39 protein-coding genes and 2 pseudogenes are annotated in these 41639 nt (G+C 59.9%); 32 read left to right on the forward strand and 9 right to left on the reverse strand.

The window, feature by feature from the left end; genetic code table 11:
* The 15 genes from AWT75_RS14945 to gap all read left to right on the forward strand — a co-directional run.
* Positions 1-127: helix-turn-helix domain-containing protein (locus tag AWT75_RS14945; protein WP_338021307.1), on the forward strand; the 127-nt coding region annotated here is incomplete at its 5' end.
* 144 nt (positions 128-271) lie between these two features.
* The gene (purH, locus tag AWT75_RS14950) at positions 272-1849 is read left to right on the forward strand and encodes a bifunctional phosphoribosylaminoimidazolecarboxamide formyltransferase/IMP cyclohydrolase (RefSeq protein ID WP_062790014.1); all 1578 of its coding nucleotides are present in this window, start codon (positions 272-274) and stop codon (positions 1847-1849) included.
* A 75-nt stretch (positions 1850-1924) separates the two neighbouring features.
* Positions 1925-2770: a hypothetical protein gene (locus AWT75_RS14955; protein ID WP_153013345.1), complete on the forward strand. Its 846-nt coding sequence runs from the start codon at positions 1925-1927 to the stop codon at positions 2768-2770.
* 73 nt (positions 2771-2843) lie between these two features.
* Positions 2844-4121, forward strand: a complete 1278-nt coding sequence (gene purD, locus AWT75_RS14960; protein ID WP_062790020.1) for a phosphoribosylamine--glycine ligase — start codon at positions 2844-2846, stop codon at positions 4119-4121.
* 149 nt (positions 4122-4270) lie between these two features.
* Positions 4271-4483: a hypothetical protein gene (locus AWT75_RS14965; protein WP_062790023.1), complete on the forward strand. Its 213-nt coding sequence runs from the start codon at positions 4271-4273 to the stop codon at positions 4481-4483.
* 39 nt (positions 4484-4522) lie between these two features.
* Positions 4523-5251 carry a substrate-binding periplasmic protein gene (locus AWT75_RS14970; RefSeq protein ID WP_062790026.1) on the forward strand — a complete coding sequence of 243 codons (729 nt, stop codon included), beginning with the start codon at positions 4523-4525 and terminating at the stop codon, positions 5249-5251.
* A complete protein-coding gene (locus tag AWT75_RS23060; RefSeq protein ID WP_239689620.1) occupies positions 5248-5421 on the forward strand; it encodes a hypothetical protein in 174 nt (57 codons plus the stop codon). The genes AWT75_RS14970 and AWT75_RS23060 overlap by 4 nt, the downstream gene beginning before the upstream one ends.
* The gene (locus AWT75_RS14975; protein WP_239689621.1) at positions 5418-5915 is read left to right on the forward strand and encodes an L-threonylcarbamoyladenylate synthase; all 498 of its coding nucleotides are present in this window, start codon (positions 5418-5420) and stop codon (positions 5913-5915) included. Before AWT75_RS23060 ends, AWT75_RS14975 begins: the two co-directional genes overlap by 4 nt.
* A gap of 28 nt (positions 5916-5943) precedes the next feature.
* Positions 5944-6612, forward strand: a complete 669-nt coding sequence (gene tolQ, locus AWT75_RS14980) for a protein TolQ (protein ID WP_082696133.1) — start codon at positions 5944-5946, stop codon at positions 6610-6612.
* Between the two features lie 113 nt (positions 6613-6725).
* Entirely contained in the window at positions 6726-7598 is an 873-nt protein-coding gene (gene yedA / locus AWT75_RS14985) for a drug/metabolite exporter YedA (RefSeq protein ID WP_045845799.1), read from the forward strand.
* Between the two features lie 464 nt (positions 7599-8062).
* Positions 8063-8797: a GntR family transcriptional regulator gene (locus tag AWT75_RS14990; RefSeq protein WP_062790029.1), complete on the forward strand. Its 735-nt coding sequence runs from the start codon at positions 8063-8065 to the stop codon at positions 8795-8797.
* Positions 8794-9915 carry an N-acetylglucosamine-6-phosphate deacetylase gene (gene nagA, locus AWT75_RS14995; protein WP_062790032.1) on the forward strand — a complete coding sequence of 374 codons (1122 nt, stop codon included), beginning with the start codon at positions 8794-8796 and terminating at the stop codon, positions 9913-9915. Before AWT75_RS14990 ends, nagA begins: the two co-directional genes overlap by 4 nt.
* Positions 9896-10918 carry an SIS domain-containing protein gene (locus AWT75_RS15000; RefSeq protein ID WP_239689622.1) on the forward strand — a complete coding sequence of 341 codons (1023 nt, stop codon included), beginning with the start codon at positions 9896-9898 and terminating at the stop codon, positions 10916-10918. Before nagA ends, AWT75_RS15000 begins: the two co-directional genes overlap by 20 nt.
* Positions 10919-11333: 415 nt before the next feature.
* Entirely contained in the window at positions 11334-13082 is a 1749-nt protein-coding gene (nagE, locus tag AWT75_RS15005; protein ID WP_062790040.1) for an N-acetylglucosamine-specific PTS transporter subunit IIBC, read from the forward strand.
* A 173-nt stretch (positions 13083-13255) separates the two neighbouring features.
* On the forward strand, positions 13256-14266 hold the full coding sequence (gene gap / locus AWT75_RS15010; protein ID WP_062790043.1) for a type I glyceraldehyde-3-phosphate dehydrogenase: 1011 nt from the start codon (positions 13256-13258) through the stop codon (positions 14264-14266).
* A 289-nt stretch (positions 14267-14555) separates the two neighbouring features.
* Here the strand turns inward: gap and AWT75_RS15015 are convergent, their stop codons facing one another.
* Complete coding sequence (locus AWT75_RS15015; protein WP_062790046.1) at positions 14556-14999, reverse strand: Lrp/AsnC family transcriptional regulator; 444 nt, start codon at positions 14997-14999, stop codon at positions 14556-14558.
* A 451-nt stretch (positions 15000-15450) separates the two neighbouring features.
* Here AWT75_RS15015 and phoB point away from each other — a divergent pair.
* The 4 genes and pseudogenes from phoB to tal all read left to right on the forward strand — a co-directional run bounded on the left by phoB (position 15451) and on the right by tal (position 19008).
* A pseudogene (gene phoB / locus AWT75_RS15020) lies at positions 15451-16139 on the forward strand (phosphate regulon transcriptional regulator PhoB).
* Between the two features lie 7 nt (positions 16140-16146).
* Complete coding sequence (gene phoR / locus AWT75_RS15025; RefSeq protein WP_045845791.1) at positions 16147-17469, forward strand: phosphate regulon sensor histidine kinase PhoR; 1323 nt, start codon at positions 16147-16149, stop codon at positions 17467-17469.
* A gap of 83 nt (positions 17470-17552) precedes the next feature.
* Positions 17553-17852: a Dabb family protein gene (locus AWT75_RS15030; protein ID WP_062790093.1), complete on the forward strand. Its 300-nt coding sequence runs from the start codon at positions 17553-17555 to the stop codon at positions 17850-17852.
* 94 nt (positions 17853-17946) lie between these two features.
* Positions 17947-19008 carry a transaldolase gene (gene tal / locus AWT75_RS15035; protein ID WP_045845790.1) on the forward strand — a complete coding sequence of 354 codons (1062 nt, stop codon included), beginning with the start codon at positions 17947-17949 and terminating at the stop codon, positions 19006-19008.
* 70 nt (positions 19009-19078) lie between these two features.
* Here the strand turns inward: tal and AWT75_RS15040 are convergent, their stop codons facing one another.
* Positions 19079-19609: a hemerythrin domain-containing protein gene (locus tag AWT75_RS15040; protein WP_062790049.1), complete on the reverse strand. Its 531-nt coding sequence runs from the start codon at positions 19607-19609 to the stop codon at positions 19079-19081.
* A 197-nt stretch (positions 19610-19806) separates the two neighbouring features.
* On the opposite strand from AWT75_RS15040, the pseudogene AWT75_RS23550 reads away from it, so the two are divergent.
* Together AWT75_RS23550 and ampD are read left to right on the forward strand one after the other, a co-directional pair.
* Positions 19807-20241 (forward strand): annotated as a pseudogene (locus tag AWT75_RS23550) (GNAT family N-acetyltransferase); the annotation flags it as partial.
* Between the two features lie 9 nt (positions 20242-20250).
* Positions 20251-20826, forward strand: coding sequence for a 1,6-anhydro-N-acetylmuramyl-L-alanine amidase AmpD (ampD, locus tag AWT75_RS23070; RefSeq protein ID WP_239689623.1), 576 nt, complete (start codon positions 20251-20253; stop codon positions 20824-20826).
* A 246-nt stretch (positions 20827-21072) separates the two neighbouring features.
* On the opposite strand, the gene kup is transcribed toward ampD, so the two are convergent.
* Positions 21073-22938, reverse strand: a complete 1866-nt coding sequence (gene kup, locus AWT75_RS15050) for a low affinity potassium transporter Kup (RefSeq protein ID WP_062790055.1) — start codon at positions 22936-22938, stop codon at positions 21073-21075.
* A 297-nt stretch (positions 22939-23235) separates the two neighbouring features.
* Here kup and AWT75_RS15055 point away from each other — a divergent pair, with 297 nt between their 5' ends.
* The 3 genes from AWT75_RS15055 to AWT75_RS15065 are packed head-to-tail and all read left to right on the forward strand — an operon-like array spanning position 23236 to position 26942.
* Positions 23236-24942: a proline--tRNA ligase gene (locus AWT75_RS15055; RefSeq protein WP_062790059.1), complete on the forward strand. Its 1707-nt coding sequence runs from the start codon at positions 23236-23238 to the stop codon at positions 24940-24942.
* The gene (locus tag AWT75_RS15060; protein WP_062790062.1) at positions 24942-25580 is read left to right on the forward strand and encodes a lytic transglycosylase domain-containing protein; all 639 of its coding nucleotides are present in this window, start codon (positions 24942-24944) and stop codon (positions 25578-25580) included. The genes AWT75_RS15055 and AWT75_RS15060 overlap by 1 nt, the downstream gene beginning before the upstream one ends.
* 54 nt (positions 25581-25634) lie before the next feature.
* Positions 25635-26942 (forward strand): Nramp family divalent metal transporter, encoded by a 1308-nt coding sequence (locus tag AWT75_RS15065; RefSeq protein ID WP_062790065.1) that lies wholly within the window; start codon positions 25635-25637, stop codon positions 26940-26942.
* Between the two features lie 50 nt (positions 26943-26992).
* Here AWT75_RS15065 and AWT75_RS15070 read toward each other — a convergent pair whose 3' ends face one another.
* The 5 genes from AWT75_RS15070 to AWT75_RS15090 form a co-directional block, all read right to left on the reverse strand.
* Complete coding sequence (locus tag AWT75_RS15070; RefSeq protein WP_045845784.1) at positions 26993-27490, reverse strand: MarR family winged helix-turn-helix transcriptional regulator; 498 nt, start codon at positions 27488-27490, stop codon at positions 26993-26995.
* A gap of 226 nt (positions 27491-27716) precedes the next feature.
* Positions 27717-28256: an RDD family protein gene (locus AWT75_RS15075; protein WP_062790068.1), complete on the reverse strand. Its 540-nt coding sequence runs from the start codon at positions 28254-28256 to the stop codon at positions 27717-27719.
* Between the two features lie 21 nt (positions 28257-28277).
* On the reverse strand, positions 28278-28667 hold the full coding sequence (locus AWT75_RS15080) for a DUF3106 domain-containing protein (protein ID WP_161937760.1): 390 nt from the start codon (positions 28665-28667) through the stop codon (positions 28278-28280).
* Positions 28660-29046: a DUF3619 family protein gene (locus AWT75_RS15085; protein ID WP_062790074.1), complete on the reverse strand. Its 387-nt coding sequence runs from the start codon at positions 29044-29046 to the stop codon at positions 28660-28662. Before AWT75_RS15085 ends, AWT75_RS15080 begins: the two co-directional genes overlap by 8 nt.
* Positions 29043-29609: an RNA polymerase sigma factor gene (locus tag AWT75_RS15090; protein ID WP_062790077.1), complete on the reverse strand. Its 567-nt coding sequence runs from the start codon at positions 29607-29609 to the stop codon at positions 29043-29045. Before AWT75_RS15090 ends, AWT75_RS15085 begins: the two co-directional genes overlap by 4 nt.
* Before the next feature lie 225 nt (positions 29610-29834).
* Between AWT75_RS15090 and ilvB the strand changes: the two genes are divergently transcribed.
* From ilvB to bioD, 6 genes are all read left to right on the forward strand, one after another.
* The gene (ilvB, locus tag AWT75_RS15095) at positions 29835-31601 is read left to right on the forward strand and encodes a biosynthetic-type acetolactate synthase large subunit (RefSeq protein ID WP_045845779.1); all 1767 of its coding nucleotides are present in this window, start codon (positions 29835-29837) and stop codon (positions 31599-31601) included.
* Between the two features lie 10 nt (positions 31602-31611).
* On the forward strand, positions 31612-32103 hold the full coding sequence (ilvN, locus tag AWT75_RS15100) for an acetolactate synthase small subunit (protein WP_045845778.1): 492 nt from the start codon (positions 31612-31614) through the stop codon (positions 32101-32103).
* 63 nt (positions 32104-32166) lie between these two features.
* Complete coding sequence (ilvC, locus tag AWT75_RS15105; protein ID WP_045845777.1) at positions 32167-33183, forward strand: ketol-acid reductoisomerase; 1017 nt, start codon at positions 32167-32169, stop codon at positions 33181-33183.
* 231 nt (positions 33184-33414) lie between these two features.
* Positions 33415-34164, forward strand: coding sequence for a CDP-diacylglycerol--serine O-phosphatidyltransferase (pssA, locus tag AWT75_RS15110; protein WP_420835430.1), 750 nt, complete (start codon positions 33415-33417; stop codon positions 34162-34164).
* Between the two features lie 306 nt (positions 34165-34470).
* Positions 34471-36267 carry a 2-isopropylmalate synthase gene (locus AWT75_RS15115; RefSeq protein WP_045845775.1) on the forward strand — a complete coding sequence of 599 codons (1797 nt, stop codon included), beginning with the start codon at positions 34471-34473 and terminating at the stop codon, positions 36265-36267.
* 314 nt (positions 36268-36581) lie between these two features.
* Positions 36582-37223 carry a dethiobiotin synthase gene (gene bioD / locus AWT75_RS15120; protein ID WP_062790096.1) on the forward strand — a complete coding sequence of 214 codons (642 nt, stop codon included), beginning with the start codon at positions 36582-36584 and terminating at the stop codon, positions 37221-37223.
* Here the strand turns inward: bioD and AWT75_RS15125 are convergent.
* Entirely contained in the window at positions 37213-38475 is a 1263-nt protein-coding gene (locus AWT75_RS15125) for an HD-GYP domain-containing protein (protein ID WP_062790085.1), read from the reverse strand. The two genes, bioD and AWT75_RS15125, sit on opposite strands and share 11 nt — an antisense overlap.
* 243 nt (positions 38476-38718) lie before the next feature.
* Here AWT75_RS15125 and coxB point away from each other — a divergent pair, with 243 nt between their 5' ends.
* Together coxB and ctaD are read left to right on the forward strand one after the other, a co-directional pair.
* A complete protein-coding gene (coxB, locus tag AWT75_RS15130; protein ID WP_082696136.1) occupies positions 38719-39852 on the forward strand; it encodes a cytochrome c oxidase subunit II in 1134 nt (377 codons plus the stop codon).
* A gap of 9 nt (positions 39853-39861) precedes the next feature.
* Complete coding sequence (ctaD, locus tag AWT75_RS15135; RefSeq protein ID WP_193394090.1) at positions 39862-41490, forward strand: cytochrome c oxidase subunit I; 1629 nt, start codon at positions 39862-39864, stop codon at positions 41488-41490.
* Positions 41491-41639: the final 149 nt, after the last annotated feature.

Raw genomic sequence — 41639 nt, forward strand, 5'->3', positions numbered from 1 at the left:
TGTGGAAAAACCCCTGATCGAGGTGGTGCTCACCCACACGCAGGGCAACCAGACCCGGGCGGCAGAGCTGCTTGGGCTCAATCGCAACACCCTGCGTAAAAAAATGAAGTCGTATGATTTGATATGAAGATAAACCGGCCATGCCCCACACAGGATGGCCGGTTTTTTTGTGCCTGCCAGCAAGGCAGGGCAAGCCGCATACGGCCTGGTGCGGGCATCAGGCCACAGTAAAAACAGCTTTTTCATTCATTAGCCAAGGTGGTAGAGAAACATGACCAAAATCGAACGCGCGCTGATCAGCGTATCCGACAAGACCGGTGTTCTGGAATTCGCACAGGAACTGGCCGCACTGGGCGTGCATATCCTGTCGACCGGCGGTACCGCCAAATTGCTGGCTGACAACGGCGTGCCGGTGACCGAAGTGTCCGATTACACCGGCTTCCCGGAAATGCTGGATGGCCGCGTGAAGACCCTGCATCCCAAGGTGCACGGTGGCATTCTGGGCCGTCGCGACCTGCCGGAACACGTAGCCAAGATGGCCGAATACGATATCGGCAACATCGATCTGGTGTGTGTGAACCTCTACCCGTTTGAAGCCACCATCGCCAACCCGGACTGTGTGCTGGAAGACGCCATCGAAAACATCGACATCGGCGGCCCCACCATGGTGCGCTCCGCCGCCAAGAACTGGGCCCACGTTGCCATCGTCACCGACGCTGCCGACTACGCTGCACTGACTGCCGAACTGAAGGCCAATGACGGCAAGCTGGCCAAGACCACCCGCTTCGAACTGGCCAAGAAGGCCTTCACCCACACCGCCGCTTACGACGGTGCCATCTCCAACTACCTGACCAGCCTGGCCGATGGCGTGGTGAGCGGCAAGCCGGAACGCGTGGCTTTCCCGAACCGTCTGAACGCCCAGTTCGTCAAGGTGCAGGACATGCGCTACGGCGAAAACCCGCATCAGTCCGCCGCCTTCTACCGCGACCTGGACCCGGCAGCCGGCACCATCGCCGCCTATCGTCAGCTGCAGGGCAAGGAACTGTCCTACAACAACATCGCTGATGCCGACGCCGCCTGGGAAGCGGTCAAGACCTTCGACCAGACCGCCTGCGTCATCGTCAAGCATGCCAACCCCTGCGGCGTGGCCGTGGCCGGTGACACCCTGAGCGCCTACAAGCTGGCCTTTGCCACCGACACTACCAGCGCCTTTGGCGGCATCATCGCCTTCAACCGCCCGGTGGATGCCGAAACCGTGGAAGCCGTGACCGGCCAGTTCCTGGAAGTGCTGATTGCCCCGTCCTTCACCGAAGAAGCCAAGGCCATCATCGCCGCCAAGAAGAATGTGCGCGTACTGGAAATCCCGCTGGAAACCGGTGCCAACCGCTTCGAACTGAAGCGCGTGGGCGGCGGCGTGCTGGTACAGACCCCGGACATCCGCAATGTGGCACTGGACGAACTGCGCGTGGTGACCAAGCGTCAACCCACCCCGCAGGAAATGTCCGATCTGCTGTTCGCCTGGCGCGTGGCCAAGTTCGTCAAATCCAATGCCATCGTGTTCTGCAGCAACGGTCAGACCGCCGGTATCGGTGCCGGCCAGATGAGCCGTGTGGACTCCACCCGCATCGCCGCCCGCAAGGCGCAGGATGCCGGCCTGAGCCTGCAAGGTGCCGTGGCTTCCAGTGACGCCTTCTTCCCCTTCCGCGACGGTATCGACGTGATTGCCGAGCAGGGCATCAAGGCCATCATCCAGCCGGGTGGCTCCATGCGCGACGAAGAAGTGTTTGCCGCCGCCGACGAGCACGGCATTGCCATGGTACTGACCGGCGTGCGTCACTTCCGTCACTAAGCGCGGACTGCCTCCCCGTGCAGGCTGCATCGGGGAGGTGCGCAGTACCTTGCCTTGCTGCCCGCCGGAGAAACCGTGAACAAGACCACCAGGATCATGCTGCTGATTGTGCTGCTATTCGGCGTGGCTGCCACGGTGTACTGGCTGGAACAGCCGGCCCCGACGCCGGCTCCGGCCCCGCTTGCCCAGACTCCCGACCTCAAGCGGCTGGCCGAGCAGGCCGTGGCGGTGTATCGCAGCACGCAGAACATGCAGACCGCTGCCAAACCCGGCCAGTGGAAGCTGGACGCCAAGGCCAGCAACAGCGCAGGCCCGTTTGTCGGTACCTTCGGGCCCCTGCAACTGGCCCGGGACGGCCAGGGCCGTCAGTTGTTGCTGACCACCTTTGTGGCGGATACCGCAGATTCGGCCGGCGAGGGCATGGACAGCTTTGCCGCCTCCGGCATCAGCCGCCTGCTGCTGTTTGTATTGCAGAACGGCCAGTACGTGCTGCAAACGGAAAAACAGCTGGAAATGGGCACCAACGGCATGGCAGCCAGCGCACGCGTGGTTCAGCTGGGCCCGCATGAATGGGGCTGGACCTTGCACAGTAGCTACCTGCAGCAAGGCTATACCGCCAGTACGGTGGAGTTTTTCCACGCCACCGCCACGGATATCCGCAGCATGGGGCATCTGACCGAACAGGCCGACAACAAGGGCGTGTGCGGTGATGCCGGCGGTGATGGCTGCCCGGCGGTGACCGATGTGCAAGCCCGCTGGGAGTGGCGGCCCGTGACAGGCCCTGATGCGCGCTTTTATCCGCTGGATGTGCAATGGCAAGGGCTGATCGACGGCAAGAAAATCAGCCAGCACGCGCAGTTGCTTCCCGATGCAGGCAGCGGGATTTATCCGTTCCCTGCCAATCTGAATGTACAATTCTGAGCGCAGCCCGACAGGGCCTGCTGCTCTATGACGGCAGCCGCATGCTGCCGCTAACGATGAAGGATCTCGCAAGATGAAAGTGTTGGTAATCGGTTCCGGTGGCCGCGAACACGCACTGGCGTGGCGTATTGCCAAGTCCAATCGCGTCTCCAAGGTATTTGTGGCACCGGGCAATGCCGGTACCGCGCTGGACCCCAATCTCACCAATGTCGAGCTGAGCGGCAACGAGGCGCTGGTCGACTTTGCCCGTCGTGAAGACATCCAGCTGACCGTGGTCGGCCCGGAAGCCCCGCTGGCTGCCGGTGTGGTGGATGCCTTCCGTGCTGCCGGGCTGAAGATCTTCGGTCCCACCCAGTACTGTGCCCAGCTGGAAAGCTCCAAGGATTTTGCCAAGGCCTTCATGCAACGCCATGGCATTCCCACCGCCGGTTACCAGACCTTTACCGATGCGGCTGAAGCCCATGCCTATGTGGCTGGCAAGGGTGCGCCCATCGTGATCAAGGCCGATGGCCTGGCTGCGGGCAAGGGCGTGGTGGTGGCACTGACGCTGGACGAAGCCCATGCCGCCATCGACGACATGCTGGTGGGCAACAAGATGGGCAGCGCCGGTGCGCGCGTGGTGATCGAAGATTTCCTGCAAGGCGAAGAGGCCAGCTTCATCGTGATGGTGGATGGCGACCACGTATTGCCGATGGCCACCAGCCAGGACCACAAGCGCCTGCTGGACAACGACCTGGGCCCCAATACCGGCGGCATGGGCGCCTACAGCCCGGCACCGGTGGTTACCCCGCAGGTGCATAACCGCGTGATGCGCGAAATCATCCTGCCCACCGTGCAAGGCATGAAAAAGGACGGCCACAGCTACACCGGCTTCCTGTATGCCGGTTTGATGATCGACCATGACGGCAACCCGTTCACCATCGAATTCAACTGCCGCTTTGGCGACCCGGAAACCCAGCCCATCATGGCCCGTCTGAAGTCGGACTTCACCGTGCTGCTGGAAGCCGGTGTCAACGGCAAGCTGGATCAGGTGGAAGCCGAATGGGACCGCCGCGTGGCGCTGGGCGTGGTGCTGGCTGCCGCCGGCTACCCGGATTCCCCGCGCAAGGGCGACGTCATTACCGGCCTGCCGGCGGAAACCGAAGACAGCATGGTGTTCCATGCCGGTACGGCGTTCAACGACAGCAAGCAGGTAGTCAGCAATGGCGGCCGCGTGCTGTGCGCGGTAGGACTGGGCGACAGCGTGAAGATGGCGCAGCAAAAAGCCTATGCGGTGGCGGATGCCATCCATTTTGATGGCAGCCAGCTGCGCCGCGATATCGGCAGCAAGGCGATCAATCGCCCCAAGTAAGCCGGATTGGCAGCATGGCAGACAACGGCACCCTGGCGGTGCCGTTTTTCTTTATCTGTTTTTGATGCCCTGCATGGCCATTTCTATGCGATTTTGACTGACGGAGCACTACATTCTGCTTGTCAGCCATCGTATAGCAGGTGTCCTCCATGTCTGCATCGCTTCCCAAGCCCTCATCGCTGCTGTCCAGTGCTCAGGCGCTGTTGCGCCATGCCCGCCGTTGCGGCTACCGGGTGAGCTACTGGCTGCGCCAGTTCCGCAGCCCGGTCCAGGTCTCGCGTTGTTGTGCCTGGCGGGCCTTGCCGCCGGCAGCGGCAACACAGCAAAAAACCGACCTTTATGGCAGGCCCCCGCAGGCTTGACTAGACTGCAAATGTCGCTGACATCCGGGAGTCGCTGCCATGTCCATCCGTCTGCTCCTTGCCAGCCTATTCTTGACCGGCAGCCTTGCTGCCACAGCAGCCCCGCCGCTGCGCATCCTCACCGAGGATTATCCGCCCTTCAACATGATGGGCAGTGGGGGCCGCATCAGCGGTATGTCCACCGATGTCTTGCAAGAAGCGTTTCGCCGTGCCGGTATCAACTATGGCATCGAAATGCTGCCATGGGTTCGTGCACTCAACCTGACCATACTGGAAAGCAATACCTGCCTTTATTCCACCGCGCGTACCGCAGCACGCGAGCAGCAGTTCAAATGGGTTGGACCATTGGTTGATAATCCCTGGGTACTCTATGGCAGAAATGATAGCCGTCATGCCATCAAGTCACTGGAAGAAGCCAGACGTTTCAAGATAGGCGGGTATAGCGGTGACGCCACTGCCCAGTTCCTGATTGATCGCGGATTCGATGTTGATCTGGCCAGCACCGACCAGCTCAATATCAAGAAGCTGCTGGCGGGGCGCATCGACTTCTGGGCCACCGGGAAATATCCTGGTGCAGCCTTGCTGGCCAGAGAGAAAGTCACCCAGCTTCATCCCATCCTCACATTCAACACCCCCATGCTTTATCTGGCGTGCAATCCCGGCATGCCGGACGCCCTGATACAGCAATTGAATGATCAGCTACGCAGCATGCAGCGCGACGGCACGCTGGCACACCTCTACGCCAAATATATTAACCAGAAAGAGTGAACGGACTGCAGATCGCGGTTTCATCCGGTGCCGCGCTGCCGCTACAATGGCAGCTTCGCTTCAACTCCTTGCTGATCTGCATGCTGTCTTCCTGCTTGTCCTCGCTATACCGTCTGCCCAAGGCAGGCCTGCTGACGCAGCGCGCGCGCGTTTACGGGCGGGCGGGGTGATTGCCTATTCCACCGAATCCTGTTTCGGGCTGGGATGCCTGCCGCAGGATGTCAGGGCAATCCGGCGGGTACTGGCCATCAAGGCAAGGCCGAATCACAAGGGCCTGATCGTGATAGCCGCCGACGTCGCCCAGATCCGTCATCTGGTAAAGCCGCTTTCCGCCGCACAGTGGGCGGAACTTGGCCGTTACTGGCCCGGTCCCTATACCTTTTTGCTGCCAGCCTCGCGCAAGGTGGCACCGGCCCTGCGTGGCCGACATGACAAGATCGCCGTGCGCATTACCGCCCATGGCGAGGCAGCCGCCCTGTGCCGGGCTGTGGGCAGTGCGCTGGTGTCGACTTCTGCCAACCGCGCCGGGCAACGTGCGTTAAAGACTGCACGGGCTTGTCGCATGGCATTTGGCAGCGCGGTACTGACCCTGCCGGGGCGGATAGGCAAACGCAGGAAGCCATCCACCATCATTGATTTCACCAGCGGCCGTGTATTGCGCTAGGCCGTTTTAATTCAGACAAGGAAACATCGTGCAGCAGATTTCCATATTCAGCCTGGTGATGAATGCCAGCCTGGTGGTGCAGCTGGTCATGGCAGGCCTGGCCTTGGTGTCGGTGCTGTCGTGGGCGCTGATTTTCAACAAGATTTCCGTATTGCGTGCCGCGCGTCGCCACAGCGACGAGTTCGAACGCAATTTCTGGAGCGGGGCCGACCTGAACCGCTTGTATGAAGACGCCAACCGCCGCAACGACAGCGTGGGCATGGAGCGCATCTTCCAGTCCGGTTTTGCCGAATTCCTCAAGCTGCGTGGCCGTACGGGTGCCGAGCTGTCGGACATCATGGATGGTTCGCGCCGTGCCATGCGCGCTGCCGCCCAGCGCGAACTGGATGAGCTGGACAGCCATACTTCTTTCCTGGCAACAGTAGGTTCGGTCAGTCCCTATATCGGCCTGTTCGGCACGGTGTGGGGCATCATGCATGCCTTCATCGGGCTGGGTAATGTGGGGCAGGCCACCTTGTCCACCGTGGCACCGGGTATTGCCGAAGCACTGGTGGCCACCGCCATTGGCCTGTTTGCCGCCATTCCTGCGGTGGTGGCCTATAACCGCTTTGCCACCGATGTGGACCGTCTGGCTACCCGCTTCGATACCTATATGGAAGAGTTTTCCAACATCCTGCAACGGCTGGCCACCCGCTGATTCCCGCAGGAGGCAGGGGATTGTTCTGGCTCAAGAACAGAGCTTTCCCTGCCGGTGCTTGAGTTTTTTGCAGGCCGAAGGCATGGTGGACGACCACCCACCCCGAGTCCGCCATGTCTGCCCGTCCCGCCGCGCTGTCCTTGCTGACCTTGTCAGCCTTCTTTGCCCTGTACGTGATCTGGGGCTCGACCTATTTCTTCATACGCATCGGTATCGAATCCTGGCCGCCTTTCATGATGGCCGGTCTGCGGTTTCTGTTTGCCGGCAGCGTGATGCTGGCCTTCCTGCTGCTGCGCGGCCATCGTTTGCCCAGCCGGCAGGAATTGCGTGGCGCAGCCATTCTGGGTGTGTTGATGCCAGCCATCGGCAATGGTTTTGTCACGCTGGCGGAAAAACAGGTGTCATCCGGGGTGGCAGCGCTGGTGGTGGCCACCGTACCCCTGTTCACCGTGCTGTTTGGCCGTTTCTGTTTTGGCTTGCGTGCACGTGGTCGCGAGTGGGCAGGTATCGCGCTGGGCATGCTGGGCATGCTGGTGCTGAACCTGGGTTCCAATCTGCGCGCCAGCCCGATGGGGGCGTTCTGGCTGCTGTTTGCCTCAGCCGGTTGGGCACTGGGTTCGGCCTGGAGCCGGGTGATTGTTCAGCCCAAGGGGCCGATGGGCAGTGCCTGGATGATGATTTTCGGTGGCCTGGCCTTGTTGCTGGGCAGTGCCGCCACCGGCGAACAGCTGACAGCGATGCCGTCATGGCAAGGTTGGGCCGCCATTGCCTACCTGTCGGTATTCGGTTCCATGGTGGCCTACAGTGCCTATCTGCATCTGCTGAAAACCGTATCACCGGCCGCTGCCACCAGCTATGCCTATGTCAATCCCATCATCGCCGTCCTGCTGGGCATGCTGTTGCTGGGTGAACATGTCGGTCAGCAGGAAGTGCTGGCCATGGTGATCATCCTCTCCGGCGTGGTCCTGATCAGCTGGCGCAAATAAAGTCGTCGCCGCGACTTTGTCCTCATCCAGACAGGGGCCCTTCGCGGCCCCTGTTGCATTGCGCCAGTTCCACTGTGGTTTTCTGGCGACGTTACGGCAATTGGCCTGCAGCCCTTGCTACGCCACAGTACTGCATATGGCTGCCTGAGACTGTCTGTCTGGTCAGTCATGACACATTCACGATGCTATCCACGTTTTAGTTGCAAAAAACATCCACTTCAATACCACTTTGTCGGTCTCTTTATTTCCTCATCAGTCTTATCCTGGCCCTCAGCGCTGCCTGGCTTTCTGTATTTCCTGTATTCCGGCCGCGTCACTTCCTGTCATTTGGCAGGGTTATCGTGAAATTGGTATTGACGTGGTATTTAAGTGGTATTAATTTTGCAGCCATGACGGGTGTGGTCTTGCAGGGCAAGGAATGCGATATTCGCCGTGTTACCAACCAGACCAGTTGCAGACCGCTTATGGAAAACCGATGGAGTGCACTCAAGCCGGAAGGCGAGTCCACCACGCCGCTGTATTTGCAGCTTGCCCGCAAACTGGCCGAAGCCATCAATGCCGGCTGGTGGCAGGCAGACGAAGCCCTGCCATCCGAACGCACCTTTTCCGAGGAGCTGGGTATATCGCGGGTGACGGCACGCAAGGCGATGGATGTGTTGCTGGAGCAGGGGCTGATCCGGCGCCGGCATGGTTCCGGCACTTTCATCACACCAAGACTGGAACAGCCCTTGTCACGGCTGGTGGGTTTTACCGAGCAATTGCGCCAGCGCGGCTTCGAACCTTCCTCGGTATGGCTGGAGCGCGGCATTCATCCGCCCAGCAATGACGAGGTGATCAAGCTGGGCTTGTCCCCTACCTCGCAGGTGGCGCGGCTCAAGCGCCAGCGCCTGGCAGACGGGGTAGTGATGGCGATAGAGATGACCACATTGCCAGTAGCCGTTTTGCCCGAGCCAAATAAAGTGGGCAACTCGCTGTATGCCTACCTGGACAGTGCCGGTCATGCCGTGGTGCGCGCCTTGCAGCATATCCGCGCAGTGAATGCCTCGGCCGAGATTGCAGCGCTGGCCGGCATCCGGCAGGGCGAGGCGATGTTGCTGATCACCCGCATCGGCTTCAATGCCGATAACCAGGCGATAGAACTGACCGATACCTATTGCCGTAATGATTATTACGACTTTGTAGCTGAACTGAGACGATGACGACACGACATGTACTGCAGGGCCGCATCCTGACTGCCGATGGCTGGCGGGATGGCAGGCTGGAAACCGGGCCGGATGGCCGCATTGCCGCTGTGGACGGCAGCCTGCCGGGTAGTGGCACGGCGGCACGTTACATCCTGCCCGGCTTCATCGACCTGCATGTACATGGCGGAGGCGGGGTGGACATCATGGAGGGTGGCCAGGCGGCCGAATCGGTGGCACGGCTGCATGCCCGCCACGGCACCACCGCCATGCTGGCCACCACCATGACCGCCCCCATGGACGAGATAGAAAACGTACTGGCAGCACTGGGGCCGTCTTGCCGCCAGCGCGCCAGCGGCAGTGCCCGCCTGCTGGGCGTGCATCTGGAAGGCCCGTATATCAATCCCGGCAAGCTGGGCGCACAGCCGGACGATGCCTGTCAGGCCGTGCTGTCGCAAATCGAAAAACTGGCTCAATTGGCCCCGATTGCGCTGCTGACACTGGCACCGGAAATTCCCGGCCACATGGACATCATCCGTGCTTTGAGCGACGCCGGCATCCGGGTGCAAATCGGCCACACCCTGGGCAGTTATGAGGATGGCGTACAGGCCTTGCAGCAAGGTGCCACCGGCTTTACCCATTTGTTCAATGCCATGACCGGCCTGCATCACCGCGAGCCGGGCATGGTGGGTGCGGCGCTGGCCCATGCGGAATACGCCGAGCTGATTCCTGACTTGCTGCATGTGCATCCCGGTGCCATCCGCACTGCCTTGCGCGCCATTCCGCGGCTGTACTGCGTGACCGACTCCACTGCCGCAGCCGGCATGCCGGATGGTGAATACAAGCTGGGCTCACATACCGTGCACAAATGCCTGGGCGGGGTGCGGCTGGCCGACGGCACGCTGGCCGGCAGCACGCTGACCATGGATCAGGCCTTGCGCAATCTGGTGTCCATCGGCCTGCCGCTGGCCGAGGCCTCGCACCGGCTGTCGCTGTACCCGGCCGATTATCTGGGCCATGCCGACCGTGGCCGTTTGCAAACCGGGGCATGGGCCGATGTGCTGGTGCTGGATGCCGAGCTGAATTTGCTGGATGTCTATCTGGAAGGGGAACACCTTGTCGTCTCTGATGTATGAAGAAGCACTGTCCGCTGCGGATGCCGTGGCCGCCCAACACATGTATGCGGACGAAGGCCTGGCGGTGCTGGGCCGCGAGCTGGCCACCACCCCGCCCACGCTGGCACTGACGGTGGCGCGTGGCAGCTCGGACCATGCTGCCAGTTATTTTGCTTACCTGGCCATGCAGCGCCTGGGCGTGCCGGTGGTGTCCTTGCCCATGTCGCTGGTCACCCTGCACCACGCCCCGCTGGCGGTAAAGGGTCAGCTGGCAGTTGCCCTGTCCCAGTCCGGCCAGAGTCCGGACCTGATCGACACCATGAGCCGCCTGGCCGCTGCCGGTGCGCGCACCGTCGCCCTGGTCAACAAGCATGAATCGCCGCTGGCGGCAGCTTGCGAATGGTCGTTGCCGCTGTGTGCCGGTGAAGAAAAGAGCGTGGCCGCCACCAAGAGCTATATCGCTTCGCTTTCCGCCGTAGCCCGTCTGGTAGCGCACTGGCAGGGCGATGCCACGCTGCTGCAGGCACTGGACCAGCTACCCGCACAGTTACAACAAGCATGCCGTCAGGACTGGAGTGCAGCCCTTCCTGTTCTGGTCGGTGCCGAACGCATCATGGTGGTGGGACGCGGACTGGGTTTTGCCGTGGCGCTGGAAGCGGCGCTCAAGTTCAAGGAAACCTGTGCCATCCAGGCTGAGGCTTTCTCCGGTGCAGAAATCAAGCATGGTCCGATGGCCCTGATCGACGAAGGTTATCCGCTGCTGGTGTTTGCGCCACGTGGCCCGGAACAGCAAGGCCTGATCGATCTGGCCGCGGAAATGCGCGGTCGTGGCGCACGAGTATTGCTTGCCGCACCAGACACGGTAGCCACTCGCGACCTGACGCTGAGCGTGGCCGATGATGAGGCGCTGGACCCCTTGCTGGCTATCCAGAGCTTCTACCTGATGGCGGCGCAACTGTCCGAAGCACGTGGGCTCAATCCTGACACCCCGCGTCATTTGTCCAAGGTCACCCGTACGCATTGAGCACTGCCCTGAACCCGGCCACCACCAGGTGGCCCATTGCCAAACCGTTACGGCTTGTCGCCGTGCAAGGTGCCATCCGGGCCGTCAGGCGGCCCGGCGGCACCGGCATGGACTGAGCTGCAGGAGTCCCGCCACCCCATCGGCCACTCCTGACATGACAGGAGGTGTCCGATGTTGTCCCGTCATCCCCGTGCAGGCCCGGCATTCATGGTGCCGCCCCCCATGTCTGCACATCGTCATTGGCCGATAACGGCCACCAGCCTGGTTTTTCCGCTTGTCCGATGGGCCCCATGCGCCCCAAAAGCCAGGCATGGTCACGACCACACCCTATCCTGCGCGGCCAGCCGTGTTGGCGACTGCAGCGCAGACAAGACGAATGGCAACTGACCATTCCACATCCAAAGGAGGCATTGAGGTGAGTACACAAAACAGATTTGCAGGCATTCAGCAGCTGGGCCGGGCCCTGATGCTGCCGATTGCGGTATTGCCGGTCGCCGGTTTGCTGTTGCGGCTGGGGCAGCCGGACCTGCTCAACATCAAGGTGATGGCGCAGGCCGGAGATGCCATCTTCGGCAATCTGGCGCTGATTTTCGCCATTGGCGTGGCGGTGGGCTTTGCCCGCGACAACAATGGCGCGGCGGGCCTCGCCGGTGCCATCGGCTATATGGTGCTGACGGCGGTATTGAAGGTGATGCCGGATACCCTGCTGGCCTATGCGGTGTTCAAGCCGCTGGTGCATCTGGATGCAGAGGGCAAACCGTTTGCCATCAATATGGGTGTGCTGGCCGGGATATTGTCCGGCCTGATTGCCGGGGTGCTGTACAACCGTTACAAGGACATCAAGCTCCCCACCTATCTGGCCTTCTTTGGCGGACGTCGCTTTGTGCCGATTGCCACCGGTTTTGCCATGCTGCTGCTGGGTGTGGTGCTGGGCCTCGCTTGGCCGCCGGTGCAAAACGGCATTGATGCCGTCGGCAAATGGCTGATTGGCGTCGGCGAAATCGGGCTGTTCATTTATGGCGTGCTCAACCGCCTGCTCATCGTCACCGGGCTGCATCACATTCTCAATACCATGGTGTGGTTCCAGGTGGGCGATTACACCGATGCAGCAGGCAAGCTGGTGCATGGCGACCTGACCCGTTTCTTTGCCGGGGACAAAACCGCCGGCATGTTCATGAGCGGCTTTTTCCCGGTGATGATGTTCGGCCTGCCGGCGGCTTGCCTGGCGATGTACCGGGCGGCCAGGCCGGAGAACAAGGCCGCCGTGGGTGGGGTGCTGTTTTCCATGGCACTGACTGCCTTCCTGACCGGCGTGACCGAGCCGGTCGAGTTTGCCTTCATGTTCCTGGCGCCCATGCTGTATGCCATCCATGCAGTACTCACCGGTATTGCCATGGCCCTGATGTATGCACTGGGCGTGCACCTGGGCTTTGGCTTCTCCGCCGGCCTGTTCGATTACCTGCTTAACTTCGGTATTGCCCAAAAGCCACTGCTGTTGCTGCCGGTGGGCCTGCTGTACTTCGTCATCTATTACGGCCTGTTCAGTTTCTTCATCCGCAAGTTCAACTTGCAAACCATGGGCCGCGAAGCGGTTGCACAGCTTGCCGTGGTGGCTGTGGAGGGCTCCTCCCGCGCCCATGGTTTCATCCTGGCCCTGGGCGGGGCGGCCAATCTGAAGTCGGTGGATGCCTGCACCACGCGCTTGCGCTTGCAAGTGGCCGAAAATGACAAGGTGGACGAAGCCGCACTCAAGGCATTGGGATCACGCGGCCTGATCAAACCGGCGGCCGGCAGTGTGCAAGTGGTACTGGGGCCGGAAGCAGATCTGATTTCTGATGAAATCCGCACCGCCCTGCAACAGGCTGACAGCAGCCCGGCAGCTCCGGCGGTAGTGGCTGGTCGTGTTTCAGGCGCACATCAGGCAGCCAGCACCAGCATGCAGCGTGAAGACTGGCTGCAAGCACTGGGCGGGCAGGCTAATGTGAAGCGTGTACAAGCGGTGGCTGGTGGCCGCCTGCGTATCGAGGTGACTGACAGCGCGCTGGTGGATATCGCCGCGTTGCAAGCCCTGGGTGCGCGGGGTGTTACCACCTTCTCCTCCAGCTTGCTGCATGTGCTGCTGGCGGAAGACCCTGCTCACTTTGCCAGTTTCCTTCAGGTGTAAAACCTGCATTGCACTACATGGCGGTGAGCCTTGACTGGCAAGGATTTCACCGCTTTGTTGGTAACCCGCACACTACTTTTGTAGTCACTTGCTTACAGCGCAAAAGGAGCAGAAATTGAATGGCGCAGGGCACGAGATGACCCTGCACCATTATCAAATTAGGAGGATGCATCATGACGTTGAAAGTTGCCATTAATGGTTACGGTCGTATCGGCCGCATGGTGGTCCGCGCCTGGCAGGAGCGTTTTGCTGACCGCGATATCGAAATCGTGGCCATCAATGACCTGGGCAAGCCGGAACTGCACGAACACCTCACCCGCTTTGACAGCGTGCATGGCCCCTTTGGTGGCACCATTGCGCTGGAAGGCGATGCCCTGGTGGTGAACGGCAAGCCGATCAAGCTGCTCTCCATCCGCAACCCGGCAGAACTGCCGTGGAAAGAACTGGGCGTGGATGTGGTACTGGAATGTACCGGCATCTTCACCAAACGTGAAAAGGCTGCGCTGCACCTGGAAGCCGGTGCCAAGCGTGTGCTGATTTCCGCTCCGGCCAACGATGCCGACGCCACCGTGGTATTCGGCGTGAATGATGACGTGCTGACCAGCGCCATGACCGTGGTGTCCAATGCCTCTTGCACCACCAACTGCCTGGCCCCGCTGGTTGAGCCGCTGATCGATACCATCGGTATCGAACGTGGCCTGATGACCACCATCCATGCCTACACCAACGACCAGGTGCTGCTGGATACCGACCACTCCGACCTGCGTCGCGCCCGCTCCGCAGCTGTCTCCATGATTCCCACCAAGACCGGTGCCGCTGCAGCGGTGGGCCTGGTTCTGCCCAAGCTGCAAGGCAAGCTGGACGGCTTTGCCGTTCGTGTACCGGTCAGCAATGTATCGCTGGTTGACCTCACCTTCACCGCCAGCCGTGACACTACGGTGGCCGAAGTGAATGAACTGATCTCCACTGCTGCCAAGGGCAAGCTGGCCGGTGTACTGGCCGTCAACACTCTGCCGCTGGTATCGCGAGACTTCCTGCACCACCCGGCTTCCAGCGTGTTTGACTCCACGCTGACCCGCGTGATTGCCGGTCGTGAAGTCAAGGTACTGTCCTGGTACGACAACGAGTGGGGCTTTGCCAACCGCATGCTGGATACCTCGCTGGCCTGGGCTGCTGCCAAGTAATCTGGCAAAAGCGATTTAGCCAATCCGTTCTCCCGGGCAGCGTCAGAACTGCCGGGGAGAAGCCGGTGCAGTAAACCCGGTTGTCATTGGTCAGAAGGTGGCAGCCTGGGTGTTTCGTTCGTAGATGTGCTTCTATATGGTCTCTCCCAAGAGCTTGGCCGAAGAATCATTGATTCTTCGGCCATTTTTTGCCCATGGCCGGGCATCTGCGCTCGCGAGAGTCATCTCCGCCATCCTGATGACAGGCTTGCCCCCACCGCGTCATGGCTGCGTCCGCTACCTGCCTTGTTCAGTCGTCCGCCAGTAGCTGTGGCATGCGTGGCGGAACCGGCATGTCGATGATGATGGAGGTTTTGGTGTCGCCAAACTGCATCAACTGGGCAATCAGGGTTTGCAGGCTGGGCATGGTATCGACCGCCACTTTCATCATCAGGCCGCTGGTGCCGGTGATGGATGCACACTCCAGTACCTGGGGCATGCTGCGGATGCGATCAATCACCACGTAATACTCCAGATGCTTCACTGTCAGTTCAATCATGCACAGGATGGGTAAGCCGACCTTGGCCGGGTCGATCTGCGCCCGGTAGCCGGTAATCACGCCCTGCCGCTCCAGTTTATCCACCCGGTCGGCAATGGCGGGGGAGGACAGATTCACCCGGCGGGCCAGTTCGGCAAAGCTGATGCGGGCATTTTCGTGCAGGCTGCTCAGGATTTTTTTGTCGAATTTATCCAAGTTTGGATTCCAAGGTTTTTTGCTGCAAAAAAGCCATTTTACAAGGTTAAATCAGGAAATTTCCAATATTTCCACATTAAGAAATGGCTTCTTGCTCCGTACAATGCCTGCCTTATCGGAGCTGTTGCGGCACTGTCCCGCCGTGATGGTTCTTGTCTGGATTCGTTGCTGATGGGTACATGTCCCTGTACCTGTTTGAAACTGTCCTGGTGATCTCTTTGTCCCTGGTCTCAAGTCAGACAAACAAATTTTTGACGAAGGCCATTCCGGGTCTGCCATGCGGCAGGCCCGTTTTTTTTGTCGGTACGGCATGCGCTACGTGGCAAGATAGGGTGGTTGTGCACTGGATGACAGGATTTGCAGAAGTTTTGGCAACTATTTAAGAAATGTCATATTTCTGTAATCGCTGCTTTTTATCCTTGCCATCATCAAACCGGGACTGGACCGATACATGGCTGCCAATATTCTGCTTGTCGAAGACGAGCCTGCAATTCAGGAACTGATTGCGTTTAACCTCAACCAGGCTGGACATCACGTCTTGCGTGCCAGCACGGCCGAGGCTGCGTTGACCCTGGTGCGCAATGCACTGCCGGATCTGGTGCTGCTGGACTGGATGCTGCCGGGTGCGTCCGGGGTGGATATTGCCAAACGCCTGCGTTCGGATGAGCGCACCAAGCATATCCCCATCATCATGCTCACCGCCCGTTCCGATGAGCAGGACAAGATTACCGGGCTGGAATCCGGCGCTGACGACTACATCACCAAGCCGTTCTCGCCCCGCGAATTGCTGGCCGCATCAAGGCCGTGCTGCGCCGCCGCGCTCCGCAGATGACCGACGATGCGGTCGAGGTGCAAGGCCTGCGCCTGGACCCGATCACCCATCGCGTCAGCGGTAATGGTGACACCATCGACCTGGGTCCGACCGAATTCCGCCTGCTGCACTTTTTCATGACCCACCCGGAACGCGTGCATTCCCGTTCGCAACTGCTGGACCAGGTGTGGGGCGATCATGTATTTGTTGAAGAACGCACGGTAGACGTGCACATTCGCCGCTTGCGCAGTTCGCTGGAAAGCACGGGCCATGATGCCCTGATCCAGACCGTGCGCGGCACCGGCTACCGTTTCTCCACCCAGCAGTGAGGCTGACTTGCGCGAATTCTTGCAGCGTACCCTGGTCTGGCTGATTGTCATCCTCTTCATCGGCCTTGCCTTCTGGGCATTCTCCGGCCCGATCGAAGGCCTGATCGCTGCCGGTGTCGCCCTGCTGGCCTGGCTGGGTTTTCATCTGTACCACATCGCCTTGTTGCTGCGCTGGCTGGAGCAACCCACCGCCGAGCGGGTACCCGATGGCTTTGGTGCCTGGCATACCGTGTTCATGACGCTGTATCGCACCATGCGCAGCCAGATGCAAAGCAAGCGCAAGCTCACCAATGTGCTGGAACGCTTCATCAATGCCGGTGAAGCCATGCCGGATGGCGTAGTGGTGCTGGACGAGAATGATCGCATCGAGTGGATCAATCCGATGGCGATGGAGCACCTGAACCTGGATCGCAAGCACGATGTGGGCAACCAGATTCTCAACCTCATCCGCCAGCCCAGTTTTCATGCCTACATGAAAAATGCCAGTTTCAGCCAGCCTCTGGTCTTGCAGCTGACCCAGCCGCGTGAACTGGTGATTTCGGTGCAACTGGTGCCGTTTGACTCTACCCGCAAACTGCTGCTCAGCCGCGACATCACCTCGCTGGAGCGGGTACAGACCGTGCATCGCGATTTTGTCGCCAATGTGTCGCACGAATTGCGCACTCCGCTGACTGTGGTCGGTGGCTTTCTGGAAACCCTGTCCGATATGGAAGAGGTCGACCAGGCCACCCTCAGCCACTTCCTGCCCATGATGATGGAGCAGTCACGGCGCATGCAGAGCCTGGTGGAAGACCTGCTGACCCTGTCCCGGCTGGAAAACAGCCCCAAGGCGGTGATGGCGGAAAAAGTGAACATGCAGGACATGCTGGATACCCTGATGGTGGAGGCCGAAGGCCTGTCGCAGGGCCGCCATCATGTCAGGCTGGAAAAGGGCTGCAATCAATGGCTGTGGGGTAGCGCGCAGGAGCTGCATTCCGCCTTTGGCAATCTGGTATCCAATGCCGTGCGTTACACGCCTGAAGGCGGCGATATCGTGCTGTCGTGGAAGGCAGAAGGTGAGCGGCTGTGTTTCTCGGTCAAGGACAGCGGTATCGGCATCCCGCGTGAGCACATTCCGCGGCTGACCGAACGCTTTTACCGGGTCGACCGTGGCCGCTCGCGCGGCAATGGCGGCACCGGGCTGGGGCTGGCCATCGTCAAGCATGTGGTGGCACGGCATAACGCCCGGCTGGATATCCGCAGCGAGCCGGACAAGGGCAGTACCTTCAGTGTGATTTTCCAGCGCGAGCGCTCGGCCGAGCCGGAGGCACAGCCGGAAAACCAGGCCTGACCGGCAGGCTGCGTACTTGCACGCATGGTCAGTGCCTGGTGAAGGCAGCATAATCAGCGGCTGAATGGAATCCGGGAGTGACCATGCTGCACCATGTCGTGTTGATCCGCTTTCTGCCTGCCGCCACGGCGGAGGACATTGCCCGCATCAGCCAGCAGTTTGCCGGTCTGGCCCGGCAGATTCCCGGCATCCTGACACTGGGAGGTGGCCCGGATGTCAGCCCGGAAGGTTTGCAACACGGCTTCACCCATGGCTGGCTGGTGCAGTTTGTCGATGCCGCCGCCCGTGATGCCTATCTGGTCCATCCGGCCCACCAGGCTTTCGTCTCCATGCTTAAACCGTTTGTTGATGACGTTTTAGTTTCTGATTTCCCGGCAAATTGACAGCATATCGCTGCAATATGGGCTTGGCCTGCCTGCACAGTCGCGCTAGGATGTTCTTCTTTATGCGCCAACTTTCCCGACCCCGGACCACAACATGAATCGTCTGCAATCCATCCGCCCGTTCGGCCAGCGCATCTGGCTGGACAATCTGTCCCGCGAGCTGCTGGCTTCGGGAGAACTGGCCCGTCTGCTGCAAGAAGACGGCATTGCCGGTGTGACTTCCAATCCGGCCATTTTCTACAAGGCCATCAGTACCGATGCCAGCTACCAGGCTGACCTGACCCGCTTGAAGGCCGAGCCGGGACTGGATGCCGAACAACGCTATGAAGCACTGGTGGTGCCTGACATCCAGGCCGCTTGCGATCTGCTGCAGGACCAATACCGCAGCAGTGCCGGCAACGACGGCTATGTCAGCCTGGAAGTGTCTCCGGCCCTGTCGCATGACGAAGCGGGCACGCTGGACGCGGCACGCCGCCTGTGGGCCGCCATCGACCGGCCCAATGCCATGATCAAGATTCCGGCCACCGCAGCGGGCATTCGCGCTTTCCAGACGCTGACCGCCGAGGGCATCAACGTCAACATCACCCTGCTGTTCAGCCTGCCGCAAGTGGAAGCCGTGTGGGATGCCTATATCGACGGCCTGAGTGCACGCCTGGCTGCGGGCAAGCCGGTGAGCGGCATCAAGGCGGTGGCCAGCTTCTTCCTGTCGCGGGTGGACAGCCTGCTGGACCCGCAACTGCCCGCCGCCTTGCAAGGCAAGGCGGCCATTGCGCTGTCCAAGGTGGCTTATGCCCGCTATCAGCAGCGTTTCCACGGCAGCGAGTTTGCCGCGCTGAAGGCTGCGGGTGCCTGGCCGCAATTCCTGCTGTGGGCTTCCACCGGTACCAAGAATGCGGCTTATTCCGACGTGTTGTACGTGGAAAGCCTGATTGGCGACGAAACGGTCAACACCGTGCCGGATGCCACCCTGGCCGCCTTCCGCGACCACGGCGTTGCTGCGCTGACGCTGCCGCAGGATGCACAACAGGCCCAGATCACCCTGCTGGACGTGGCTGAGGCCGATATCGACCTGGTGGCCGTGGGTGACAAGCTGCAACAGGACGGGCTCAAGCTGTTTGAAGATGCCTTTGCTGCCTTGCTGAAGCTGACTGCCTGAAGCTGATGTGTTGAAAGCAAAAAAGGATGCCCGGTGGCATCCTTTTCTGTTTTACGACACCGGCGGTTGTTCAGCAGGCTTGCTGGCGGCGCTGGGCCATGCGCAAGCCTGCATTGCGCAGCTCGTCTGCGTTCAGCGTGGCGGCGGCAGTGGGAATCAGCCAGGCCTCTTCGGAAGCTGCATGTTCCCGATATTGCCGTACGAATTCGGCTACCGCGTTTTCGCTGATGCTGTCCAGTTCGCCATTGCGCAGGGCGCGCAAATCGTCGCGGATGGCATTCCAGCACGAGTGTAGATAGCCGTGTTCGGCTTCCAGTTGCTCGATGCGCGGGGCGGCCGTGGGGACGCGTTCCAGCAGGATGGGGAACAGCTCCTCTTCCTCGTCGATGTGGTGGGCAGGGCCGGCGACGTCAAAGTAACGGATCACACCGTCGATGGTGTTCTTCACCGCCTCATTGACGCCATGTTCGGTGATATAGCCGGGCAGTTGGTCCAGTTGATCGCAAAAGCGGCGGATCTTGTCATGACAGGCCAGTAGCATGTCCAGCGGTTGTTCGAAACTGGCGCTGCTGGTGTTGCCAATATCATTCAGGGTAAGCATGGTGGGTGGCCTCAAGCTGGGAGAATGGTTCGAGTGTGCCGTGCTGCAATGCAAAAAACCATGATTCTGCTCAAATGCATCACACAGAATGGGCTACCGGCGTTCAGGCTGGCACAATGCCATATTGTGCGCCTGGCCTGCCGCTGACGGAAACATTCATGCAGGCCACGCCGCCATTGGCAATTCGAAAGGTGGAAATGGATATTCCCTTTGTCGTCAAGGATGTAACGCTGAGTGACCCGGCCTTGGCCGCGGAGGTATTGCGCATCCAGCTGCAGGCGCATCAGGTGGAGGCGCAGTGGCTGGATTATCCGGCCTTGCCCGTGCTGTGGCGGGATATCGACCAGGTCATGGCCTGCACCGACCGGGTGATCGGTGCATTCGAGGGCGAAACCTTGCGCGGCGTGCTGGTGGCAAGCAAGCGTCAGCAAGGCGGCTGGCATATCGAGCGAACCGTGGTGGACCCGGCCTGCTTTGCCTGCGGCTGGGGTTATCGCCTGCTCAATCATCTGCTGGCCGGTGCTGACGAAGTCAGTGTGGATACGGCTGAAGTCAATCAGGCTGCCATTGCCCTGTACCACAAGGCCGGTTTCGTCCTGCAACAACGCTGGACAGTGCCGGATGGCCTGGTGCTGTGGCGCATGTTGTACTGTGCCAACCGCTTGCAACCGGTGCTACATCTTGAACCCAGCGGCTGGGTGCGTGAAGCCAGGCAGATTCCCTCGCCCAATTGTGATGCCCGCGAGCATGGCCAGCCGGAGCTGTTGGTCATTCATAACATCAGCCTGCCGCCATACCGTTATGGCAGTCAGGCCGTGGAGCAGTTGTTCACCAACAGCCTGAATCCGGACGAAGACCCGTTTTTCGCCAGTATTCACCAGCTGCGGGTATCGGCCCATTTCTTTATCCGGCGCAGTGGCCAGCTGGTGCAGTTTGTCCCGGTGCAGTCCCGGGCCTGGCACGCCGGGGTCTCCAGCTGGCAGGGCCGCGAGCGCTGTAATGATTTTTCCATCGGTGTCGAGATGGAAGGCTGCGATTTCGAACCCTTTGCCGATGCGCAGTACCAGATGTTGCTGGCGCTGATCGAGGAACTGCGACTACACCTGCCGTTACGGGCAATGACCGGGCATGAGGACATTGCTCCGGGGCGCAAGACGGATCCTGGCCCCTTCTTTGACTGGGCCCGTGTCCGTGCCCGGATTGACCTGCCGGCGTAGTGTTGCCACTACATAGTAAAATTTCATCCGTTTTGCATCATTTGGCCGCCTGCTTCGCAGCGGCCATTTTTGTTGCAAGTGGCTGTATCAAAACCTGATTGCAACCTGATTTTTGATATAACTACATGATAAATAAAGAAAATATTGAATGATGGATTGGATTTGTAAACGATTACATTGGGTGATTTTGCTTGGGCAAATAAAAAAGGCAGGCTAAAAAGCCTGCCTTTTGATGTAGTGACTTGACTACAGCTCAACCTGGGCACCCAGTTCCACCACACGGTTGGTGGGAATCTGGAAGAAGTCGGTTGCACGCAGTGCGTTCTTGCTCATCCACACGAACAGGCGTTCGCGCCAGCGTGCCATACCCGGCCGCTCGGTGGAAATGATGGTTTCGCGCGACAGGAAGAAGGACGTATCCATCAGTTCGAAGGCCAGGCCATCGCGCTCGCACAGCGACAGCACGTTCAGCACGCTCGGGTCTTCCTTGAAGCCGTAACGTGCCACCACACGCCAGAACGAGGGCGACAGCTGCACCACTTCCAGACGCGAATCCTCATTGATGTAAGGCACGTCCTCGGTGCGGATCGTCATCAGCACGATGCGCTCGTGCAGCACCTTGTTGTGCTTGAGGTTATGCAGCAGGGCATGCGGCACGCCATGCAGGGTGCTGGTGAGGAACACCGCCGTGCCCTGTACGCGGGTGGGCGGGAAGGCTTCCAGGTTTTCGATGAAGCTGTCCAGCGGCAGTGCCTGTTCGCGCAGACGGTCGAACAGCAGCTTGCGACCCTGCTTCCAGGTGGTCATCAGCATGAAGATGATCATGCCCAATACCAGTGGCAGCCAGCCGCCGGAGAACAGCTTGAGCAGGTTGGCACTGAAGAAGGCGGTATCGATGATGCCGAAGAAGATGGTAATGCCCAGTGCCAGCGGTAGCGGCCAGCGCCAGTTGACACGGGCCACCACGAAGAACAGCAAGGTGGTGATCAGCATGGTGCCGGTGACGGCAATGCCGTAAGCCGAGGCCAGATTATCCGAGCTCTGGAAAATCACCACCACCACCAGCACCGCTACCAGCAAGGCCCAGTTGACGAAGGGCAGGTAGATCTGGCCGATTTCCTTTTCCGAGGTATGGGAAATCTCCATGCGCGGGCTGTAGCCCAGCTGGATGGCCTGACGGGTAAGCGAATAGGCACCGGAAATCACGGCCTGCGAGGCAATCACCGTGGCCAGGGTGGCCAGGATGATCAAAGGCAGCAGAGCCCATTGCGGTGCCAGCAGGAAGAAGGGGTTCTTGATGGTTTCGGGCTTGAGCATCAGCAATGCGCCCTGGCCAAAGTAATTGAGTACCAGCGCGGGCAATACCAGGCCGTACCAGGCACGACGGATCGGCGTTTTGCCGAAGTGCCCCATGTCTGCATACAGTGCCTCGGCACCGGTCAGCGCCAGCACGACCGAACCCAGTGTCAGGTAGGCCCCAACGCCATGGTGGGCGACAAAATTGTAGGCATACCAGGGATTGACGGCGGCCAGGATGCCGGGTGCCTGAACGATCTGCAGCACGCCCAGCAAACCGAGGATGGAGAACCAGGCCAGCATCACCGGACCAAACAGCATGCCCACGCTGGCCGTGCCAAAGCGTTGCAAGGCAAACAGGCCAACCAGCACGGTAATGGCGATGGGCATGACGTAAGGTTGCATGCTGGGGCTGAGTACTTCCAGCCCTTCTGCCGCCGACAGTACCGACATGGCCGGGGTAATGATGGCATCGCCATAAAACAGTGAGGCACCGAATAGCCCCAGCAATACCACCTTCCAGCGTGCCGCATGGGTGACATAGTGTCGGGCCAGCGCCATCAGCGCCATGATGCCGCCTTCGCCGTGGTTGTCGGCGCGCAGCACGAACACCACGTACTTGATGGAAACCACGAAGATCAGGGACCAGAAGATCAGCGACAGGATGCCGAAAATATTGTCAGGCGTAGTGGCAATGCCATGCCCGGTAAAACATTCGCGCAAGGTATACAGCGGGCTGGTACCAATATCCCCGTACACCACGCCCAGCGCAGCCAGCGTCAGGCCGGTCATGGCCTGTTTATTGTGAGCCTGCATGATTTGTGTGTGACTTCTATTGTGGGTTGAGCATGCAACTGCCATTCCTTTCCGTCTTGTTGCGCTGCGGAATTCGGTATGGCCTGTGAGCGCGAAGGTTACTACTGAGTCAGGACAGCGCCAAGCTAATGCTGCAATGCCCGCTGCTTTCCCTGCGGGCTTGTCGGCGGAAAGCCACAATGTCGTCACGATTGATCCGGACAGCTACGCTGTGGGCTTGCACTGTCAGGATGCTTTCCCGTCAGCCGTGCAAAACGCTACAATCAACCCTATTTAGCCGAATACCAAGGACGCATCATGCGCGCATCGCAGTTTTTCATTTCCACCCTGAAAGAAGCCCCCGCCGACGCCGACATCACCAGCCAGAAGCTGATGATTCGTGCCGGCTTCATCCGCAAGGTTGCTGCCGGTATCTATTCCTGGATGCCGATGGGCCTGCGCGTGGTGCGCAAGGTGGAAAACATCGTGCGCGAAGAAATGAACCGTGCCGGTGCCATCGAAGTCTCGCTGCCGGTGGTTCAGCCGGCCGGCCTGTGGCAGGAGTCGGGCCGCTGGGACACCATGGGCGAGGAAATGCTGCGCTTCAAGGACCGTCACGAACGTGACTTTGCCCTGCAGCCGACTGCCGAAGAAGTGATTACCGACATTGCCCGCAGCGAACTGCGCAGCTATCGCGCCTTGCCGAAAAACTTCTACCAGATCCAGACCAAGTTCCGCGACGAGCGCCGCCCGCGCTTTGGCGTGATGCGTGGCCGCGAGTTCACCATGAAGGATGCCTACTCCTTCGACCGCAGCGCCGAAGCCGCCGGTGTGAGCTACGACAATATGTATGCCGCCTACTGCCGCATTTTTGACCGTCTGGGCCTGACTTACCGTGCAGTGGCTGCCGATACCGGCGCCATTGGCGGTGACCGCTCGCACGAATTCCAGGTGATTGCCGATACCGGTGAAGATGCCATCATCTACTGCCCGGATTCCGACTACGCCGCCAATATCGAACTGGCCGAGGCCGTGGCACCGGCCGGTGAGCGCCCGGCCGCCAGCGCTGCGCTGACCAAGGTACATACCCCCAAGGTAAAAACCATTGCCGAGCTGGTGGATTTCCTGTCCATCGACATCAAGAGCACCGTCAAGGCGCTGGTGGTGGAAGGCAGCGAAGGCGAAGCCGTGCTGATGCTGGTACGTGGTGATCACGAACTGAACGAAGTGAAGGCCGAAAAAGTGGCGGGCATCAAGAAGCCGCTGACCATGGCCTCGCCGGCCATCATCCGTGAGGCTTTCGGTGCCAATCCGGGTTCGCTGGGCCCGGTCGGCTTCAAGGGTCGCATCATTGCCGACCGCACCGTGGCCAAGATGGCCGACTTTGTCATCGGTGCCAACGAAGACGACCAGCACTACACCGGTGCCAACTTCGGTCGTGACTGTGCCGAGCCGGAAGTGGCCGACATCCGCAATGTGGTGGCAGGCGACCCCAGCCCGGATGGCAAGGGCGTGCTGGCCATCCAGCGCGGCATCGAAGTAGGCCATGTGTTCTACCTGGGCACCAAATACTCCGCCGCCATGAACGCCACCTTCCTGGATGAAGACGGCAAACCGAAACCGTTCGAGATGGGCTGCTACGGCATCGGTGTTACCCGTATCCTGGGTGCCGCCATCGAACAGAACCACGACGACAAGGGCATGATCTGGCCGGACAATATCGCCCCGTTTGCCGTGGTCATCTGCCCGGTTGGCTACGATCGTTCCGCCGAAGTGAAGGCCGCTGCCGACAGCCTGTACGCCGGTCTGCTGGCCAAGGGTGTGGACGTGATTCTGGATGACCGTGGCGAACGCCCGGGCGCCATGTTTGCCGACTGGGAGCTGATTGGCGCGCCGCATCGCGTCACCATCGGCGATCGTGGCCTGAAGGAAGGCAAGGTCGAGTACCAGCAGCGTCGTGATGCTGCGGCAACGCCCGTCGCTGCAGATGCTATTCTGGAACATCTGCTCGCCAAACTGTCCTGATGAAAATCCTCCTGACGCTGCTTGCCCTGTCCACCATGCTGGCCTGTTCGCCAGCATGGGCGGGTGCGCAGCGCGAGGAGGCACTGGCTGCCAATGTGGCATCGGCAATGAGCCGTACCATTGCCGATGTCAATGCGCCGCGGCTGGTGTTTGACACCCCGCAGGAAGGCCAGGCCTGGCTGACCGAGATGTCGCGCCGCCTGCAAAAGCGTATTCCGGACAGCTGGATGCGCGAACACCTGCTCACTGCCATTCAATACGAGGCCACCCGCGCCGGGCTGGACCCGCAAATGGTGCTGGGCCTGATCCAGGTGGAAAGCGGTTTCAACAAATACGCCATTTCCCCTGCCGGTGCCCGTGGCCTGATGCAGGTGATGCCCTTCTGGGTAAGGCAAATCGGCAACCCGCAGCACAATCTGTTCGAACTCACGCTCAACCTGCGCTATGGCTGCACCATCCTGCGCCATTATCTGGACATGGAGCGCGGCAATCTCTATCGCGCACTGGGCCGTTACAACGGCAGCCTGGGTCGGCCGGAATATCCCAATCTGGTGATTGGCGCCTGGAAAAAACAATGGTCCTGGACTGCGCCAGTACCAGTCAAAGTGGCTGGTAGTAACCTGCCTTTAGGTCAGTAGACTTTGCACGCAAATAGCGTGCATTTTTCTTTCCTCTTCGCTTGAGGATGTTGCATGTTTTCCCTTCCCCGCACGGCAACCGCTCCGTTTTGTCCCGCTGAAGTACAAGGCAGCATCCGTATTGATGCCCGCGCGCCCTGGTGGCAGCGGCTGCGCCGTTTTGCCGGCCCCGGTCTGCTGGTGGCGGTGGGGTATATGGACCCGGGCAACTGGGCGACCGATATCGAAGCTGGTTCTCGCTTTGGCTATGGCCTGTTGTGGATTGTGGTGCTGTCCAGCCTGGTGGCCATGGTATTGCAACTGATGGCCGCCCGGCTTGGTCTGGTCACCGGGCAGGATCTGGCCCAGGCCAGCAGCGCCTATTACGGACCCACCGGCAGGGTGGTGCAGTGGCTGAGCGCAGAAGTGTCGATTATTGCCTGCGATGTGGCCGAGGTACTGGGCTGCGCCCTGGCATTCAAATTGTTGTTTGGTATCCCGCTGGCCTGGGGGGTGGTACTGACGGCATTTGATACCGTCATCGTGCTGGGCATGAAGGGCAAGGGTTTCCGGCAGATCGAGGCCGTGGTGCTGGGGTTGATTGCTACCATCGCACTGTGTTTTGCCATCCAGGTGTTCATGGTGGGGCCGGATTGGCCGGCAGTAGCGCGCGGCTTGTTGCCTTCGAATCCGGGAGGTGATTTGCACCAGGCCGTGGTATTGGGCCTGGGCATTGTCGGTGCCACCATCATGCCGCACAACCTGTACCTGCACTCCTCGGTGGTGCAAACCCGCAAGGTGGAAAGCGGCAACCACAGCCTGCGCGATACGCTGGCGCTGTGCCGGGTGGACACGGTGGTGTCGCTGCTGCTGGCCATGCTGGTGAACGGGGCCATTCTGGTGCTGGCGGGCAGCGCCTTCCATGCGGTGGGCCAGCCGGTGGTGGACGATATCGAACAGGCTTACCGCTTGATTACCCCGCTGGCTGGCGGTGCGGCGGCCTTGCTGTTTGGTCTGGCCTTGCTGGCGTCCGGGCAAAGCTCCACGCTGACCGGCACGGTGGCCGGACAGGTGATCATGGACGGTTTCCTGCACATCCGCATTCCATGTTATCAACGTCGGCTGATTACCCGTGGTCTGGCCTTGCTGCCTGCCTTGCTCGGTGTATTGCTGCTGGGCGAGGGTGCGGTGGGACGCATGCTGGTGTGGAGCCAGGTGGTACTCAGCCTGCAATTGCCACTGGCGATGTGGCCCTTGTTGCGTTTGACCTCCAGCCGGCAGCACATGGGGGCGTTTGCCTTGTCTCCGCGGATGCAGACGGTGGGCTGGTTGTTGTTCACGCTGATCTGCGGCGCCAATCTGCTGCTGATCATCGGTCTGTAAGCAATCAAAAAGCGCCTGATGGCGGCTTTTTGATTGAGTGGGCGTGGTGTTCAGTCTTCCTGCGTTTGCAGCAGTTTCTTCAACAGGCCGGCCAGCTGTACTTTTTCGGCCTCATCCAGGTTTTCCATCAGTTCGGCCTCGGCAGCCAGATGGTTGACCACGGCTTCTTCGATCACGGCAAAGCCCTTGGCGCTCAGGGTGACAATCACGCCGCGGCGGTCTTCAGGGTCGGGCGAGCGGGTGACCAGGCCAGCTTCTTCCAGGCGGTTGATACGGTTGGTCAGCGCGCCGGAGGAAATCAGCACCATGCCTTGCAGCTGATTGGGCGACAGCTGGTAGGGCTCGCCACGGCGGCGCAAGGCGGCCAGCACGTCAAATTCACCGACATTCAGGTTGTAGCGGGCCAGATCCTGCAGGACACGGCGGGTAATGAAATACTCCATCCGCACGATGCGGCCAATCACGTGGGTGGACGAAGCGTCCAGTTCGGGGCGTACTTCATTCCAGAGGGCGACGATGCGGTCGATCTGATCAGGCTGTTGATGCATTCTGCGATATTCCAGGTAAGGGAGGGGCGTGGCTTTCCGTTCCGGGCGCAAAGCGTATCATGAGTTGTCGGTGAAGTATCTTTTCTTGAAGATATTTGCGGGCGATTGAATGGCCTGCTGCAGGGGCTGCCCGGCTGTCATGTCAGGCCAGACGGGCCATTCGCCCGTTCAGCCTGATCGGGTGTCCATCAGCATCCTGTGGGTAAACTTGCCACAGGCCGGTGACTCAGGCCGCTTGCTTGCCTTTGCCCGGGTGCGGCGCCTTGGGCAAGGTGATCTGGCGGGTGCGGGCCAGCCTGTCGTGCAGGAACAGGCGTTCCTTGTCGTAAAAGGCTGCCAGGTAGGGCAGGGCACACCAGGCCAGTGAAATCAGCAGGGCCTCGCGGCCATGGCCCAGATTGCGCGACCAGGCCAGGTAGGAGATGGCCGGCATGCCGACAAACAGCAACAGGGCGATGACATAACGGAAACCGGCCTGACGCCAGTCAATCAGTTGATTGTCGTCCTGGCGTACCAGCTTGAGACGCCACGCCTTCATGGCAACGGTCTGTCCGGACTTGACCCAGCTGCTGCCGAAATAACCAAACAGACTGCCGGCCAGGGCCAGCTGGGTCAGCAGGTCCAGCAGCAGCGAGCGGCCCAGCCAGGCCTGCAGGCCGGTCATCACGGCAGAAACGGTAAGCAACAGGGCGGCAATCAGCAGCAGCTCGTAAAACTGGCTACACAGTCGGCGGCCAAAACTGGCATCGGGAAACAATGAAGGCATGAAATGGAAGCGAGTAGGGGGTTAACCGGAAGCTTGTGGTCTGGATGCGGCCTGTTTCAGCCGCTGGATGGCTTTTTCCCGCTCGGCCGGTGACAGGCCTTGCAGGGTTTTCCAGTTGTTGCGGATTTGCTGGCGTTGTTCCAGCGTCAGGTCCGACCAGATCTTCAGCTTGCTTTGCAGCCGCAGTTTACCGGCAGCATCCAGACTGCGGTACTCCGGCACGATGGCCAGCAGGTTTTTCTTTTTTTCCGGTGCGTAACGGTCCCATTCGCTGGCCAGCGGTGCCATCACGGTTTGTTGTTCGCTATCCAGCTGGTCCCAGCGCGGGTTATTCAGCGGACTGGCGCTCACCGGCATGGCCAGCAGGCTGCCCAGCAAGACAATTGGCAGGACATGGCGTGGCTTAGTCATGGAGATTGCCTGTGAAGTGCGGGTCCATGAACGCTTCCAGCGGCAGTTCGTGCGACAGGATGGCGGCATCAACGGCTTCTTCTTCCATCAGCAAGCCTTCAGCCAGCCATACGCCGGTGCTGGCTACCATGGCAAAGCCCAGGGCCAGCGCACTGCGGCGAAGTGCCTGGGTATGGCGCAGCACCCACAAGCCAAGTTGTTCTCCCAGTGATGCTGGCTGGGCAATGCGCTGGTCAAAGCGCGCCATTGCCTGTTCTCGCGCTTGTTGCAGGCCCTGTCTGATCTTGGGGTCCACGTCCTGCGCGGGATGATTCAGGATACGGTTGACGGAGCGGGTCAGCTTTTCTTCCCCGCCAAGTGGGTGGTTCGAAGGTTTCATAACACCACTCCTTTTTGCTGCAGGATGGCGGCCAGGGTATGCGTGGCGCGCGAACAATGGGTTTTGACGCTGCCTTCAGAGCAGCCCATTACCCTGGCCGTCTCGGCAACATCCAGTCCTTCCCAGTAACGCAGCAGAAAGGCCTCGCGTTGACGGGTGGGCAGCAGTTGCACCGCGCCGTCAATCAGTTGGGCCACTTCCTTGCGGGCATACCATTTTTCCGGATTGCTGCTGGCCTCATCCGCGGCAATGTTGAGCGTTTCCAGCGGGTCGGCCGTTTCGTCTTCCTCACGTACCGGCAGCAGGGACGACAGCAAGGTGCCAAAGAAATTCCTGACCTTGGCCCGGCGGAAATGATCGCGAATGGTGTTTTGCAGGATGCGCTGGAAGATCAGCGGCAGTTCGGCCGCCGGTGCGTGGGCGTAGCGGTCTGCCAGTTTCATCATGGCGTCCTGCACGATATCCAGCGCATTTTCGTCGTTGCGAACGGCGTAAAAGGCTTGCTTGAAGGCGCGGCGTTCCACCGACAGCAGAAAGTCGGCCATTTCCTTGCGGCTTGCCATGTGAGAAGGGGATTCAGGTTGATGCCAGCCGAAGATAGTAGCAGAGCCGGGCAGGCAAGACCACCCCGGGGATTTCCCTGTTTTTACCGTGGCTTAGCGCGTTTTTGCACCTGCACAAAAGCCTTGACCATTATTTGAGGGATACGCTAAGGTCTTTCATCACAACGGGATGAAACACAAGTCAATTGCCAAGATTGACTGCAAGACAAGACAAAGAGGCACAAGATGCAGATATCGGGCGCGGAAATCCTGGTCCGTTGCCTGCAGGAAGAAGGGGTCGAATTTCTGTTCGGCTACCCCGGCGGCGCAGTTCTGGAAATTTATGATGCCATCTTCCGGCAGGACAAATTCAAGCACGTTCTGGTACGTCATGAGCAGGCTGCCGTGCACGCGGCTGATGCCTACTCGCGTTCCAGCGACAAGGTGGGCGTTGCACTGGTGACCTCCGGTCCGGGTGCCACCAATGCCGTTACCGGCATTGCCACGGCCTATATGGACTCCATTCCGATGGTGGTGATTTCCGGTCAGGTGGCCACTCCGGCCATTGGTCTGGACGCCTTCCAGGAAGTGGACATGGTGGGCATTACCCGCCCGTGCGTGAAGCACAACTTCCTGGTCAAGGACATCAACGACCTGGCAGCCACCATCAAGAAAGCCTTTTACATTGCCAAGAGCGGCCGTCCCGGCCCCGTGGTAGTGGATATTCCCAAGGATGTCACCCAGCAAAGTGCCGAATTCCACTACCCGGAAAACGTGCACATCCGTTCCTATGTGCCTGCCACCCGCGGCCATCCGGGACAGATCAAGAAGGCCATCAACCTTCTGCTGGAAGCCAAGCGTCCGTACATTTATGTCGGTGGCGGTGCCGTACAGGGCAATGCCGCGGCCGAAGTCACCGAGCTGGTGAAGTCGCTGGGCCTGCCGTGTACCAACACCCTGATGGGCCTGGGTGCCTATCCGGGTTCCGATCCGCAATTCCTCGGCATGCTGGGTATGCACGGTACTTACGAAGCCAATATGGCGATGCAGTACTGTGACGTGCTGATTGCCATCGGTGCGCGCTTTGACGACCGCGTGATCAGCGTGCCTTCGCACTTCCTGTCGCAGCCGAAGAAGATCATCCACATCGATGTGGACCCGTCTTCCATTTCCAAGCGCGTGAAGGTGGACGTACCCATCGTGGGCGACGTCAAGCACGTGCTGCGTGAAATGCTGGACATCCTGCGTCAGTCCGGTCAGAAGCCGGATGCCGGCCATCTGGCTGGCTGGTGGAAGCAGATCGAAGAATGGCGTGGCCACAACTGTCTGCTGTACACCCCGTCCACCGAGCTGATCAAGCCGCAATACGTGGTGGAAAAGCTGTACGAGATCACCGGCGGCAAGGCCATCATCGCCTCTGATGTGGGACAACATCAGATGTGGGCCGCGCAGTATTACAAGTTCGATAATCCAAAGCAGTGGCTCAATTCCGGCGGCTTGGGTACCATGGGCTTCGGTTTGCCGGCAGCCATGGGCGCGCAACTGGCCAATCCGGATGCAACCGTCGCCTGTATCACCGGCGAAGGCTCCATCCAGATGAACATCCAGGAGCTGTCCACCTGCAAGCAATACCATACCCCGGTCAAGGTGGTGGCGCTGAACAACCGCTACCTGGGCATGGTGCGCCAGTGGCAGGAATTCTTCTACGGAACCCGGTACTCCGAGTCCTACATGGACGCGTTGCCGGACTTCGTGAAGGTAGCCGAGGCCTATGGCCACGTTGGCTTCAAGATTGAAAACCCGTCCGATGTGGAACCGGTGTTGCGCGAGGCGTTTGGCCCTGCGTTGAAGGAGCGCCTGGTATTCCTCGACTTCCGTACTGATCAGTCCGAGAACGTGTTCCCGATGATCCAGAACGGCAAGGGCCTGGACCAGATGGACTTGCCGCCGCACATGCGCGATGTCCAGCAGCTTCCTTTCGAGAACAACCGTGACTACGGCAATATGTGCTGAGGCGGACGGTATGAGACATATTCTTTCGATCTTGCTGGAAAACGAAGCGGGCGCACTGTCCCGCGTGGTGGGCCTGTTTTCGGCCCGGGCTTACAACATTGACTCTCTGACGGTGTCGACAACCGAGGACGCGACACTGTCACGGATGACGATCGTCACGCATGGTTCTGACGAAGTCATCGAGCAGATCACCAAGCAGCTCAACAAGCTGATCGAGGTGGTCAAGGTGATAGACCTCAATGAATCCGAGCACATCGAACGCGAGATGATGCTGATCAAGGTGCGCGCTACCGGCAAGGACCGGGAAGAAATGAAGCGCATGGCGGATATTTTCCGCGGTCGCATCATCGATGTTACGGAAAAGACATACACCATCGAGCTGACTGGTACGAGCGACAAGCTGGGGGCCTTTATCGAGGCCATTGACCGCGCAGTGATCCTGGAAACGGTCCGTACTGGCGCATCCGGCATTGGCCGTGGTGAACGGGTTCTGAAAATCTGATATATCTATACATCTGGCGGCGGCCACAGCAGGTGGCCGCCCGGATAACAAGGGACGAAGCAAATGAAAGTGTATTACGACAAGGACGCGGATCTTTCCATCATCAAGGGTAAAAAAGTAGCCATCATCGGTTACGGCTCGCAAGGCCATGCCCACGCCCAGAACCTGAAAGAGTCTGGCGTTGATGTGATTGTTGGTCTGCGCAAGGACGGTGCGTCCTGGAAAAAGGCCGAAGCCGCTGGTCACAAGGTCAAGGAAGTGGCCGAAGCAGTGAAGAAGGCTGATGTCGTGATGATTCTGCTGCCGGACGAATCGCAGCCGGACGTATACCGCAACGAAATCGCCCCGAACATCAAGAAGGGCGCTGCCCTGGCATTCGCCCATGGCTTCAACGTGCATTACAACCAGATCGTTCCGCGTGAAGACCTGGACGTGATCATGGTCGCCCCGAAAGGCCCGGGCCACACCGTGCGTTCCGAGTACGTGAAGGGTGGCGGCGTGCCGACCCTGATCGCCGTGTACCAGGACAAGTCCGGCAAGGCCCGTGACGTGGCCCTGTCCTATGCTGCTGCCAACGGCGGCACCAAGGGTGGCGTGATCGAAACCAACTTCCGCGAAGAAACCGAAACCGACCTGTTCGGCGAACAGGCTGTGCTGTGTGGCGGCGCGGTAGAACTGGTGAAAGCCGGTTTCGAAACCCTGACCGAAGCCGGTTACGCTCCGGAAATGGCTTACTTCGAATGCCTGCACGAACTGAAGCTGATCGTCGACCTGATGTACGAAGGCGGCATCGCCAACATGAACTACTCCATCTCCAATAACGCGGAGTATGGCGAGTACGTGACCGGCCCGGAAGTGGTGACCTCCGCCACCAAGGAAGCCATGAAAAAGGCCCTGTATCGCATCCAGTCTGGCGAATACGCCAAGATGTTCATCCTGGAAGGCAAGACCAACTATCCGAGCATGACTGCCCGTCGTCGCCTGACCGCCGATCACCCGATCGAGAAGGTTGGTGCCGAACTGCGCGCCATGATGCCCTGGATCTCCAAGAACAAACTGGTCGACCAGTCCAAGAACTGATTTCGAAGTCGGTCAGTGTGCAAAGCCGGGGCAACCCGGCTTTTTTCATTGTCACGGGCCTGCCCGGTATCGGTTCTGGCCCGGTTTTGCTGCTGACAGCGGCTTGGATTAAACTAGACGGTTCTGCGCTTCGGCGCCCGATTTATCCAGATCGTCGACGCATTGACTACCGGCTTGTATTCCTGCCGGTTCAGCGCCGTATCGACTGTTTCGCTTACGGATAACTTCATGATGCATGACCCCGTTCCGGGCAAGCCATCCCTGCGCCGCCAGGGTATTTACCTGTTGCCCAACTCCTTTACCCTGGCCGCGCTGTTTGCCGGTTTCTACGCCATCGTGCAGGCGATGAACCAGAACTTCCAGATTGCCGCCGTCGCCATTTTTGTCGCCATGATCCTGGACGGGATGGATGGCCGCGTTGCCCGGCTGACGCACAGTCAGAGTGCTTTTGGTGCCGAGTTCGACAGCCTGTCGGACATGGTGAGCTTTGGTGTGGCACCGGCACTGGTGGCCTATGAATGGCTGCTCAAGGACATGGGCAAGCTGGGCTGGATGGTGGCTTTCATCCATTGTGCCGGCGCAGCACTGCGGCTGGCCCGTTTCAACACCATGATAGGCAGCACTGACAAACGCTGGTTTACCGGCCTGCCCAGCCCGGCTGCAGCGGCGCTGGTGGCTGGCCTGGTGTGGATCTGCCATGCCTATGACTACACCGGCCTGCCGGGTTTGAAGTGGGTTCTGCTGGGCTTTACCGCCTTTTCCGGCATTACCATGGTGACCAATGTGAAGTTCTGGAGCTTCAAGGAAATCCACCTGCGCCGTCGCGTACCGTTTGTGATGCTGCTGGCGCTGGTGGTGGCTTTGCTGCTGCTGATGTCCGAGCCGCCGCTGGTGCTGTTCGGCTTCTTTGTCTGCTATGCGCTGTCCGGCTATGTGATGGCGGCCTGGCACTGGTGCAAGCCGAAGCCCGTGATGCTTTGAAGCTGCTGTTGGCTGTACAGATCACCCCGTTGGCGCCTGGCGCAACGGGGTTTTTTATTGCCCGGCGTGATGTAGGTATTGGACAGAATTGTCCAATTTTTGTCTGAATTGTTCTGATGGCTCAATCCGGGCACTGACGGCTTTTGGTGTCTGCGGCAGCCATTTTTTATGAATTATTGGACTTAATGTCCAATATTTGCATATTTGACACAGGATTTTTGATTTTCCAGCCCATGTTGCACTGCGTGTTTGACGAAATATTGTCCAATCGATACATTGGTTAAAACTTTGCTGCAGGAGCACAACATGCAATTGGACATTGAACGACTGATCGAAGACCTGGGCGGCCCCGGTGCGGTGGCTGAAGGCCTGAGTCAGCTGTTTCCCGATGAGCCGGTCAGCCGTGCAGCAATCTACAAATGGAGAGAACGTGGCAGCCTGCCGCTGTCACAGTTGAACAAACTGGCACAACTAGCCGCCAGCCAGGGCAAGAGATTCGATTTCAACGATTACCTGAACGCCGCCGGGACAGCAGCACAGGGACAAGGGAGAGCATTCGACATGGGCGACCGTCTTTACATTTTTGATACCACCTTGCGTGATGGCGAGCAGTCGCCGGGCGCTTCCATGACCAAGGAAGAAAAGATCCGTATCGCCCGTCAGCTGGAACGTCTGGGTGTGGATGTGATCGAGGCCGGTTTTGCCGCTGCCAGCCCGGGTGATGCTGAAGCCATCCGCGCCATTGCCGAGGTGATCAAGGATTCCACCGTCTGTAGCCTGGCCCGCGCCAACGAGCGCGATGTGCGTGCCGCCGGTGAAGCCATCAAGCCTGCTGCGCGTGGTCGCATCCACACTTTCATTGCCACCAGCCCCATCCACATGGAAAAGAAGCTGCGCATGAGCCCGGATGAAGTGGTGGCTGCAGCGGTAAAGGCAGTGCAGATTGCCCGTGAATACACCGATGATGTCGAATTCTCCGCCGAAGACGCCTTGCGTTCGGACATCGACTTCCTCGCCCGCATCTTTGGCGAAGTGATCAAGGCCGGTGCCACCACGCTGAACGTGCCGGATACCGTGGGCTACGCCGTGCCGCGTGCCACCGAGGCCTTCTTCCGCGAGCTGATCAGCAAGACGCCGGGTGGCGACAAGGTGATCTGGTCCGCCCATTGCCACAACGACCTGGGCATGGCGGTGGCCAACAGCCTGGCCGCAGTTCTGGGCGGTGCCCGTCAGGTGGAATGCACCATCAACGGCTTGGGTGAACGTGCCGGTAATGCCGCGCTGGAAGAAATCGTCATGGCCGTGCGTACCCGCAAGGATATCTTTGCCGTGGAAACCCGTGTCGATGCCACCCAGATCGTGCCGGCGTCCAAGCTGGTGTCCACCGTCACCGGCTATCCGGTGCAACCGAACAAGGCCATTGTCGGTGCCAACGCCTTTGCCCATGAATCCGGCATCCATCAGGATGGCGTGCTCAAGCATCGCGAAACCTACGAAATCATGTCCGCCGAAAGCGTGGGCTGGAGTGCCAACCGCCTGACGCTGGGCAAATTGTCCGGGCGCAATGCCTTCAAGACCAAGCTGACCGATCTTGGCATCGTGCTGGACAGCGAAGAGGCACTGAACGCCGCTTTCGCCCGCTTCAAGGACCTTGCTGACCGCAAACGCGAAATTTTCGACGAAGACCTGCACGCGCTGGTGTCGGACGAAATGGTGTCCACCCTGCAGGAGGACTACAAGTTCGTGTCGCTGAAGATCAACACCGAAACCGGAGAGGCCCCGCAAGCTGCCATCGTGTTTGTCGAACACGGCGTGGAAAAACGCTGCGAATCCAGCGGCTCCGGCCCGGTGGATGCCGCCTTCAAGGCCATCGAAAGCACGGTCAACAGCGCGGCCGAACTGGAACTGTACTCGGTGAACGCCATCACCAAGGGCACCGAATCGCAGGGCGAAGTCACCGTGCGTCTGGCCAAGGATGGCCGTGTGGTGAATGGCCAGGGTGCTGATACCGACGTGATTGTGGCCAGTGCCAAGGCTTATCTGTCCGCACTGAACAAGCTGAGCAACCGTCAGGAGCGTGTGAAGGCACAAGGCGACGTTTAAGAATACGATTTAGTTTTCAGCCGGGCTAACTGCCACAGCCCGGGACTGGTCTGACGGATTTTCCCCATCCCGTTCCCGTCAGGCCGGACCCGCCCGGTGGTAGCCATCCGGCAACAGGTTTCAGTTCACCCTTTGATTGAAACCACAGGCTCACAAGGCCGCTTCCCATTCAGCCCCGGCTCACAAGGCCAGTGCGGCAGACAGCCGACCCAGGAGGTCGGCGTTGTCGCGCTGGCGGGCTGACACCCGTCTTACTCTCCCGGCTGTCCCGCGTTATCATCGCGCCTGCTTCATTCATGCAAGGCACCCACATCATGTCCCAGGGATTTTTCATTACCGGCACCGATACCGAAATCGGCAAGACCCATTCCGCCGTCGCGCTGATCCGTCATTGGCAGGCGCAGGGCCAGCGGGTGGTGGCGATGAAGCCGGTGGCTTCCGGTTGCGAGATTCTGCCCGACGGCAGCTGGCAGAATGACGACGTGACCCGGCTGGTGGCGGCAACCGGACAGCAGGATCTGGACCTGATGAACCCCTACCGCTTTTTGCCGCCGGTATCACCGCATATCGCCGCGCGCGAAGCCGGGGTGGAAATTTCACTGGAGCATATTGTCAGCCACTACCGGCAACTGGCGGGTCAGGCGGATACCGTGCTGGTGGAGGCCGCCGGTGGCTGGCTGGCCCCATTGGCCGATGGGGTGTACATGGAAGACATGGCACGGGCGCTGCAACTGCCGGTGATTCTGGTGGTGGGCATGCGGCTGGGCTGCATCAACCATGCCTTGCTCACGGTAAGGGCGATTGAGGCTTCCGGCCTGACGCTGGCCGGCTGGGTGGCCAACCGGGTGGTGCCGCAGCAACTGGCCTATGCCGACAATCTGGCTACCCTCAAGGCAGCCATCAACGTACCGCTGCTGCTGGAACTTCCCTATGAAGGTGCGCCGGTCAATGGCTGACCGGGCTGGCCAGCAGCGTGCTGCTCAAATCCTGGAACAGCATGCTGTCATCCGGCCCCAGCCTGTCCTGTGACAGGCTGACATCCCGTCCCAGATTGCGAAGTCGCCAGGCAACTTCCTGACAGACCAGCATGATTTCCAGTTGCAGGTCGTCTTCCTGCGCCAGTGGGTGGCCGCCCTGCATGCCGGTGCTGAACAGCGAGCGCTGAATGCCATCAAACTGACTCAGGCAGCGCTGCAGTACCGCGGCACCGCTGCTGCCCAGTTTTTCTTCCTGCAAATTCAGCAGCAAATGCGTGATTTCGCCGATGTGCTTGAGCAAGTCATGCAGCATGGCTGTGGCATTGCCTGCTTTGTTCCCCACCGGCGTGGCCTGCTGTTGCCGTAGCAGACGGCTGAGCAAGGACACCGACGGGCGATGAAATTCCCCCGGGATGATGCGTAGCGCGATATCCAGCCGCTGGTGGGCATGGGTTTGATGCAGCAGCATCTGGGTGGCCATGTCCGCCACGGCAATGATCTGGCCGGCCACACCCAATTGTTTTTCCTTCTCCCGGCGCGGGTAGCCACTGCCATCCAGCCGCTCGTGGTGCTGCAAGATGGCCAGGGCGATGGCTTCCAGCTGCGCATGCTGGCCCAGCTGCAACATCTGGCGATAGCCGATCAAGGGATGCGTCAGGCGCACCCGCCATTCGCTGTCATCGGCGGTTTTGCTCTGGCGTGGTGTCTGATAAAGCTCCCCGATGTCATGAAACAGGGCTGCCAGCGCAATTTGCTCCAGCAGGGCGCTGGATTGACCTGTACGCATTGCCAGTCCCAGGCTGATCAGGCAGCACAACAGGCTGTGCCCCAGTTGCTGTTTTTCTTCCAGCATGGCCAACAGCACCAGCAGCGCGTGATTGAGCGGCAAGTCTTCCAGTACGGCAAGGCAGGCATGGCGATGTGCCGGCTTTTCCAGCAGTGTCTGTAATAGCCAGTGTTGTTCCAGTAGCTGGCAAAAGCGCTCATGCAATACGCGATGGCCAGCGAACTGCGGCAAGGCCAGGCTGGCTTCCAGTGGTGTGCGCAGCTGGTGTTGCGGCAGGGCTTGAACATGTTTTTCCTGCAAGGTCATGCCGCTGCGCAGCAGGATGCTGCCGTCCTGCGCCGCCAGGGTGTGTTCCACCACAATCGGCTGACGGGCCATCAAGCCGGATAGGGAGGCAAGAAAATGCGGGTTGGCGCTGAACTGATCACGACTGGCATTGGGCATGATGGATGTCTGCGATGTGGGCTGACAGGTTTTAGCAGTAAATGATGCGGACTAATCATCATTATTTGCCATCGTAACCCAATTACAAGTTCATGCATTTTGAATTTACATCACTGCCGCAGTGCGACATGAAAGATTCTTGTTTTTATTTTCATCTGACCTAGCATTGCAAACAGCTGTTGAATTTTGTTGTCAGTGTTTGAACAGGCCGCCAGCCATCCTGCGGCCGGAAAAGGGGGACGCATGTCCTGCCTTCGCCTCTGCGGCATCAGCGCCATATGGTTTGCCCTCCACAGCACCGCCGTGCAAGGGGAAACTGCGGCTTTCAATCTGCAGGCCCCCGCCACTTCTCTGGCCAGACTGGAATACGACCTGCACAGCATGCTGCTGTGGGTGACCGGGCTTATCTTCCTGCTGGTGTCGGGGGTGATGCTGTTTGCCATCGTGCGACACCGCAAATCACGCGCTTACCGCGCCAGAACCTTTCACGAAAACACCACGGTGGAAATCATCTGGACAGTGATTCCATTGCTGATCCTACTGGCCATTGCCTGGCCGGCCACCCGTGCCGTGCTCAGCCAGAAAAGCACGCATGGCGAGGACATGACCATCCGCATCACCGGCTATCAGTGGAAATGGCGTTACGACTATCTGGATGACAACTTCGGTTTTGTCAGCCATTTGTCCACCCCGCGCACCGCCACCGCGGCCGGTGCTGCTCGGCCGGAACATTATCTGCTGGAGGTGGACGAGCCATTGGTGCTGCCTACCGGGCGCAAGGTAAGGCTGCTGCTGACTGCCAACGATGTCATCCATTCCTGGTGGGTGCCACAGCTGGGGGTGAAGCAGGATGCGATTCCCGGCTTTCTGCGTGATGCCTGGTTCATGGTGGACAAGCCCGGCATTTATCGCGGGCAGTGTTCCGAGCTGTGCGGCAAGGACCACGGTTTCATGCCCATCGTGGTGGATGCGCGCAGCCCGGAGGACTATGCTCGCTGGCGCGATGCCAGGCTGAAACAGGCGGCGGCTGCGGCGGATGATCCGGCCAGGGTATGGACGCTGGCGGCGCTGCGCCAGCGGGGCGAAACGGTGTACGGCCAGAACTGCCTGCCCTGTCATCAGGCCAGCGGCAAGGGCATTCCCGGTAATTTCCCGGCGCTGGACGGCTCGCCGGTGGTCAATGGCGACAAGGCCGCGCATCTGCACATCGTGTTTTATGGTAGCCAGCGCAATCCGGCCATGCAGGCCTGGGGCAAGCAGTTGTCGGATACCGATATCGCTGCCGTCATCACTTACGAGCGCAATGCCTGGGGCAATCATAGCGGGCAGGTGATACAGCCTGCGGAAATCCACGCGCTGCGCGGCAGTAGCGGTTAGGAGGCGGTCATGGATCTGGCAGGCAATACGGCGCATGGCATGGTACCGGCACACAAGCCGCAAGGGCTGGCGCGCTGGCTGTTTGCCACCAATCACAAGGACATCGGCTCCATGTACCTGTGGTTTGCCTTCTGCATGTTTCTGGTGGGCGGGGTGCTGGCGCTGTGCATCCGTGCCGAGCTGTTCAGTCCCGGTCTGCAATTCTTCCAGCCGGAGCTGTTCAACCAGCTGACTACCCTGCACGGGCTGATCATGGTGTTCGGCGCCATCATGCCGGCCTTCACCGGGCTGGCCAACTGGATGCTGCCCTTGATGATAGGCGCACCTGACATGGCCTTTGCCCGCATGAACAACTGGAGCTTCTGGCTGCTGCCACCCGCCATGACCCTGCTGCTGCTGTCCTTCATCGTGCCAGGCGGCGCGGCGGCGGCGGGCTGGACGCTCTATGCGCCGCTGTCGGTACAGCTGGGCATGGGCATGGATCTCACCATTTTTGCCATTCACATCCTGGGCATCAGCTCCATCATGGGGGCCATCAATATCGTGGTCACCATCATCAATCTGCGTGCGCCGGGCATGCGCATGATGAACATGCCGATGTTTGCCTGGGCCAGCCTGATTACCGCCTATCTCATCATCGCGGTGATGCCGGTGCTGGCCGGTGCCGTCACCATGGTGCTGACCGATCGTCACTTCGGCAGCCACTTCTTCAATGCTGCCGGTGGTGGCGACCCCATCCTGTACCAGCACGTGTTCTGGTTTTTCGGTCATCCGGAGGTGTACATCATGGCCTTGCCAGCCTTTGGCATTGTCAGCCAGGTGATTCCCACCTTCGCGCGCAAGCCCTTGTTTGGCTACAGCTCCATGGTGTATGCCACCAGCTCCATCGGCGTGCTGTCCTTCATGGTGTGGGCACACCACATGTTTGTCACCGGCATGCCCGCCACGGCACAGCTGTTCTTCATGTACGCCACCATGCTGATTGCCGTGCCCACCGGGGTGAAGGTGTTCAACTGGATTGCCACCATGTGGCAAGGCAGCATGAGTTTTGAAACGCCGATGCTGTTTGCCATCGGCTTCATCCTGTTGTTCACCATCGGCGGCCTGTCCGGGGTGACGCTGAGTGTGGCGGCGGTGGATGTCCAGCTGCATGGCAGCTATTACGTGGTGGCGCATTTTCACTATGTGCTGGTGGCCGGTGCCTTGTTCAGCCTGTTTTCCGCCGTGTATTACTGGTTTCCCAAGATGACCGGGCGCATGTATGTGGAGCGGCTGGGCCAGCTGCATTTCTGGTGGTCCTTGCTGTGGTTCAACGTCACCTTCTTTCCCATGCACTTTCTCGGCCTGGCCGGCATGCCACGCCGCATTCCGGATTACGCGCTGCAATTTACCGATTTCAACCGCATTGCCAGTATTGGCGCCTTCATGTTTGGCCTGGGCCAGCTGATTTTCCTGCTGAACATCCTGTACTCGCTGCGCCATGGCAAAGCCGCGCCGCAACAGCCATGGGAAGGGGCAAACACCCTGGAGTGGCAGATACCCACGCCTGCGCCTTACCACAGCTTCAACCCGCCGCCACAGCTGGAAACCGCTGAAAACGGCGTGGTGCTGAGCATGCGGGAAGGCGGGCAGGGCTAGTGGGGGCCGGGCATGGACAGGGTGCGGATGGCCAATGCGGTATTGCTGCGCAAGCTATTGCTGGCGGTGCTGCTGATGTTCGGCTTTGCCTGGTTGCTGGTGCCCTTGTACCGGGTGCTGTGCGAGGTGAGCGGCCTGAACCGCGTGGT

It is taken from the genome of Aquitalea pelogenes (assembly GCF_001515305.1).
Taxonomy (GTDB): Bacteria; Pseudomonadota; Gammaproteobacteria; order Burkholderiales; family Chromobacteriaceae; genus Aquitalea; species Aquitalea pelogenes.

Excerpts from the sequence above, each read along its gene's own strand:
- ilvC (WP_045845777.1), top strand. The coding sequence starts at position 32,167 with ATGAAAGTGTATTACGACAAGGACGCGGATCTTTCCATCATCAAGGGT.
- AWT75_RS15090 (WP_062790077.1), bottom strand. The coding sequence starts at position 29,609 with ATGGCAAGCCGCAAGGAAATGGCCGACTTTCTGCTGTCGGTGGAACGC.
- AWT75_RS15030 (WP_062790093.1), top strand. The coding sequence starts at position 17,553 with ATGCTGCACCATGTCGTGTTGATCCGCTTTCTGCCTGCCGCCACGGCG.
- AWT75_RS15085 (WP_062790074.1), bottom strand. The coding sequence starts at position 29,046 with ATGAAACCTTCGAACCACCCACTTGGCGGGGAAGAAAAGCTGACCCGC.
- AWT75_RS15055 (WP_062790059.1), top strand. The coding sequence starts at position 23,236 with ATGCGCGCATCGCAGTTTTTCATTTCCACCCTGAAAGAAGCCCCCGCC.
- tal (WP_045845790.1), top strand. The coding sequence starts at position 17,947 with ATGAATCGTCTGCAATCCATCCGCCCGTTCGGCCAGCGCATCTGGCTG.
- AWT75_RS14970 (WP_062790026.1), top strand. The coding sequence starts at position 4,523 with ATGTCCATCCGTCTGCTCCTTGCCAGCCTATTCTTGACCGGCAGCCTT.
- AWT75_RS14965 (WP_062790023.1), top strand. The coding sequence starts at position 4,271 with ATGTCTGCATCGCTTCCCAAGCCCTCATCGCTGCTGTCCAGTGCTCAG.
- AWT75_RS15070 (WP_045845784.1), bottom strand. The coding sequence starts at position 27,490 with ATGCATCAACAGCCTGATCAGATCGACCGCATCGTCGCCCTCTGGAAT.
- AWT75_RS15115 (WP_045845775.1), top strand. The coding sequence starts at position 34,471 with ATGCAATTGGACATTGAACGACTGATCGAAGACCTGGGCGGCCCCGGT.
- purH (WP_062790014.1), top strand. The coding sequence starts at position 272 with ATGACCAAAATCGAACGCGCGCTGATCAGCGTATCCGACAAGACCGGT.
- AWT75_RS15125 (WP_062790085.1), bottom strand. The coding sequence starts at position 38,475 with ATGCCCAATGCCAGTCGTGATCAGTTCAGCGCCAACCCGCATTTTCTT.
- AWT75_RS15075 (WP_062790068.1), bottom strand. The coding sequence starts at position 28,256 with ATGCCTTCATTGTTTCCCGATGCCAGTTTTGGCCGCCGACTGTGTAGC.
- ilvB (WP_045845779.1), top strand. The coding sequence starts at position 29,835 with ATGCAGATATCGGGCGCGGAAATCCTGGTCCGTTGCCTGCAGGAAGAA.
- pssA (WP_420835430.1), top strand. The coding sequence starts at position 33,415 with ATGCATGACCCCGTTCCGGGCAAGCCATCCCTGCGCCGCCAGGGTATT.
- ilvN (WP_045845778.1), top strand. The coding sequence starts at position 31,612 with ATGAGACATATTCTTTCGATCTTGCTGGAAAACGAAGCGGGCGCACTG.
- bioD (WP_062790096.1), top strand. The coding sequence starts at position 36,582 with ATGTCCCAGGGATTTTTCATTACCGGCACCGATACCGAAATCGGCAAG.
- ampD (WP_239689623.1), top strand. The coding sequence starts at position 20,251 with ATGTTGTACTGTGCCAACCGCTTGCAACCGGTGCTACATCTTGAACCC.
- ctaD (WP_193394090.1), top strand. The coding sequence starts at position 39,862 with ATGGATCTGGCAGGCAATACGGCGCATGGCATGGTACCGGCACACAAG.
- AWT75_RS14990 (WP_062790029.1), top strand. The coding sequence starts at position 8,063 with ATGGAAAACCGATGGAGTGCACTCAAGCCGGAAGGCGAGTCCACCACG.
- kup (WP_062790055.1), bottom strand. The coding sequence starts at position 22,938 with ATGCAGGCTCACAATAAACAGGCCATGACCGGCCTGACGCTGGCTGCG.
- AWT75_RS15080 (WP_161937760.1), bottom strand. The coding sequence starts at position 28,667 with ATGACTAAGCCACGCCATGTCCTGCCAATTGTCTTGCTGGGCAGCCTG.
- yedA (WP_045845799.1), top strand. The coding sequence starts at position 6,726 with ATGTCTGCCCGTCCCGCCGCGCTGTCCTTGCTGACCTTGTCAGCCTTC.
- gap (WP_062790043.1), top strand. The coding sequence starts at position 13,256 with ATGACGTTGAAAGTTGCCATTAATGGTTACGGTCGTATCGGCCGCATG.
- nagA (WP_062790032.1), top strand. The coding sequence starts at position 8,794 with ATGACGACACGACATGTACTGCAGGGCCGCATCCTGACTGCCGATGGC.
- AWT75_RS15040 (WP_062790049.1), bottom strand. The coding sequence starts at position 19,609 with ATGCTTACCCTGAATGATATTGGCAACACCAGCAGCGCCAGTTTCGAA.
- AWT75_RS15060 (WP_062790062.1), top strand. The coding sequence starts at position 24,942 with ATGAAAATCCTCCTGACGCTGCTTGCCCTGTCCACCATGCTGGCCTGT.
- coxB (WP_082696136.1), top strand. The coding sequence starts at position 38,719 with ATGTCCTGCCTTCGCCTCTGCGGCATCAGCGCCATATGGTTTGCCCTC.
- purD (WP_062790020.1), top strand. The coding sequence starts at position 2,844 with ATGAAAGTGTTGGTAATCGGTTCCGGTGGCCGCGAACACGCACTGGCG.
- AWT75_RS15065 (WP_062790065.1), top strand. The coding sequence starts at position 25,635 with ATGTTTTCCCTTCCCCGCACGGCAACCGCTCCGTTTTGTCCCGCTGAA.